This is a genomic window from Antarcticimicrobium sp. (assembly GCF_029212575.1).
Lineage (GTDB): Bacteria > Pseudomonadota > Alphaproteobacteria > Rhodobacterales > Rhodobacteraceae > Antarcticimicrobium.
Genome location: NZ_JARGPK010000088.1, coordinates 1 through 53720, shown reverse-complemented (window position 1 = coordinate 53720; position 53720 = coordinate 1). Strand labels below are relative to the sequence as shown.

The 53720-nt window shown below is 66.2% G+C and carries 60 protein-coding genes (1 of these 60 running past the window's edge); 11 read left to right on the top strand and 49 right to left on the bottom strand.

The features are described from left to right. Positions 1-414 carry the 3' portion of an MFS transporter gene (locus tag P1U75_RS18460; RefSeq protein ID WP_300245910.1) on the top strand. 825 nt of this gene lie to the left of the window's left edge, so the window shows 414 of its 1239 coding nt (coding positions 826-1239); its start codon lies off the left edge, out of view; the stop codon is at positions 412-414. A gap of 64 nt (positions 415-478) precedes the next feature. Here the strand turns inward: P1U75_RS18460 and P1U75_RS18455 are convergent, their stop codons facing one another. From P1U75_RS18455 to mbfA, 6 genes are all read right to left on the bottom strand, one after another. Then, positions 479-1405 (bottom strand): NAD(P)-binding domain-containing protein, encoded by a 927-nt coding sequence (locus P1U75_RS18455; protein ID WP_300245907.1) that lies wholly within the window; start codon positions 1403-1405, stop codon positions 479-481. Next, positions 1402-2025, bottom strand: coding sequence for an HAD family phosphatase (locus P1U75_RS18450; RefSeq protein WP_300245905.1), 624 nt, complete (start codon positions 2023-2025; stop codon positions 1402-1404). Before P1U75_RS18450 ends, P1U75_RS18455 begins: the two co-directional genes overlap by 4 nt. Before the next feature lie 79 nt (positions 2026-2104). Beyond that, positions 2105-2563: a YaiI/YqxD family protein gene (locus P1U75_RS18445; protein WP_300245903.1), complete on the bottom strand. Its 459-nt coding sequence runs from the start codon at positions 2561-2563 to the stop codon at positions 2105-2107. A gap of 4 nt (positions 2564-2567) precedes the next feature. After that, the gene (gene fghA, locus P1U75_RS18440; protein ID WP_300245961.1) at positions 2568-3398 is read right to left on the bottom strand and encodes an S-formylglutathione hydrolase; all 831 of its coding nucleotides are present in this window, start codon (positions 3396-3398) and stop codon (positions 2568-2570) included. Positions 3399-3504: 106 nt separating this feature from the next. Beyond that, positions 3505-4434, bottom strand: a complete 930-nt coding sequence (locus tag P1U75_RS18435) for an AEC family transporter (protein WP_300245901.1) — start codon at positions 4432-4434, stop codon at positions 3505-3507. Between the two features lie 40 nt (positions 4435-4474). Beyond that, positions 4475-5446: an iron exporter MbfA gene (mbfA, locus tag P1U75_RS18430; protein ID WP_300245899.1), complete on the bottom strand. Its 972-nt coding sequence runs from the start codon at positions 5444-5446 to the stop codon at positions 4475-4477. Between the two features lie 132 nt (positions 5447-5578). On the opposite strand from mbfA, the gene P1U75_RS18425 reads away from it, so the two are divergent. After that, on the top strand, positions 5579-6196 hold the full coding sequence (locus P1U75_RS18425; protein ID WP_300245897.1) for a TetR/AcrR family transcriptional regulator: 618 nt from the start codon (positions 5579-5581) through the stop codon (positions 6194-6196). A 39-nt stretch (positions 6197-6235) separates the two neighbouring features. Here P1U75_RS18425 and P1U75_RS18420 read toward each other — a convergent pair whose 3' ends face one another. From P1U75_RS18420 to P1U75_RS18410, 3 genes are read right to left on the bottom strand one after another with little or no spacing between them, the layout of a single operon-like run. Next, positions 6236-6973, bottom strand: coding sequence for an NYN domain-containing protein (locus P1U75_RS18420; protein ID WP_300245895.1), 738 nt, complete (start codon positions 6971-6973; stop codon positions 6236-6238). A 59-nt stretch (positions 6974-7032) separates the two neighbouring features. Then, positions 7033-7524: a GNAT family N-acetyltransferase gene (locus P1U75_RS18415; RefSeq protein ID WP_300245893.1), complete on the bottom strand. Its 492-nt coding sequence runs from the start codon at positions 7522-7524 to the stop codon at positions 7033-7035. A 37-nt stretch (positions 7525-7561) separates the two neighbouring features. Continuing rightward, a complete protein-coding gene (locus tag P1U75_RS18410; RefSeq protein WP_300245891.1) occupies positions 7562-8692 on the bottom strand; it encodes an S-(hydroxymethyl)glutathione dehydrogenase/class III alcohol dehydrogenase in 1131 nt (376 codons plus the stop codon). A 204-nt stretch (positions 8693-8896) separates the two neighbouring features. Here P1U75_RS18410 and P1U75_RS18405 point away from each other — a divergent pair, with 204 nt between their 5' ends. Both P1U75_RS18405 and P1U75_RS18400 read left to right on the top strand, forming a co-directional pair. Further along, positions 8897-10552: a DNA polymerase Y family protein gene (locus P1U75_RS18405; protein WP_300245889.1), complete on the top strand. Its 1656-nt coding sequence runs from the start codon at positions 8897-8899 to the stop codon at positions 10550-10552. A 61-nt stretch (positions 10553-10613) separates the two neighbouring features. After that, positions 10614-10958 carry a DUF2794 domain-containing protein gene (locus tag P1U75_RS18400; protein WP_300245887.1) on the top strand — a complete coding sequence of 115 codons (345 nt, stop codon included), beginning with the start codon at positions 10614-10616 and terminating at the stop codon, positions 10956-10958. A 19-nt stretch (positions 10959-10977) separates the two neighbouring features. Here P1U75_RS18400 and P1U75_RS18395 read toward each other — a convergent pair whose 3' ends face one another. The 3 genes from P1U75_RS18395 to P1U75_RS18385 all read right to left on the bottom strand — a co-directional run bounded on the left by P1U75_RS18395 (position 10978) and on the right by P1U75_RS18385 (position 13661). Beyond that, positions 10978-11835, bottom strand: coding sequence for an NlpC/P60 family protein (locus P1U75_RS18395; RefSeq protein ID WP_300245885.1), 858 nt, complete (start codon positions 11833-11835; stop codon positions 10978-10980). Then, positions 11832-13214 carry a M17 family metallopeptidase gene (locus P1U75_RS18390; RefSeq protein WP_300245883.1) on the bottom strand — a complete coding sequence of 461 codons (1383 nt, stop codon included), beginning with the start codon at positions 13212-13214 and terminating at the stop codon, positions 11832-11834. The genes P1U75_RS18395 and P1U75_RS18390 overlap by 4 nt, the downstream gene beginning before the upstream one ends. A gap of 66 nt (positions 13215-13280) precedes the next feature. After that, positions 13281-13661 (bottom strand): hypothetical protein, encoded by a 381-nt coding sequence (locus tag P1U75_RS18385; RefSeq protein ID WP_300245881.1) that lies wholly within the window; start codon positions 13659-13661, stop codon positions 13281-13283. Between the two features lie 153 nt (positions 13662-13814). Here P1U75_RS18385 and P1U75_RS18380 point away from each other — a divergent pair, with 153 nt between their 5' ends. Beyond that, positions 13815-14465, top strand: a complete 651-nt coding sequence (locus tag P1U75_RS18380) for a carbonic anhydrase (RefSeq protein WP_300245880.1) — start codon at positions 13815-13817, stop codon at positions 14463-14465. A gap of 16 nt (positions 14466-14481) precedes the next feature. Here the strand turns inward: P1U75_RS18380 and P1U75_RS18375 are convergent, their stop codons facing one another. The 3 genes from P1U75_RS18375 to P1U75_RS18365 all read right to left on the bottom strand — a co-directional run bounded on the left by P1U75_RS18375 (position 14482) and on the right by P1U75_RS18365 (position 18480). Beyond that, the gene (locus P1U75_RS18375; RefSeq protein ID WP_300245878.1) at positions 14482-16107 is read right to left on the bottom strand and encodes a DUF4139 domain-containing protein; all 1626 of its coding nucleotides are present in this window, start codon (positions 16105-16107) and stop codon (positions 14482-14484) included. A gap of 102 nt (positions 16108-16209) precedes the next feature. Next, complete coding sequence (locus P1U75_RS18370; protein WP_300245876.1) at positions 16210-17232, bottom strand: aspartate-semialdehyde dehydrogenase; 1023 nt, start codon at positions 17230-17232, stop codon at positions 16210-16212. A gap of 78 nt (positions 17233-17310) precedes the next feature. Beyond that, the gene (locus tag P1U75_RS18365) at positions 17311-18480 is read right to left on the bottom strand and encodes an MFS transporter (RefSeq protein WP_300245874.1); all 1170 of its coding nucleotides are present in this window, start codon (positions 18478-18480) and stop codon (positions 17311-17313) included. 163 nt (positions 18481-18643) lie between these two features. Between P1U75_RS18365 and P1U75_RS18360 the strand changes: the two genes are divergently transcribed. Beyond that, a complete protein-coding gene (locus P1U75_RS18360) occupies positions 18644-19786 on the top strand; it encodes a DUF3095 domain-containing protein (RefSeq protein WP_300245872.1) in 1143 nt (380 codons plus the stop codon). Between the two features lie 6 nt (positions 19787-19792). Here P1U75_RS18360 and P1U75_RS18355 read toward each other — a convergent pair whose 3' ends face one another. The 13 genes from P1U75_RS18355 to P1U75_RS18295 all read right to left on the bottom strand — a co-directional run bounded on the left by P1U75_RS18355 (position 19793) and on the right by P1U75_RS18295 (position 32741). Further along, positions 19793-20863 (bottom strand): branched-chain amino acid ABC transporter permease, encoded by a 1071-nt coding sequence (locus P1U75_RS18355; RefSeq protein WP_300245870.1) that lies wholly within the window; start codon positions 20861-20863, stop codon positions 19793-19795. A 2-nt stretch (positions 20864-20865) separates the two neighbouring features. Then, entirely contained in the window at positions 20866-21897 is a 1032-nt protein-coding gene (locus P1U75_RS18350) for a branched-chain amino acid ABC transporter permease (protein WP_300245868.1), read from the bottom strand. Between the two features lie 149 nt (positions 21898-22046). After that, entirely contained in the window at positions 22047-22769 is a 723-nt protein-coding gene (locus P1U75_RS18345; protein WP_300245865.1) for an ABC transporter ATP-binding protein, read from the bottom strand. Continuing rightward, a complete protein-coding gene (locus tag P1U75_RS18340) occupies positions 22762-23526 on the bottom strand; it encodes an ABC transporter ATP-binding protein (protein WP_300245862.1) in 765 nt (254 codons plus the stop codon). Before P1U75_RS18340 ends, P1U75_RS18345 begins: the two co-directional genes overlap by 8 nt. A 108-nt stretch (positions 23527-23634) precedes the next feature. Beyond that, a complete protein-coding gene (locus P1U75_RS18335) occupies positions 23635-24810 on the bottom strand; it encodes a substrate-binding domain-containing protein (RefSeq protein ID WP_300245860.1) in 1176 nt (391 codons plus the stop codon). Between the two features lie 112 nt (positions 24811-24922). Next, positions 24923-25693 carry an HpcH/HpaI aldolase/citrate lyase family protein gene (locus P1U75_RS18330; RefSeq protein WP_300245858.1) on the bottom strand — a complete coding sequence of 257 codons (771 nt, stop codon included), beginning with the start codon at positions 25691-25693 and terminating at the stop codon, positions 24923-24925. Between the two features lie 10 nt (positions 25694-25703). Then, complete coding sequence (gene hpaH, locus P1U75_RS18325; protein ID WP_300245856.1) at positions 25704-26504, bottom strand: 2-oxo-hept-4-ene-1,7-dioate hydratase; 801 nt, start codon at positions 26502-26504, stop codon at positions 25704-25706. Then, positions 26501-27358 carry a fumarylacetoacetate hydrolase family protein gene (locus tag P1U75_RS18320; protein WP_300245853.1) on the bottom strand — a complete coding sequence of 286 codons (858 nt, stop codon included), beginning with the start codon at positions 27356-27358 and terminating at the stop codon, positions 26501-26503. Before P1U75_RS18320 ends, hpaH begins: the two co-directional genes overlap by 4 nt. After that, positions 27355-28770 (bottom strand): pyridoxal-dependent decarboxylase, encoded by a 1416-nt coding sequence (locus tag P1U75_RS18315; protein WP_300245850.1) that lies wholly within the window; start codon positions 28768-28770, stop codon positions 27355-27357. Before P1U75_RS18315 ends, P1U75_RS18320 begins: the two co-directional genes overlap by 4 nt. 63 nt (positions 28771-28833) lie before the next feature. Next, entirely contained in the window at positions 28834-29814 is a 981-nt protein-coding gene (hpaD, locus tag P1U75_RS18310; protein WP_300245847.1) for a 3,4-dihydroxyphenylacetate 2,3-dioxygenase, read from the bottom strand. 132 nt (positions 29815-29946) lie between these two features. Beyond that, positions 29947-30801, bottom strand: coding sequence for a 3,4-dihydroxyphenylacetate 2,3-dioxygenase (gene hpaD / locus P1U75_RS18305; protein WP_300245844.1), 855 nt, complete (start codon positions 30799-30801; stop codon positions 29947-29949). Positions 30802-30837: 36 nt separating this feature from the next. Further along, positions 30838-32349, bottom strand: coding sequence for a 5-carboxymethyl-2-hydroxymuconate semialdehyde dehydrogenase (hpaE, locus tag P1U75_RS18300; RefSeq protein ID WP_300245841.1), 1512 nt, complete (start codon positions 32347-32349; stop codon positions 30838-30840). Further along, positions 32346-32741, bottom strand: coding sequence for a 5-carboxymethyl-2-hydroxymuconate isomerase (locus tag P1U75_RS18295; protein WP_300245838.1), 396 nt, complete (start codon positions 32739-32741; stop codon positions 32346-32348). The genes hpaE and P1U75_RS18295 overlap by 4 nt, the downstream gene beginning before the upstream one ends. Before the next feature lie 112 nt (positions 32742-32853). Between P1U75_RS18295 and hpaR the strand changes: the two genes are divergently transcribed. Next, on the top strand, positions 32854-33300 hold the full coding sequence (gene hpaR, locus P1U75_RS18290; RefSeq protein WP_300245836.1) for a homoprotocatechuate degradation operon regulator HpaR: 447 nt from the start codon (positions 32854-32856) through the stop codon (positions 33298-33300). A 16-nt stretch (positions 33301-33316) separates the two neighbouring features. Here the strand turns inward: hpaR and maiA are convergent, their stop codons facing one another. The 5 genes from maiA to P1U75_RS18265 form a co-directional block, all read right to left on the bottom strand. Continuing rightward, positions 33317-33955, bottom strand: a complete 639-nt coding sequence (gene maiA, locus P1U75_RS18285; RefSeq protein WP_300245833.1) for a maleylacetoacetate isomerase — start codon at positions 33953-33955, stop codon at positions 33317-33319. Between the two features lie 151 nt (positions 33956-34106). Beyond that, the gene (locus P1U75_RS18280; RefSeq protein WP_300245831.1) at positions 34107-34649 is read right to left on the bottom strand and encodes a VOC family protein; all 543 of its coding nucleotides are present in this window, start codon (positions 34647-34649) and stop codon (positions 34107-34109) included. Positions 34650-34652: 3 nt separating this feature from the next. After that, a complete protein-coding gene (locus P1U75_RS18275) occupies positions 34653-34853 on the bottom strand; it encodes a DUF2783 domain-containing protein (RefSeq protein ID WP_300245829.1) in 201 nt (66 codons plus the stop codon). Positions 34854-34858: 5 nt separating this feature from the next. Next, positions 34859-36469: an FAD-dependent oxidoreductase gene (locus tag P1U75_RS18270; protein WP_300245827.1), complete on the bottom strand. Its 1611-nt coding sequence runs from the start codon at positions 36467-36469 to the stop codon at positions 34859-34861. Between the two features lie 131 nt (positions 36470-36600). After that, positions 36601-37551, bottom strand: coding sequence for an MBL fold metallo-hydrolase (locus P1U75_RS18265; protein WP_300245825.1), 951 nt, complete (start codon positions 37549-37551; stop codon positions 36601-36603). Between the two features lie 20 nt (positions 37552-37571). On the opposite strand from P1U75_RS18265, the gene P1U75_RS18260 reads away from it, so the two are divergent. Next, positions 37572-38174 (top strand): DUF2585 family protein, encoded by a 603-nt coding sequence (locus P1U75_RS18260; RefSeq protein ID WP_366915068.1) that lies wholly within the window; start codon positions 37572-37574, stop codon positions 38172-38174. 29 nt (positions 38175-38203) lie between these two features. Here P1U75_RS18260 and fahA read toward each other — a convergent pair whose 3' ends face one another. Together fahA and hmgA are read right to left on the bottom strand one after the other, a co-directional pair. Further along, the gene (gene fahA / locus P1U75_RS18255) at positions 38204-39463 is read right to left on the bottom strand and encodes a fumarylacetoacetase (protein WP_300245819.1); all 1260 of its coding nucleotides are present in this window, start codon (positions 39461-39463) and stop codon (positions 38204-38206) included. Positions 39464-39549: 86 nt separating this feature from the next. After that, on the bottom strand, positions 39550-40905 hold the full coding sequence (gene hmgA / locus P1U75_RS18250) for a homogentisate 1,2-dioxygenase (RefSeq protein WP_300245817.1): 1356 nt from the start codon (positions 40903-40905) through the stop codon (positions 39550-39552). A 62-nt stretch (positions 40906-40967) separates the two neighbouring features. On the opposite strand from hmgA, the gene P1U75_RS18245 reads away from it, so the two are divergent. Continuing rightward, positions 40968-41429 carry a MarR family winged helix-turn-helix transcriptional regulator gene (locus tag P1U75_RS18245; RefSeq protein ID WP_300245815.1) on the top strand — a complete coding sequence of 154 codons (462 nt, stop codon included), beginning with the start codon at positions 40968-40970 and terminating at the stop codon, positions 41427-41429. A 76-nt stretch (positions 41430-41505) separates the two neighbouring features. Further along, the gene (locus P1U75_RS18240; protein ID WP_300245813.1) at positions 41506-42735 is read left to right on the top strand and encodes an adenylate/guanylate cyclase domain-containing protein; all 1230 of its coding nucleotides are present in this window, start codon (positions 41506-41508) and stop codon (positions 42733-42735) included. A 6-nt stretch (positions 42736-42741) separates the two neighbouring features. Here P1U75_RS18240 and P1U75_RS18235 read toward each other — a convergent pair whose 3' ends face one another. The 14 genes from P1U75_RS18235 to P1U75_RS18170 form a co-directional block, all read right to left on the bottom strand. Then, a complete protein-coding gene (locus P1U75_RS18235) occupies positions 42742-43551 on the bottom strand; it encodes a division plane positioning ATPase MipZ (protein WP_300245811.1) in 810 nt (269 codons plus the stop codon). Positions 43552-43756: 205 nt separating this feature from the next. Next, a complete protein-coding gene (gene rpmE / locus P1U75_RS18230; RefSeq protein WP_300245809.1) occupies positions 43757-43978 on the bottom strand; it encodes a 50S ribosomal protein L31 in 222 nt (73 codons plus the stop codon). An 11-nt stretch (positions 43979-43989) separates the two neighbouring features. Continuing rightward, positions 43990-44376, bottom strand: a complete 387-nt coding sequence (gene rplS, locus P1U75_RS18225; RefSeq protein ID WP_300245806.1) for a 50S ribosomal protein L19 — start codon at positions 44374-44376, stop codon at positions 43990-43992. Positions 44377-44637: 261 nt separating this feature from the next. Then, entirely contained in the window at positions 44638-45456 is an 819-nt protein-coding gene (trmD, locus tag P1U75_RS18220; RefSeq protein ID WP_300245803.1) for a tRNA (guanosine(37)-N1)-methyltransferase TrmD, read from the bottom strand. Continuing rightward, positions 45449-46246, bottom strand: coding sequence for a hypothetical protein (locus P1U75_RS18215; protein WP_300245802.1), 798 nt, complete (start codon positions 46244-46246; stop codon positions 45449-45451). The genes trmD and P1U75_RS18215 overlap by 8 nt, the downstream gene beginning before the upstream one ends. Then, the gene (locus tag P1U75_RS18210; protein ID WP_300245799.1) at positions 46246-47025 is read right to left on the bottom strand and encodes a hypothetical protein; all 780 of its coding nucleotides are present in this window, start codon (positions 47023-47025) and stop codon (positions 46246-46248) included. Before P1U75_RS18210 ends, P1U75_RS18215 begins: the two co-directional genes overlap by 1 nt. A gap of 43 nt (positions 47026-47068) precedes the next feature. Next, complete coding sequence (gene rimM / locus P1U75_RS18205) at positions 47069-47572, bottom strand: ribosome maturation factor RimM (RefSeq protein WP_300245797.1); 504 nt, start codon at positions 47570-47572, stop codon at positions 47069-47071. Positions 47573-47728: 156 nt separating this feature from the next. Then, positions 47729-48115 carry a 30S ribosomal protein S16 gene (gene rpsP, locus P1U75_RS18200; RefSeq protein ID WP_300245795.1) on the bottom strand — a complete coding sequence of 129 codons (387 nt, stop codon included), beginning with the start codon at positions 48113-48115 and terminating at the stop codon, positions 47729-47731. A gap of 71 nt (positions 48116-48186) precedes the next feature. Next, complete coding sequence (locus P1U75_RS18195; protein WP_300245792.1) at positions 48187-48483, bottom strand: chorismate mutase; 297 nt, start codon at positions 48481-48483, stop codon at positions 48187-48189. Positions 48484-48514: 31 nt separating this feature from the next. Further along, positions 48515-49117: a GNAT family N-acetyltransferase gene (locus tag P1U75_RS18190; RefSeq protein WP_300245789.1), complete on the bottom strand. Its 603-nt coding sequence runs from the start codon at positions 49115-49117 to the stop codon at positions 48515-48517. Continuing rightward, positions 49117-49644: a GNAT family N-acetyltransferase gene (locus P1U75_RS18185; protein WP_300245787.1), complete on the bottom strand. Its 528-nt coding sequence runs from the start codon at positions 49642-49644 to the stop codon at positions 49117-49119. The genes P1U75_RS18190 and P1U75_RS18185 overlap by 1 nt, the downstream gene beginning before the upstream one ends. Further along, complete coding sequence (locus P1U75_RS18180; protein WP_300245784.1) at positions 49641-50189, bottom strand: GNAT family N-acetyltransferase; 549 nt, start codon at positions 50187-50189, stop codon at positions 49641-49643. Before P1U75_RS18180 ends, P1U75_RS18185 begins: the two co-directional genes overlap by 4 nt. After that, positions 50189-51700, bottom strand: a complete 1512-nt coding sequence (ffh, locus tag P1U75_RS18175) for a signal recognition particle protein (protein WP_300245782.1) — start codon at positions 51698-51700, stop codon at positions 50189-50191. The genes P1U75_RS18180 and ffh overlap by 1 nt, the downstream gene beginning before the upstream one ends. 316 nt (positions 51701-52016) lie before the next feature. Next, complete coding sequence (locus P1U75_RS18170; RefSeq protein ID WP_300245779.1) at positions 52017-52598, bottom strand: NAD(P)H-dependent oxidoreductase; 582 nt, start codon at positions 52596-52598, stop codon at positions 52017-52019. A gap of 125 nt (positions 52599-52723) precedes the next feature. Between P1U75_RS18170 and P1U75_RS18165 the strand changes: the two genes are divergently transcribed. Beyond that, a complete protein-coding gene (locus tag P1U75_RS18165) occupies positions 52724-53599 on the top strand; it encodes a LysR family transcriptional regulator (protein WP_300245776.1) in 876 nt (291 codons plus the stop codon). Positions 53600-53720 lie beyond the last annotated feature (121 nt).

Here is a 53720-nt window from a genome sequence, read left to right as displayed (position 1 = left end):
GGCGGCACGCTGATGGCCGGATGGGCGGGCAAGTATTATTCCCGGAAATATCTGCTGGCGGGCATCTATGCCGGCCGCACGGTGGTTGCCGCCGCCTTCATCCTGGCGCCGATCACCCCGGCTTCGGTGCTGATCTTTTCGGTGACGATGGGGGCGTTGTGGCTGGCGACCGTGCCGCTGACCAGCGGGCTGGTCGCGCATATCTACGGGCTGCGCTACATGGGCACGCTTTACGGCATCGTCTTTCTCAGCCACCAGATCGGCGGGTTCCTGGGGGTCTGGCTGGGCGGGCGGATGTACGACGCCTTTGGCGATTACACCGTCGTGTGGTGGATCGGCGTCGGCGTGGGGGCGTTCAGCGCCATTGTCCACCTGCCGGTGCGCGAACGCCCGCTGGGCGCCCGGCTGGCGTAGGGCGGGCTTCAGCCCGCCATTGTTAAGGTTTGGTTGGCGGGCTTCAGCCCGCCCTACGGCTTACTTACGTCTGCGCCGCTTCCCAGCGATCGAGGATATAGCGGCTGGTCATCAGGTCCAGATGCGCGCCGCCGCCGTTCTTGAACAGGGTGATATCGTCAGCACCGCCCTGCTCAAAGGCGTCGAGTTGGTAGAAATCGGCAAGGATGTCCGCCTCGGTGATCACACCCCGGTCCAGCGGGATCTGGATCTCGCCGATATGGCCGATGGTGGTGTCGCGGCTGTCGACATAGATCTTCGCCCGTTGCAGCGCCACGTCATCGGCCTCGCGCATGTCGGGGCGATAGGCGCCGATCAGGTTGATGTGCTGGCCCGGGTGCAGCCAGTCGCCCTTGATCAGCGGCTCCGAGGACATGGTGGCGCTGACCACGATATCGGCCTGCCGTACCGCCGCCTCCAGGTCGGGGGCGACATCGACGCTGCCGATCTCACGCGCCAGCGCCTCGGCCTTGGCCACGGTCCGGTTCCAGAGCGAAATCCGCGCCTCGGGAAAGGCCTCGGCGAAGGCCTCGCAGAGCGATCGGCCAACGGTGCCGGCGCCGGCGATCACGATCCGCGCGCTGTCGGGGCGGGCCAGGCGGCGGGCCGCCAGCAGGCTGTCGCCGGCGGTCTTCCACTTGGTCACTAGGTGGAAATCCACCAGCGCCTCCAGCGTGCCGTCTAGGTCGGAATAAAGGCTCACCCCGCCGTTGACCATCGGCACCCCGTGCTCGGGGTTGCGCGGAAACACCGTGGCGGTCTTGACCAGGCTGCCCAGCCCGTCGATCCATGCGGCGCGGTTCAGCAGCGTATCGGGATCGCGGTAGAGAAAGCTGTCGGCGATCTCGGCGCGGGGCAGGTCATGACCGTCGGCCAGCGCCTCGGTCAGGTCCAGCCAGTCGAGCAGCTTTTCGCCCGCGTCGAAGGGGATGATGGGTATGGTCGTGCTCATGTCGCGTCCTCCTTGGTCAGCAGGCCGGCGGCGACCAGCCGGTCGGCCCAACCCTGCGGGCCGGTGAACAGATGGGTTTGCCAGCCCCGGCTGGCGGCCATGTCGATATTGTCGGGCCGGTCGTCGGTAAAGATCAACGCGCCGGGCGCGATGCCGCAATCCGCCTCGACCATCTCGTAGATGCGCGGCTCGGGCTTGATCGTCTTCATGTGGCCGGACACATAGGCGCGGTCGAATTCCGACAGGAACGGGTAATGCGGCGCCGCAATGTCGTCAAAGGTCTGCACGCCGAAATTGGTCAGCGCGAAGACCGGCACGCCCCGGGCCCGCAGCGCCCGCAGCAGGCGGACCGAATGCGGGATCTCGGGCGCGGCCATCTCCAGCCAGCGGTCATGCCACATGCGGATCTCTTCGCGCCATTCGGGATAGCGCTCGGCGGTGGCTAAGACGACTTGGGTAAAATTGCCGCCGCGGTCAACCTCGTCGTTCATCCCGTGCAGATCGACCTTGGAGAACATGGCGCGGCGGCGCGCCTCGCCGATCTCGGCGTCGTAAAACCGTTCCGGCTGCCATTCGATCAGGACGTTGCCGATGTCGAAAATCACCGCCTGTGGTTGCATGGTGCTGCCTTTCGTTGCCTCGAATTGACGCCTGTTCTGACAGGTCGTCGTAACCGGAACGCGGCCCCGGTCCGCCGCCTTACCCGGCCCGCGCCGCCGCCCGGATCTCGCGTTCCAGCGCCTCCAGAAAACGGGAGCGGTCGGCCTTTGTAAAGCCGCGTCCGCCGCCACCCGCGCCCAGCGGATTTGCCGCGCGCAGATCCGCCATCAGATCGCGCATCGCCAGTTGCTGGCCGATGTTGGCCTCGGTAAAGGCCTCGCCGTTGTGGCGCAGCACCCGCGCCCCGGCCTCGACGCATTTCGCGGCCAGCGGGATGTCCCCGGTCACCACCACGTCGCCCGGCCCGCAACGTTCCGCGATCCATTTGTCGGCCTCATCCGCGCCCTCGGCGACGATGACGTTCTCGACCAGCGGGTTGGCCGAGGGGCGCAGCCCGCCGTTGGAGACCACGTACATGGTGATCCGGTGTCGCGTTGCCACGCGTTCGGCCTCCGCCTTCACCGGGCAGGCATCCGCATCGATGTAGAGCGCGCCCATCGTCTCAGCGCCAGAGCGCGTCGGCGTGGAAGGCGACGTGATCCTCCATGAAGGAGGAGACGAAGAAATAGCTGTGATCGTAGCCTTTCTGCATGCGGAAGGTCGCCTCTTGTCGGTGCCCGGCAATGGCCTGCGCCAGCGCCTCGGGTTTCAGCAGGTCGAGGAACTGGTCATTCGCGCCCTGGTCGATCAGGATCGGCCCGTCGAAGCCGCCCGCGCGCATCATCAGGGTGGCATCGTGACGCGCCCAGGCCGCCTCGTCCTCGCCCAGATAGGCGGTCAGCTGCTTGCGGCCCCAGTCGCTGGCGGTGGGGTTGGCGATCGGCGCAAAGGCCGAGACCGAGCGAAACCGCCCCGGCAGGTTCATCGCCAGCGTCAGCGCGCCGTGCCCGCCCATCGAATGCCCGGTGACCGCCTGCCGCTCCGGGTCGATGGCAAAATCGGCGTCGATCACCCGCGGCAGTTCTTCGGCGATGTAATCCCACATGCGGAAATGCGGCGCCCAGGGGCCTTCGGTCGCGTTCACGTAGAACCCCGCGCCCTGGCCCAGGTCATAGGCCTCGTCATCGGCCACGCCCGGCCCCCGCGGGGAGGTGTCGGGAAACACCAGCGCGATCCCGTGCTCGGCCGCCCAGACCTGCGCGCCGGCCTTGGTCATGGCGTTCTCATGGGTGCAGGTCAGCCCCGAGAGATACCACAGCACCGGCACCGGCCCGTCGTTCGCCTCTTCCGGCAGGAACAGGCCAAAGGTCATGTCGCATTGGCAGGTGTCGGAGGCGTGCCTGTACACGCCTTGCACGCCGCCGAAGGCGGCATTCTCGGACAGGGTTTCCATCATCGCGCACTCCTGTTTCGGTTTGTTTCTGGCTACCGGGTCGGCGCGGCGTGGTAAAGGGCGGGTGCCTCCGGCGGGAGTATTTGACAACGAGAAGAAGGGCTGGTCAGGGCTCCGTGACCCAGGCGATCACCACCGGCACCGTCAGGATGCTGGCCACGGTCGAGAACAGGATCGCCGCCGAGGCCCGGTGCGGCGCCACCCCGTAGTGCTGTGCCAGCATATAGACATTGCCGGCCACCGGCAGCGACGCGGCGGCGATCACGACGCTGGCCGAAAACCGGTCGAGCGGGAACAGAACCAGCACCGCCAGCGCCACGAAGGCCGGGTGCAGCACAAGTTTCGAGACCGACAGCCAGGCGGCGACCTGCACCCGCTCGGCCGATTTCCCGGCCAGCGAGGCGCCGATGGCAAAGAGCGCGCCGGGCGTGGCCGCCCCGCCGAGAATGGTCAGAAACTCGTTCATCGGCCCGGGCACCGGCAGCGACAACGCCGACCAGGTCATGCCCAGCACGATCGACATGATCATCGGGTTGCGCAGCAGCCCGAGCCCCATCAACCGCAGCGTCGAGAGTTTCAGCCGCCCGTCGCGCCCGCCGTTGATCAGCATCACGATCAGCGAGGAAAACACCACAAGATCGGTCGTCAGCACCAGCATCACCGGCCCGATCGCGGCCTCGCCGAACAGCAGCACCAGCATCGGCAGGCCGAGGAACCCCACGTTGCCGATCACCGCGCATTGCGCCTCGATCGCGGCGGTGGGCACATCGACCCCGCGCAGGAAGGCAACCGCGGTGGCGATGCCGTAGACAAAGGCGGTGCCCCAGAGATATCCCACCACGAGCTTTCCGTTGAACACCTCCGACAGGGGCAGGTTCGCGGCAAAGCGGAAGATCATCGCAGACAGGGCGAAATAGAAGATGAACTTCGTCAGATAGGCGGTAGCCTCCTGACTGAAGAACCGGCTGCGCCCGGCCCAGTAGCCAAGACCGATGATGGCGAAAAACGGCAGGGTCCTGAGGAAGATCTCGATCATGCTGTATCGGTATCCGCAGGCGCGGCCCCCCGCAAGCGGCCTAGCCGCTGCCGATCAGGATCCCGGCCGCCAGCACCAGCGCGCCGCCCAGAACAACCTGGAAGGCCGCCCGGAAAAACGGCGTTTCCATATAGCGGTTCTGGATCCAGGCGATCGCCCAAAGCTCGAAGAAGACGACGATCATCGCCACAACAGTGGCGGTCCAGAAATCCGGGATCAGGTAGGGCAGGGCATGACCCAGCCCGCCCAGCGTGGTCATCACCCCCGAGGCGATCCCGCGCTTCATCGGCGAGCCGCGTCCGGAAATCTCGCCATCGTCCGAGGCGGCCTCGGTAAAGCCCATGGAGATGCCGGCCCCGACCGAGGCGGCGACACCGACAAGGAAGGTGGTCCAGGAGTCCTGGGTGGCAAAGGCGGTGGCAAAGATCGGCGCCAGGGTGGAAACCGACCCGTCCATCAGCCCGGCCAGCCCCGGCTGCACCCAGGTCAGCACGAACTGGCGATGCGCGGTCGCCTCTTCGGTGTCGCGGCTGTCGCTGTCCAGATGCGTTTCGCTCAACTGATGCGCGGTGTACTGATGCCCGGCCTCGGCAGCGGCCAGATCGCCCAACAGCTTGCGCGTGGCGGCGTCGCTGCTGCGCTTGGCTGCGGCGAGGTAAAAGCGCTCGGCGTCGCGCTCCATCATCCCGGCCTCCTCACGGATCCGTTCGATCCCGAGGTTTTCCACCAGCCAGACGGGGCGGCGCGCGTAATAGCCCGCCACATGTTCACGCCGGATCAGCGGAATGGTTTCGCCGAACCGCCGTTTGTGCGCCTCGATCAGCCGGGCGCGATGCTCGTCCTCTTCCTCGGCCATGCCGTCGAACATCTTGGCAGTGGCCGGGTAATCGGCGCGCAAACGCTCGGAATAGCCGCGATAGATCTGTGCGTCGTCCTCTTCCGAGGAGATCGCCAGGGCGAGGATTTCCTGTTCGCTCAGATCGCGGAACCGCTTGCGCGCGAAGAATTGCATGGTGCTGCCTCATTTTAGATTCGTTCTAGGTATTCGGGTCATCCGATATATTCAAGGGTCCGCAGGCGTCTTGCTGTTGCAACTGAACCAACCGGTTTATATCACGGAACCAAGCGCCAGCCGGAGGGATCTATGGGCGAAGCTTCGGATATTGTCAGGACCGGACGCAAGTTCGATCAGGTGCTGGCCGGCGCGCGCCGGGTATTTCTGGCTGATGGATTCGAGGGGGCCAGCGTGGATGACATCGCACGGGCCGCCGGCGTGTCCAAGGCCACGCTCTACAGCTATTTTCCGGACAAGCGGATGCTGTTCATGGAGGTGGCCAACAGCGAATGCGGCCTGATGGCCGAGCGGGCCTCGGCGCATATCGACGGATCCTTTCCCGTGCGCGAGGTGCTGACCGTCACCGGACGGCATATCCTGACCTTTCTTCTGTCCGAGTTTTCGCAGCGGATCTTTCGCATCTGCGTGGCCGAACGCGAACGTTTCCCCGAACTGGGCCGCGCCTATTACGCCAGCGGCCCGGCGATGGGCCGGGACCGGATCAGCGAATACCTGACCTGCGCGGTGGCGCGCGGCGAGCTGGTGATCGAGGACATTCCGATGGCGGCCGAGCAATATCTGGAAATGTGCAAGGCCAAGCTGTGGACCCGCGCGGCCTTTGGCATCCAGACCGAATTCTCCGAGGAAGAGAAAGAGGATGTGGTGCGCCACGCGGTCGACATGTTCCTGGCCCGCTACGGTGCCTGAACCGTTGCGGGCGCGATCGGCGTCAGTCGATATCCGCGCTCAGTCGACCCGCCGTACCAGCAACTGGTTGCCGTCGCCGACCTTGGTCTCGAAGCGCTTGAGCTCCTTGACCAGATCGCTCAGCTTCTTCTTGCCATAGCTGCGGGTGTCGAAATCAGGGTTGGAGGCGGTGATGAACTGGCCGATCTGGCCCAGCGAATACCATTCGTCCTCCTGGTCGATGGCGTCCATGGCACGGATCACCAGCTTGTTCGGATCTTCCAGTTCCGCCGGCGCCTCGCTGTTTTCCACGGGCTTGGCCGGGGTCCTGGTTTTGGGTTTCTGCGGCTCCTGCATCAGGTTCTCGACATAGATGAACCGCTTGCAGGCCTTGACGAAGGCCGCCGGTGTCTTGCGCATGCCCATGCCGTAGACATCCAGCCCCTGTTCGCGGATGCGGCTGGCCAGCCGGGTGAAATCGCTGTCCGACGAGATCAGCACGAAACCGTCGAACCGGCCCGAGTGCAGGATGTCCATCGCGTCGATCACCAGCGCGATGTCGCTGGCGTTCTTGCCAGTGGTATTGGCGAACTGCTGGTGCGGGATGATCGCCAGCGCCGCGATCTTGTCCTTGGACCAGCCCTGCGGCGCGCCGCCGGAGAAATCGCCGTAGATGCGCCGGATGCTGGCCTCTCCGAACGAGGCGATCTCCTCGAAGATGGCCTCGGCGTATTTGGCCGAGATGTTGTCGGCGTCGATCAGCACCGCGAGCAGCGGTGTATTCGGTTTTTCAGCCATAGGCGAAACTCCCCAATTCGGGATTGAAATTGTACGATCCGGCGCGCCGGTGCAATGGCTCAGAGTGGACGGAACATCACCAGCGCGTCGACATAGCCCTGCGCCGGGTGACGATAGGCGCCGGGCAGGCGACCGACGATGTCGAACCCGGCACGTTGCCAGATGTCGATGGCCCGGGTGTTGGTCGCGATCACGAAATTGTACTGCATGGCGCGGAACCCGACCTCGCGCGCCCGGTCGAGCGACTCGGCCAGCATGGCGCGCGCGATGCCCTTGCCCTGTGCCGTGCGCGCGGTGACATAGCCGCAGTTGCAGACATGATCGCCCCCGCCCATGGCATTGGGCTTCAGGTAATAGGTGCCCAGAGGTGCGCCCTCGGCCTCGGCCAGCAGGACGGTGTTGGCGGGCGCGAACCAATAGGTAAGCGCCGCCGCGCGCGTCATGTCGCGCGGCAGCGCATAGGTGTCGCCGCCCCGGATCACCGGTTCCAGCATCGCCCAGATCGCATCGTCATCGGCCCGTGTGGCGGGCCGGATGGTCACGTTGTTCATTGCTCGCCTTCCTGCAACCGGTCGATGCGATCCCGCCTCAGTATTCCACGACGGCGCGGATCGACTTGCCCTCGTGCATGAGGTCAAAGCCGGTGTTGATCTCGTCGAGGCTCAGCTTGTGGGTGATCATCGGGTCGATCTCGATCTTGCCGTCCATGTACCAGTCGACGAACCTCGGCACATCCGTCCGCCCCTTGGCGCCGCCGAAGGCGGTGCCCTTCCAGACCCGGCCGGTGACCAGCTGGAACGGGCGGGTGGAGATCTCGGCCCCCGAGGGCGCCACCCCGATCACCACCGACACGCCCCAGCCCCGGTGCGAGCATTCCAGCGCGCCGCGCATCACCTGCACGTTGCCGGTGGCGTCGAAGGAGTAATCGACGCCGCCGATCCGGTCTTTCTCGGTCTTGGTCAGCTCGACGATTTCCTGCACCACCGGGCGCTGCGCCTTCATCGGATTGATGAAATGGGTCATGCCGAATTTCTTCGCCATCACCGCCTTGTCGTCGTTCAGATCGACCCCGATGATCATGTCGCAACCGGCCATGCGCAGGCCCTGGATCACGTTGAGGCCGATGCCGCCAAGGCCAAAGACCGCCGCCGTCGCGCCGATCTCGACCCCGGCTGTATTGATCACCGCACCGATGCCGGTGGTGACGCCGCAGCCGATGTAGCAGATCTTGTCGAAGGGGGCGTCCTCGCGCACCTTGGCCAGCGCAATCTCGGGCATCACCGTGTGATTGGCGAAGGTCGAGCAGCCCATGTAGTGATGGATCGGCGTGCCATCCAGCATTGAGAACCGGGTGGTGCCGTCGGGCATCAATCCCTGGCCTTGCGTGTTGCGGATCGCGGTGCACAGGTTGGTCTTGCCCGACAGGCAGGACGCGCATTCGCGGCATTCCGGTGTGTAGAGCGGGATCACGTGATCGCCGGGCTTGAGCGTGGTCACACCCTCGCCCACCTCGAGCACGACGCCGGCGCCCTCGTGGCCGAGGATGGCGGGAAAGATCCCCTCCGGGTCGGCGCCGGAGCGGGTGAACTCGTCGGTATGACAGATGCCGGTCGCCTTGATCTCCACCAGAACCTCGCCCGCCTTCGGGCCGTCCAGGTTCACCTCCATGATTTCAAGCGGTTTTCCGGCCTCAAGGGCCACGGCGGCACGGGTGCGCATGGTCAGATACCTCCAAAGAATTTGCCGGGACCCTGCGGCAAAGCGGGCCGGGTTTCAATGTCCATTCAGCCGGACCGGCCGGAACTTGCCTCGTCGAAACCGACGGTTTGGGTCGGAACCGCGCCATGCGGGGCGACTCGACTCCCGCCGGGTGGAGAGTATATGAGAGAACAAAATAGGAACAAATCTGGATCTCCGCCGATCATGCCGAAACGTCGGATCCTCTCGCTGTGGTTTCCCCGCCTTGCCGCCGAGCGGGCGCTGCGCCTGGCGCGCGGGGCGCTGGAGGGGCCGCTGGCCGTGGTCGAGGAGCGCGCAAACATGCAGGTCGTCGCATCGCTGGATGCGGCGGGCGAGGCGGCCGGGCTGCGCCTGGGTCAGCCGTTGCGCGATGCCCATGCGGTCTGCGCCGGGCTGGCGACCCGGTCCCGCGATCCGGCGGGCGAGGCGGCTTTCCTGACCGCGCTGCGGCGCTGGGCCGGCAAGTTCAGCCCCTGGGTGGGCGAGCAGGCCCCGGACGGGCTGATGCTGGACCTGACCGGCTGCGCGCATCTCTTTGGCGGCGAGGCGGCACTGCTGGAACAGGCCGAGGCGGATTGCGCCGCCATGGGGCTGAGCCTGCGGGCGGGGCTGGCCGATACCCCGGGCGCAGCCTGGGCGTTGGCGCGTTTCGCCGGGCAGGCGGCCGGATCGGAACGCTCGGGCGATGCCATCGACCAGGAGGCCCGCGCCACCCGCTCCCGCGCCGGCAAGCGGCGGCACTGGACCCGCGGCGGCGCGGCGCCGGGCCTGGCCGCGACCGGCGCGGGCGCGCCCCGGATCGCCCCCCCGGGCAAGGCCTATGGCGCGCTGTCGCCGCTGCCGGTGGCGGCGCTGCGGCTCGACCCCGACACGGTGGCGCAGTTGAACCGGCTGGGGCTGCGCCGCATCGGCGATCTTCTGGGCCAGCCGCGCGCCGGGCTGGCGCGGCGCTTCGGCAAGGGGCTGGTGCACCGCCTGGACCAGGCCATGGGTAGCGCGCCCGAGCCGGTCTCGCCGGCGCGCCCGGAGCGGCGGTTCGCGGTGCGGCTCACCCTGCCCGAGCCGATCGGGCTCAGGGCCGATCTGCTGGCCGGGATCGACCGGATGCTGCCCCGGCTCTGCGCCGGGCTGGAGGCGGCGGGGCAGGGCGCGCGGCAGGTCCGGCTGGAGGCGCATCGCACCGACCGCGCCGCCGAGGCGATCACCGTGGGGCTGGCCCGCCCGGGCAACGACCCGGCGCGCATCCGCCCGCTGCTGGAGCTGAAGCTCGACGGTATCGACGCCGGTTTCGGCATCGACATGCTGCGGCTGGAGGTCACCCGGGCCGAGCCGGTGCATGCCCGCACCGCCGTGGGCCATATGCAGGCCGGCCAGACGGCGCGGACCCGGCTGGAGGACGGCGCGGCGCTGGACGATCTGCTGGGGCGGCTGGGCGCGCGGGTGGGCATGGAGGCGATCACCCGCCGCCACCCGGCCGCCAGCCATATCCCCGAGAAAACCGCGCAGGTGCTGGCCGCCGCCTGGTCCGAACCGGCGGGCGCCTGGCCCGCGCCCGCCGCGCCGCGCCCGCTGCTGCTCTGGCCGCCCGAGCCGGTGATCGCCCCCGACGCGCCGGATCTGCCCGCCGGGTTTCGCTGGCGCGGGCGCGACCGGGCGGCGGTGGCCGCCGCCGGGCCGGAGCGGATCGCGCCGGAATGGTGGCTGGACGATCCCGCCTGGCGCAGCGGGGTGCGCGATTACTGGGCGGTCACCACGCGGGACGGCGACCGGTTGTGGCTGTTCTATGCCCATGGCGCGACGATGTCCCCGGGATGGTTCTGTCACGGGCGGTTCGCCTGAGCTTTCGCCGCAGCGGTGCCGACAGGCTTGATTTGGCGCAAAGACCGCGTAACGTGTCTCCATGAACATGCAGACGCCCAGCGGGTATCCCCACGGCTCCGCCCCGGCCCAGGTCGCCTTCGACCGCCGGGAACTCTCCGTCATTCTGTCTGTCTATGGCCGCATGGTCGCCGCCGGTGAATGGCGCGACTATGGCATTTCCTGCCTGCGCGACATGGCGGTGTTCTCGGTCTTTCGCCGCACCGCCGAACACCCGCTCTACCGGATCGAGAAGCGCCCAAGGCTGCGCGGCAAGCAGGGGCAATACGCGGTTGTCGGCATGGACGGCCAGATCCTCAAGCGTGGTCATGACCTGAAAACCGTGCTGCGGGTGCTGGAGCGCAAGCTGATCCGCGTGGTGGAATAGGCCGCGGAACAGGCCGGCGTCACAGCCGCTTGTGCGCCGTCACCGGCCCGTCGCCCTGCGCCGCGATCCGCGCGATGGCCGCCGTGATGACTTCATAAACCACCGCCATGTGATGCGCATTGGCATGGATCAGCGTCTCGTCATCCACCACCAGCGCCACATGCCCGGCCCAGAACAGCAGATCGCCCCGCTGCGGCGGCGTGCCCTCGGGCAGGGCCTGGCCCAGCTCGGCCTCCTGCTGGTCGCTGTCACCGGGGCAGGCCATGCCGCTGGCGAGACAGGCCGCCTGTATCAGCCCGGAACAATCGATCCCGAACGAGGAATTGCCGCCCCAGAGGTAGGGCGTGCCGAGAAAGAGCGCGGCAACCTCTACCGGGCCGGCCTCGGTGCTTTCGACCGGCGCCAGATGCGCCAAGGGGAGCCAGAGCGGCCGGGGACCGTCTTCGCCCAGGGTAGCGATGCTGGCCCAGGTGCCACGCGTTGCGGTCACGGTGACCCGCGCGCCATGGGACAGCCAGAGCACCTCGTCGCGCGTCTTCAACTCCGGTTCGGCCTTGGCATAGCTGTGGCGGGCGCGCACCCGGTGGGTCGGGACCGGCGCGTCGGGCCAGAGCGCCGCGGCCTCGACCCAGCCGACATGACCGTCGCGCGCGGCAAAGCCGAAGGCCATCGGCCCGCGCCAGTCGAGAACGGTAAACCCCTCGCCCAGCACCAGTTCGCGGTCGCGCGCGCCGCCCTCGGCGCTGGCAAAGAGCGTGGCGCGCGGGGCGGCGGTGATGCAGGGATCGCCGGGAGAGAATCGCGCGGCCTTCACCTGCCCGCGCAGGCTGTCATGGGCAACGCGCCCGTTGAAGCGCAGGCGGCGGCGGTCGCTCAAAGCTTCAGCAACGCCGGCAGCGCATCGAGCAACGCCCGCGCGCCCTGTCCGAAGCCACCCTTGGTCCGGCCCGGTGCCGCCGCAGCGCTCCAGGCGTAGATGTCGAAATGCACATAGCGCGACGCCTCCACAAACCGGCGCAGGAACAGCGCGGCGGTAATCGCCCCGGCCATGCCGCCGCCCGGCGCATTGTCCAGATCGGCGATCCCGGGTTCGATATCCAGCTCATACGGGGGATGGAAGGGCAGCCGCCAGACCGGGTCGGCCACCTTGGCCCCCGCTGTGGCCAGCGCCTTGGCCACACCCTCGTCATCGGTGAAATAGGGCGCGATATCGCCGCCCACAGCCACCCGCGCCGCGCCGGTCAGCGTTGCCATCGACACGATCAGATCGGGGTTGTCCTCGCCCGCCAGCGCCAGCGCGTCGGCCAGCACCAGCCGCCCCTCGGCGTCAGTGTTGTTGATCTCGACCGTCAACCCCTTGCGCGAGGTCAGGATATCGCCGGGCCGGAACGCATTGCCCGACACCGCGTTCTCCACCGCCGGGATCAGCACCCGGAGCTGAACCGGCAGATCCAGCGCCATGATCATCCGGGCCAGCCCCAGCACCGTGGCCGCGCCGCCCATGTCCTTTTTCATCAGCGCCATGCTGCGCGGCGGCTTGATGTCCAGCCCGCCGGTATCGAAACAGACCCCCTTGCCCACCAGCGTCAGCTTTGGCCCCGCCTTGCCCCAGCGCATGTCGATCAGGCGGGGCGCGCGGTCCGAGGCTCGGCCGACCGTGTGGATCATCGGGAAATTCCGGGCCAGCAGGTCGTCGCCCTCGATGGTGTCGATGCCGGCGCCAAAGCTTTCCGCCAGATCCCGAGCGGCGGCCTCCAGATCCGCCGGTCCCATGTCCGAGGCGGGGGTGTTGATCAGGTCGCGGATCAGCCATTCGGAGGCGGCCATCGCCTCGATCCGGGCCGCATCGACCCCCTCGGGGGCGACCAGCCCGCGCGCCGTGCCGCTCTGCGCCCGGTAGCGGTCGAAGCCATAGCCGTCGATCAGCCAGCCGAAGGCCTCGGTTTCCAGCGCCTGACCGGAAAGACCCGAGGCGATGCGATAGGTTCCCGAAGGAAGCGCCTGCGCCGCAGCCGCCAGCAGAAAGCGCCGCCGCGCCTGCTGGGTGGCGTCGCCGTAGCCCGCCAGCGCCATGACCGGCGCGCCATCGCTGCCCGGCACCACCAGCGCCTGCGCCCGCGCGCCGGTAAACCCGTTGGCCTCGACCCAGCGCCGAACGCTGTCGTCCTGCTGTTTCAACCAGTCGTCCATACCGGCCTGGTCGATCACGTGCAGGGGAACGGCAAGGCTATCGGGGGCGGCAAAGGTGGGGGGCATTGCGAGTCTCGCATTCTGGTCCGGGTCCGGGCAGACTATCCGCCCCGCAGGCGGCTGCAAGCCCTGTCAGACCATCACCCCGTGAACCCGGCGAACGGCGCGAAGCGAACTCTCGCCGACCCGGAGCAAGCGCGACAGCGTCGCCGCGAGCGCCACGGCGTCATGCCCTGCCGCCGTGGCGGACACGTGGGCGGCCACCCGGGCGAATTGGCTCATTCCGGCCTGCTCGGCGATCAGGATCATCGAGCGCGCGCATTTGCGCAGCCCGGCCCTGTCGCCCGCCTCCCACAACCGGCGGCACCGGGCCGTTCGCGCCGCAAGTTCCCGGCTTGCCCGTCCGATCGCCCTGTCGGCGCCCTCTTCGCCCAGCTTGTGGTAGAGAAGGCTCAGCCGCGCCTGATCAAGCTGAACTTTCTCGCCGCGTGTCAGGGAGAAAACCACTCCCATCCTGCCCTCCAATGCCTTCGCCATCCTGTCCCACGGGGCCGATCCTCGTGGCGACAGGTTTGCAAAAGGTTTCGAAGAACGCGCCGAATCTCTCGAATTTGTGCGGAATTCAGACTATCTGGTGATCCGATGTCATCAAGCGAGGTATTTTGAATGCAGTTCGCCAAACCATTGCCGAGTTATCTGATCCAACGCTATCAGGGATGGAAGGCGACCGCCTATGCGGAAAACCGGAGCTGGTACCGCCGGTTGGCGACCGAGGGGCAGCGGCCCCGCGCGATGGTGATCTCGTGCTGCGACAGCCGGGTGCACGTGACCTCGATCTTTGGCGCCGACCAGGGCGAGTTCTTCATTCACCGCAACATCGCGAACCTTGTTCCACCCTACGAACCGGACGGTGATCACCACGGCACCTCGGCGACCATCGAGTATGCGGTGACCGTGCTGAAGGTGTCGCACCTGATGGTGCTGGGCCATTCCGAGTGCGGCGGCGTTCAGGGCTGCATCGACATGTGCAAGGGCCACGCACCGGAGTTGGAGGAAAAGGAGAGCTTCGTCGGCCGCTGGATGGATATACTGCGGCCGAAATTCGACCTTGTGGCCGATATCGAAGATGAGGGCGAACAGGCCCGCGCGCTGGAACGGCAGTCGGTTCTGACCTCGCTCTCCAACCTGATGACCTTCCCGTTCGTCTCTGAGGCGGTCGAGGACGGATCGCTCAGCCTACATGGGCTCTGGACCGATATCGGCGAGGGCGGGCTGGAGTATTATGACCCCAAATCGGGGGAATTCGTGCAGATCTGAAACCGGTGTGCGCGGCTCAGCGCAGGATGTATCCTTCCGGCCAGTTCAGCCGGGTTTCCAGCCGCAGGGTCTGCTCCGCTCCGGCGGGCAGCGGGAAACGCCACTCCAGCACGCCGCGCATGCCGTCCGCATCGGTGATCCCGGGCTTCGGCGTCGCGCTCCAGTCGATGCTCAGATCCTCCTGCTCGGAATAGGGCACCCGGTCGCGCAGCCTGACCTGCCAGTCGGTGCCGGTCAGGTTCATGATCTCGAACTCCCGCGTCTCGGTCCGTTCGCTGGATTTGCTCAGCACGCCGCGGTCGCCCTCGTTGCGGTCGCGCAGGATGGATTTAAGCCGCAGCCCCTCGATCGGGCCGAAGGACAGCTCGGTTTCCTCTCCGGCGGCGATCAGGGGCATCCGCCCGAGGCCGGTGAACTGCCCGTCGAGATAAAGGTGCATCCGCTCCGACGGCAGCAGGATCTCGCCCATGTCGTTGACGAAACGGGCGGTGACAAAGGCGGTTTCGTCGAAACGCGGCGCGGCACGGGCAAAGATCTGCGGCTCCAGCGCGATCTCACCCAGCGGGATGCGCACCGCGTCGGTGCCCGGCGCCAGGGTGACCGGCGGGGCATAGTCATAGGTCACGCTGATCCCGTCCAGCGCCGCGCCGATCGACGCGGCCTCCTCGAAAACGACCGGGGCCTCGACCCTTGGCGCCTGTGCGGCACCGGCGAAATCGGCGCGCTGCAACGCCTTGGGCTCGGGGCGCTCGACGATCCGAAGCCTTTGCGAAACCACCTCCGAGGGGGTGGAGCGTGCGGCGGGGTCTACCGTGGACAGTTGCAGCGCCACGTCGCGCCAGGTTTCGCCGCTGTCCTGCGCCACCCAGGCCACGCGGGCCAGCGTCAGGCGCGGGGTATCGCCGCGACTCAGCCTAGCCTCGTAACCCGGTTGCCACATCGCATCGGGGGTCAGGTAGCTGACCGTGACCATCCCCTCGCTCGCCGCCCCGGCGGTGACGGTCAGGGTCAGTTCGACCGGGTCCGCCACATCCGGCACCAACGCGGCGAGCGCCTGTTGCGCGCGGGCAAGTTCCTCGGTCAGGTCCTTCAGCGGATCGTTCAGCGCCCGGGCGGCCTGTTGCGCCTGCAGGGCGGCGGCCTTTGCGGCCAAGGTTTCCTCGGCGACCATGGTGGAGATCTCGCGCAGGCTGATCACGTCCTGGCCGGCGATGCCGTCACGCTCGCCCAGCCCGGCGAGGAAACCCAGCTTCGCCTCTGCCGCAGCGACGCCCAGCAAATGTTCGGCGCGCTTGTCCTGCAGGTCCCGGATCGCGCGGTCGATACGGGTGACCTCGTCGCGGGCGGCCGCGACCGCCGGACTTTCCCCGGTGTCGCGCGGCGGCAGGTTCTCGCTACGTGCCGACAGGGTCTCAAGCACCGCCCCCTCGACCGAGAACCGCAACTCATCCAGCGGCACGCCCGGATCGGCGCCGCGCAGGATCAGCCGGTGCCGGCCCTGCGGGATGGCAAAGGGAACCCGGCGCTCCACCGTCGCGCCGGTGGGATGCATCGTGACATGGGTGACCGGGGCCTCCATAACGAACTGGTCGGCCAGGCCGACCGTGGGCAGCATTGCTGCGAGAAAAATGAATCTACGCATGAAAACACCTTTGAGAATCCTTTTCCAAGGGTGCGCGCGACGGCCGAAAAGAACAAGGGCGCCCGAAAAGGCGCCCTTGTCCGACATTCATTCCGGTCAGGTTCAGCCCTTTTTCAGAACCTCGCGCCCCAGCAGCTCGGCGATCTGCACCGCGTTCAGCGCCGCGCCCTTGCGCAGGTTGTCGGAAACGCACCACAGGTTCAGACCGTTGTCGATGGTGCTGTCCTGGCGGATGCGGCTGATGAAGGTGGCGAAATCGCCGACGCATTCGATCGGCGTGACATAGCCGCCGTCCTCGCGCTTGTCGATCACCATGATGCCGGGAGCTTCGCGCAGGATGTCGCGCGCCTCGTCCTCGTCGAGGTGATCCTCGAACTCGATATTGATCGCCTCGGCATGGCCGACAAAGACCGGCACGCGCACGCAAGTCGCGGTGACCTTGATCTTGGGGTCGATGATCTTCTTGGTCTCGGCGACCATCTTCCATTCTTCCTTGGTCGAGCCGTCCTCCATGAAGACGTCGATATGCGGAATCACGTTGAAGGCGATCTGCTTGGTGAATTTCTTCTGCGTGATATCCGATGTCGGGTTGTAGACAGCCTTGGTCTGGTCCCAAAGCTCGTCCATCCCCTCCTTGCCGGCGCCGGAGACCGATTGATAGGTGGACACCACGACGCGCTTGATCCTGGCGCGGTCATGCAGCGGTTTCAGCGCCACAACCATCTGCGCGGTCGAGCAGTTGGGGTTGGCGATGATGTTTTTCTTGCCATAGCCGTGCACCGCCTGCGGGTTCACCTCGGGCACGATCAACGGAACTTCCGGGTCGTAGCGGTAGAGCGAGCTGTTGTCGATCACCACGCAGCCCGCCCTGGCGGCCATCGGCGCGTATTTCTTGGTGGCATCCGAGCCGATGGCAAAAAGCGCCATGTCCCATCCGGTGAAATCGAAGGTGTCCAGATCCTGGGTCTTGAGGGTGGTGTCGCCAAAACTCACCTCGGTGCCCAGCGACCGGCGGCTTGCCAGCGCGGCGATCTCATCAACCGGGAACTGGCGCTCGGCCAGGATGTTCAGCATTTCGCGGCCCACGTTACCCGTGGCACCCGCGACGACGACGCGATAACCCATGATGTCCTCTCTTGCGATACGGCCGGTCACGTGACCGGCTGCGGTGTCATATAGGCTTTGGCACAAGGAAAAAAGGGGTCAGTCGATGCTGTCCCGGCTGAACAGGTAAAGAACCGTTCCGATCAGCAGCGCCAGCGCGAGGAATGCGAAAATCGCGGCATAGGGCGCCGAGGCGGCGCCACCGGCAAGGCCGGTGTGAAGCCGCCCGGTAACGAATTGCATCAACCCCACCCCGCCGATGCCGAAGAGGTTCATCAAGGTCACGCCGCGCCCGACCAGATGGGCGGGAAAAAACGCCCGCCCGTGGGCGATGATTACCGGGAAGTAGCCACCGAGAAAGCCCACCGCGGCCAGCAATGCCACCGAGAGCAGCGGGCTGACCTCGATCGCCGCGATCAGCCAGACCAGCGCGGCGACCGATCCCAGCGCACCGCCAGCCACGACCCATTTGCGGGTGCCCAGCAGCCGGTCCATCGGGCCATAGCACAGCGTTCCGGCGATCATCGCCGCCCCCATCGCCAGCGTCGCCTGCCCGATCTGCGGCGTGGTGAGGTGAAACACATCCGCCAGGTAGGGGCCGATCCACAGCCCCCGAACAGTGGCCGCCGGGGCGTAATTGACCAGCATCATCGGCAGGATCAGCCACATCACCGGCAGTTTCAGAAGATCTAGGACCGAGCCCTTCGCCGTGCTTTCCACCCGCGCCGGGTCGCGCACCGAGACAAAGATCCCCGCCGCCACCAGCGCCGAAAGCGCCGCCAGCCCGGCCAGCGTGCCACGCCAGCCGATCAGCTCGGCCGCCAGCGCGGTCGGGTAGGAGGCCACGATATTGCCGGCCGAGCCGACCCCCAGCATCAGCGCGGCCAGCGTTGCAAAGCGCGCCGGCGGGTATTCCCGCGCGAAGATGTAGTAGGAGGCCATGAGAACCGGCGAACAGCCGATCCCGATCAGGAACATGGCGATGGAGATATGCGCCGGGCTGCTGGCCAGCGCGAAAACCGCCGCCCCGCCACCACCGCCCAGCAGCAGCAAGGCCGCCGCGCTGCGCCGCGGCCCCAGGTGGTCGAGCGACCAGCCCACCGGAATCTGCATCGCTGCGAAGGACAGGAACCACAGCCCCGAGGCGGTGGCCAGCGCCTCGGGCGCGGCGCCCAGATCGCGTTCGAGAACCTCGCTCAGCACGGCCAGGAACGCCCGGAAAAATTGGCTCAGAACATAGGCCAGACAAAGCCAGATCAATCCCGCCACGCGACGTCCCCTCACTACAGTGCACCCGTCGGTTGCGTCGCATGTTCGGGAACCGCGCACAAGTGCGTGTCGCACTGAAATGTGGAATGGATTGCCACCCTGGCGCGGCCTACTTCTAATGGGCTCGGGTTTCACACCGGGCATCGATGACTGGGGGGATGGCGTGGGGAACGATGACGGGTTTTACGATCGGCTGCCGCCGCAGTCGGATTTCGCCGCGCTGGTGGATCAGGACGGTTTCGCGCCGGTGCCGGGCGACTGGCTGGTCGGAACCGCCGACATCGTCGGCTCGACCGCCGAAATCGCCAAGGGGCGCTACAAGGCGGTGAACATGGCTGGAGCGGCGGTGATTTCGGCGATGCTGAACGCTCTGGAGGGGCGCCGGCTCCCCTTCGTGTTCGGCGGCGACGGCGCCTCCTTTGCCATAGCGCCGCAGGATGCGCCGCTTGCGCGCGACGCACTGGCGGCGGTGCGGCGCTGGACCGAGGCCGATCTTGGTATGTCGATGCGCGCCGCCCTCGTGCCCGTCTCCGATATCCGTGCCGCCGGGCACGATCTGCGCGTGGCGCGCTTCGCCGCCTCGCAGGGAGTGGATTACGCGATGTTCTCCGGCGGCGGCATGGCCTGGGCCGAGGCGCGGATGAAGGCCGGCGGTTATGCTGTGCCGCCCGCGCCCGAAGGCACGCAGCCCGACCTTGCCGGCCTGTCCTGCCGCTGGTCGAACCTGCGCGCGCGCAATGGTCTGATCCTGTCGCTGGTGGTGCAGCCGGAACCGAGGGCCGATCCCTTGGCTTTCGCGCGGGTGGCGCGTCAGGTGGTCGAGATCGCGGGCCATCTCAGCCGCGCTGGGCATCCGATCCCCGTGGCCGGGCCGGGCGTCGGCTGGCCGCCGCCGGGCCTGTCGCTGGAGGCGCAGGCGTCGCACGGCAGATCCTCGCACCTGCGGCGCAAGCTGGCGCTTCTGGTCCAGACCCTGCTGGCCTGGGCGCTTTTCAGGACCGGGCTGCGGCTGGGCGGGTTCGAGCCGTCCGCCTATGCCGCGCAGGTCAGCGCCAATGCCGATTTCCGCAAGTTCGACGACGGGCTGAAGATGACGCTGGATTGCGACAGGAGCACCCGCGACCGGATCGTCGCAGTTCTGGAGGCCGCCGAACGGGCGGGGGCGATCCGCTACGGGCTGCACGAACAGGACGAGGCGCTGGTCACCTGCTATGTCCCTTCGGTCCAGCAGGACGACCACGTGCATTTCGTCGACGGCGCCGCCGGCGGCTACACCCGCGCGGCGGCACGGCTCAAGTCGCGCTGAGCCTGCTTATTTCCCGCCACGCAATCGCCCGACGACGCCGGTGGGAAAGAAATAGACGCTGAGGATGAACAGCACCCCCAGCCACAAGAGCCAGCGGTCGGCGCTCAGCAGCTGGGGCAGCACCGGCACCCCCTCGACCAGCCCCGAGGCGGCGCCCATCAGGGTTTGCAGATAATTCTGCGCCAGCACGAACAGCGTGGCGCCGATCACCGCGCCGTACATGGTGCCCATGCCGCCGATCACCACCATCAGCAGGATGTCGATCATCAGTTCCATCGACAGGGTGGTCTCGGGGCCGACGTAACGCAGCCAGACCGCATAGAGCGATCCTGCCAGCGCCGCGACCGCCGCCGAAAGGCAGGTGGCGGCGACGCGGTAGTAGACCACGCGATAGCCGATCGCCTCGGCGCGGAAATCGTTTTCTCGGATCGCCAGCAGCACCCGGCCAAAGGGTGAGTTCACCACCCGCAGCAGCATCAGGAACAGCACCAGCGCGCCCGCGAAGACAAAGTAATAGGCCAGCAGCTTGCCGTTCAATGTCACCCCGAAGAGCTCGCCGCCCAAGGCCTCCTTGCCGAACTTGAAGGCCGGGCCAAGCGCGCGCGGCAGTTTGAAGGTCAGCCCGTCCTCGCCCCCGGTCAGTCCCGACATCTGGCTGACCAGCACAGCCACCGCCGAGGCCACCGCCAGTGTGATCATGGCAAAGAAGATCGCCCGCACCCGCAGCGAAAACAGCCCGATCAGCAGCGCCAGCGCCGCCGCCATCACCGCCCCGGCGCCGGCGCCGACGAAAATCGGGCCAAATCCGCGCCCCATATGGGTCAGCGCCAGCGCCACGCCATAGGCGCCGATACCGAAGAACATGGTATGGGCGAAACTGACGATACCGCCATAGCCCAGCAGCAGATCGTAGCTCGCCACTAGCAGGATGAAGACACAGATGCGCGCCGCCGTGTCCACCGTGCGCACGCCGGGAAACAGGAACGGCGCCAGCGCCAGGCAGACCAGGATCGCAACAAGGATTACCGCCAGGATGCGGCTGCGCGGCATGTCGCCGGAGAGGAGGGACTGCAACATGCTCATTTCGCCTTTACCACCGGGATCATGCCCATCGGGCGCCACATCAGGATCGCCACCATCAGGGCGATGTTGGAAATCAACGCCGCCTTTGGCTCGAGAAAGGCGACGTAGTTCTGCAGCAGCCCGACCAGCAGCGCGCCGATGAAACAGCCCTCGACGCTGCCCAGCCCGCCGATGATCACAACGATGAAGATCAGGATCATCGCCTGGTTGCCCATATGGGCGGTGATCACCTCCTGATAGAGGCCCCACATCACGCCGCCCAGCCCGGCCAGCGCCGATCCGGCGATGAAGACACCGACAAAGACCCGCCGCAGCCGGTATCCCAGCGCCTGCACCATCTCGCCGTTCTGCACCCCGGCGCGCACGATCAATCCGATCCGCGTGCGCCGCAGCACGAACCGCATGGCGGCAAAGACCACCAGCCCGACCACCACCGCGACCAGCCGGTATTTCTCCAGCGCGGCCCCGGCAAAGGTGATCGCGCCCTTCAGGCTTTCGGGGCGGGCGATATAGATCTCCTCCGGCCCCCAGAGCACGATGATCAGTTGCTCCACCACGATCAGCCCGCCCATGGTGACCAGGATCTGCTTCAGGTGATGGCCATAGACCGGCATCACGATCACCTTTTCAAAGGCCCAGCCCATCGCGCCGGTGGCCGCCATCGCGCCGAGCACCGCCAGCATCAGCGCCACCAGGTTCAGCCCCAGGCTGGGCGCGCCGGTCATCTGGCCCAGCATCAGCAACACGGTGACCCCGACAAAGGCCCCGACCGAGACAAAGGCGCCGTGGCCGAAATTGATCACGTCCATCAGCCCGAACACCAGCGTCAGCCCCGAGGCCATGATGAAGATCATCATCCCCATCGCCAGCCCCGAGACGGTCAGCGTCAGCCAGCTCGAGGTTTCCGGGATCGCCAGCGCCCCCAGCACCACCAGCGCCGGCACCAGCAGCACCGGCATCCACGGGCCCAGCCGCTGGGCCAGGCTCAGCTCCGCCATCTTCGGCGCGTGTTTAGGTGCGGCCGTCATCGCCGCGCCCCCCGTATCGTCTTGCCGCACATGCTCAAGTGTCTCATGTCCTGCGCCTCACCCCCTGCAGCAGACCGGGATGGCGAACCGCCTTCCCCTGCTTCTTCTCGTTCCAAATACTCAAATCCGGACGTCCGCCGGGCCCCCCCTCAGTGCGCCTCCAGGCTCAGCCCCATCAGCCGCTCCTGCAATTCCGCATCCCCAGCCAGCTTTGCCATCGCGCCCGACCAGATGACCCGCCCGTCGTCCATCACGTTGGCTGTGTCCCCCAAGGCGCGGGCAACCGCGAAATTCTGCTCCACCAGCAGGATCGAGGCGCCCTGCGCCTTCAACTCCTTCAGCGCCCGCGCCATCGTCGACACGATGGCCGGTGCCAAGCCCTTGGTCGGTTCGTCGATCAGATAGAGCTTGCGCTCCTCGATCATCGCGCGGGCAATCGAGAGCATCTGTTTCTGCCCGCCCGACAGGTTGCCCGCCTCCGAGCTCCAGAAGGTCTTGAGCGGCGGAAAGGCGGAAAACACCCAGTCCAGCCGGGCGCTGTCGATCGGACCCGAGGCGGCGGCCAGGACCATGTTCTCCTCGACCGTCAGGTCGGAAAAGATGCCCATGTCCTCGGGCACGAAGCCGACGCCGGATCGCGCGATGGCGGGGGTCGGCTTGGCGGTGATGTCCTCGCCGTCGAACATCACCCGGCCCTTGTGGGCGCGCCAGTGGCCGATCACGGTGCGCAACGTGGTGGTCTTGCCCACCCCGTTGCGGCCCAGCAGCATGGTCACCTGTCCGCGCGGCACCTCCAGCTCTACCCCCTGCAGGATGTGGTACTGGGCGATGTTGGTGCAGACGCCCTCCAGCCGCAGGATCGGGTCAGACATCTTCCAGCTCCTTGCCCATGTAGGCCTCCTGCACCACGTCCGAGGCCATCACCTCGGCCGGCGGGCCGTCTGCGGCGAGTTCACCGTTGTGCAGCACGATGATGCGGTCGGCGAGGGTGCGGATCACGTCCATCTTGTGCTCGACCAGCAGGATGGTGCGGTCGTTCTGCGCCTTCAGCTCGGCGATCAGGTCCAGCACAACCGGCGCCTCGTCCACGCTCATCCCCGCGGTGGGCTCGTCGAACATGTAGACCGCCGGATCGAGCGCGATCAGCAGCGCCACCTCCAGCTTGCGCTGGTTGCCGTGCGACAGTTCCGAGACCACCTGCCCGGCCAGGTCGGCCAGCCGCACCCGTTCCAGCACCGCCTCGGCGGCCTCGGTCAACTCGCTGTGCCTGCTGGCCATCGACCACAGGTTGAAGCCCTGCCCGGAGTGCGATTGCACCACCAGGCGGACATTCTCCAGCACCGTCAGGTCGGGAAACAGGTTGGTCAGCTGGAACGCCCGGCCGATCCCGGCCTTGGTGCGCTGCGAGGCCGACATCCCGGCAAGGTCGCGCCCGCGCAGGAACACCTTGCCGCCCGTGGCGGGGATCTGGCCCGAGATCAGGTTGAAATAGGTGGTCTTTCCGGCGCCGTTGGGGCCGACGATTGCGGTCAGTTCTCCGGCCTGAAAGGCGCAGCTCACGGCATCCACCGCCACATGGCCGCCAAAGCGTACGGTCAGGTCCTGGGTTCTGAGAATGGGGTCGGTCATCTGTCCTGTCCTTCCCGGTCCCGCGGCGGACGCGGGCGGGGACGGTATCCGGAGGGATCGGACCGGGGCGGATCGGTCAACCGACCCGCCACGGCCTTGGGGAAAAGATTACTGGTTACGAACCGGGATCGGCAGGTCGTCGATGCCCAGCTCGCGCACCAGCTCGGGGATCGCCCATTCCACCTCCGGATCGACCCTGATCTTGAAGTGATACATGGACTGCATTGCCTGGTGATCCTCGGGGCGGAAGCGCATGGTGCCCTTGGGCGTTTCCCATTCCATGCCTTCCATCGCCGCGATCAGGTCCTCGGTGTCGGTGCCGCCGGCCTTCTTGATCGCCTCGACCACGGCGATGCCCGCCGCCATGCCGCCTGCGGTGAAGAAGTCGGGCGGGGTGCCGAAGCGGTCCATATGCTCCTTCACCAGCCAGTCGTTCACCGGGTTCTTGGGGATGTCGTAGTAGTAATAGGTCGCCCCCTCCATGCCATCGAACTCTTTCCAGCCCTTCAGCGCCGCAAGGATGTTGCCGCCGCTGGCGATCTCGATGCCGAACCGGCCCGGGTCCATCGCGTTGACCTTGCCCATCGGATTGCCGCCACCGGCCCAGATGACGAACAGCTTCTTCTTGCCGTCCAGATCCTTCATCGCGTTGAAGATGCGCTCCGCCGCGGCGGTAAAGTCGGTGGTGTCGGTGGGCACGTATTCCTCGTGCGCGACATCGGTGCCGGTGCCCTCCAGCGCGTCCTTGAAGGCGGCGATGCCGTCACGACCAAAGGCATAGTCCTGCGCCAGCGTCGCGATATGCACGTTCTCGCCGGCCAGCGCGATGGCGTTCGACACCGCGTCCTGGGACGAGTTGCGCCCGGTGCGGAAGATATAGCGGTTCCAGTTCTCGCCGGTGATCGAATCGGCCACCGCCGGCTCCACCAGCAGGATCTTCTCGTATTCCTCGGCCACCGGCAGCATCGCCAGCGCCACGCCGGAACTGACCGGACCGACAGCCAGGTCGACCTCGTCATCGCCATAGGCCTCTTCCAGCAGCGCGCGGCCATTCTCCGGCTTGAGCTGGGTGTCCTTTTCAAGCACGACGATCTTTTCGCCGTCGATCTCCATGGTGCCGCCGGTGGCGTATTCCAGCCCCATCATCAGCCCGTCATGGGACTGTTTCGCATAGGCCTCATAGGGGCCGGTCTTGCCGTAGACATGGGCGATCTTGATGTCAGCGGTCGCACTGGTGGCCAGCGCAAGCGCCGACACCATGCCCGCAACGAAAATGCGTGTCACGATTCTCTCTCCCTGGTGAGCGCCCTTGGTGGCGCCTGAAACTCCCGTGAAGATACGCTAGCGCCGCGATCGCGCTCCGGTCAATTGCGTGTAAATACGCACCTTCCCGTTTTCAGGCGCTTTTCCAGCGCGCGGCCAGGGCCCGCGCATTGCGTGCCAGCACCAGTACGTCGATCCCGACGGCGAGGAATTGCGCCCCCATGTCGTGATAGGCCTGCGTCGCCTCCTCGGTCACGCCGAGGATTCCGGGCGCCTTGCCCGCTGCCGCGATCCGCGCGATGGCATCGGCGATTGCCGCGCGCACCTCCGGCGCGGCGCTGTCGCCTTTGAACCCCATGTCGGTCGACAGGTCCGCCGGCCCGATGAAGACACCGTCCACCCCCTCGACGGCGAGGATGTCGTCCAGCCCGGCCAGCCCCGCGCGGCTTTCCACCTGCACCAGCAGGCAGATCTCGGCGTCGGCGGTCGGGATGTAATCGGGGATCGAGGCGAACATGGTGGCCCGCCCGCCAGCGGCGCCGACACCACGGGTGCCCTCGGGCGGATAAGTGCAGGCGCGCACCAGCTCGCGCGCCTGATCGCCGCCTTCCACCATCGGCACCAGCACGGTCTGCGCGCCCGCGTCCAGCACCTGCTTGATCATCCATGTCTCGCCGAGCGGGACCCGGACAACCGGGTGGCTGGGGCTGGCCGCCAGCGCGATCAGCTGGTCGCGGATCGAGCGGATGTCGTTCGGCGCGTGTTCGCCGTCGATCACCAGCCAGTCGAACCCGGCGGTGCCCATGATCTCGGCGGCCTGGCCATCGGCAAAGCTCATCCAGCAGCCGATCTGTTTTTCGCCGGCGGCGAGCGCCTGTTTGAAGGGGTTTGTGGGGACGGGCATGGGAAACCTCTCAGTCGAAAGTGACGTGAACCGAGCCGAACGGCCCGAAATCGGCGGCAAAACGCGATCCGGCCGGTGCCTCGACCGGGCGGATGAAGGAACCGGACAGGACGATATCCCCCGCCTCGATCTGCTGACCATAATCCGCCATGCGCCGCGCAAGCCAGAGAACGGATGTCACCGGGTCGTTCAGCACCCCGGCCCCCAGCCCGGTTTCCTCGACCACGCCGTCGCGGCTGACGATGGCGCCGGTCCAGCGCAGGTCGACCGCGTCGGGCGCATGACGCTCGGCCCCCAGCACGACACCGGCATTGGCGGCGTTGTCGCTGATGGTGTCGACGATCACGCGCGCCTTGCCGGTCTCCGGGTCGGCGCGCAGGACACGGGTATCGAGGATCTCCAGCGACGGCGCCACGTAATCGGTCGCCGCCAGCACATCCTCGCGGGTGCAGTCGGCGCCCGCCAGCGGGGCCTTCATCGCGAAGGCGATCTCGGCCTCTACCCTTGGCTGGATGAAGCGACCGGCGGGCACGGTGGCGCCGTTCCCGAACGCCATGTCGTCCAGCAGCACCCCGCTGTCGGGCGTGTCGATCTTCAGCGCGTCCTGCATCGCCCGGCTGGTCAGACCGATCTTCCAGCCGATCTTGCGCCGCCCCGCCGCCAGCTTGCGCGCGATCAGCCGCGCCTGCACCGCATAGGCGTCGTCCAGCGTCATGCCGGGATAGAGCCGCGAGAGAAGCCCGCATTGCTGTCCGGTCTGCTCGGCGTTGAACAGGCTATCGGCGGCCTCGTCGTATTGCGCGGGCGTCATTCGTCCGCCACCGTGTTGACCAGCTTGCCGATTCCCTCGGCCTCGACCTCGATCACGTCGCCGGGGCGCAGGAACCGGGGTGGATCGAACCGCGCGCCGGCGCCGGTGGGGGTGCCGGTCACGATGATGTCGCCCGGCACCAGCGTGGTGAAGGTCGAGATATATTCGATCTGCCGCCGGATCGGGAACAGCATGCGCGAGGTGCGGTCGTCCTGCCGCAGCTCGCCGTTCACGCGTGTTGTCAGCCGCACATCGTCAAGCTGCGCGGGCGAGGTGAAGGGCACCAGCCACGGCCCCATCGCGCCGGAATGGTCCCAGTTCTTGCCCTGGGTGACGTTGAACTTGGCATGCCGCACCCAGTCGCGCAGCGTGCCCTCGTTGCACAGGGTGATCGCGGCGATGTGGTCATAGGCGTCGGCCTGCGAAATCCGCCGCCCGCCCTTGCCGATCACCACCGCGATCTCGCCCTCGTAATCCAGCTGCGGCGTTTCCGGCGGGCGGATCAGCGGGTTCTCGTGCCCGGTAAAGCTGCGCGCGAAGCGGATGAACAGCGACATGTTCGGCGGTGCGTCCTGCCCATCCTTGTACTCGGCGTTGCGGTCGGGAAAGTTGACGCCGACGCAGATGATCTTTTCCGGGGCGGGGATCGGGATCTGATACTCGAATGTCCCGTTCGGATGCGTCACCGGCTTGTCCTGTGCGGCCACCGCCAGATCATAAAGCGCCCCGGCCTCGATCACAGTGCGCAGGTCGGGCCATTCGCGATAGACCGGCGAAAGGGCGATCATCCCCCCCTCGGTCACCGCGCCGTAAAGGGTCTCCTTGCCTACGGAATAGGTTGCGAATTTGGTCATGGCTGGAGCTTTCCTGCAATTTCGGTGATCACGTCATAGGCCATCATCACGTCCTCCTCGGTGGTTTCAAATTGCCCGGCCTGGAACCGGATGACCAGCGCCCCATCCACCCGGGTCTGGGTCAGGTAGATGCGCCCGTCGTCATTGATGGCGTTGACCAGCGCAAGGTTCAGCGCGTCGAGGTCCCCGGCCCCCTCCGGCGCATAGCGGAAAGTGAACAGTGACCACATCGGCGGCGTCACGATCTTGAACGCCGGGTCTGCCACCAGCTTGTCGTGCAGCTGCACCGACCATTTCACATGGTTTCTGATCCGCTCCCGCAGCCCCTCCAGCCCGTAGGCGCGGATCAGGAACCACAGCTTCAGCGCGCGGAACCGGCGGCCCAGCGGCACCGACCATTCGGAGTAGTTGACGATCCCCTCGGCGCCGTGGGTTTTCAGGTACTCCGGGCTGATCGCCAAAGTCCGTACAAGATCCTCGGGATTCCGTACGAAATGCGCCGAGCAGTCGAACTGTGCCCCCAGCCATTTGTGCGGGTTGAAGACGATGCTGTCGGCGCCCTCGATCCCGGTCCAGTAGTGGCGGAACTCCGGGCAGATCATCGCGCTGCCGGCCCAGGCGGCATCGACATGGGTGTAGAGGTTGTATTTCCGCGCGATGGCCAAGCACTCGGCAATCGGGTCGGTGGCCCCTGTGCCGGTGCCGCCGACACAGAGGATCACGCCGGCCGGTTTCAATCCGGCCGCCAGATCGGCCTCGATCGCGGCCTCCAGCGCCGCCGGGTCCATGCCGCGCCAGCCGCCCTTGATCGGGATACGCACGAGGTTGTCCTGGCCGATGCCGGAAATCCAGATCGCCCGGTCGATCGAGGTATGCACCTCCGACGACGCATAGACCCGCAGCGGCGCCTGCCCGGCCAGCCCCTGTTGGTTGCCGGTCCAGTCCAGCGCCTTTTCCCGCATCGTCAGCACCGCCGCCAGCGTCGCCGATGACGCGCTGTCCTGGATCACCCCGGCGAATCCCTCGGGCAGGTCGAGGGACTGGCGCAGCCAGTCCATCATCCGGGTTTCCAACTCGGTTGCCGCCGGCGAGGTCTGCCACAGCATGCATTGCGGCGCGATCGCCGAGACCAGGAATTCGGCCAGAACCGAGGGGGCGGCGGCGTTGGAGGCGAAGTAGGCGAAGAACCGCGGGTGCTGCCAATGGGTGATGCCCGGCATCACGATCTGTTCAAAATCGCGGAACACCTGCTCCATGTCCTCCGGGGTTTCCGGCGGGGTCGCGGGCAGGGCGTTCAGCACCTCGCCCGGCCTCGTCTGCGCCCGCACCGGCCGGTCGCCGACGGTGAGGTGATACTCTTGCGCCCAGTCGGCCACGCGGCGGCCCCATCCGGCGAATTCAGTCCATTTCATTGATAGCTCCAGTTGCCGTGCTGGCCGCCGTGCGGGCGCGGTTTCGTGTTATGAATGTCTGCCTCAGGGTGCAATGATCGGCTGCGCCTTGAGCTGCGCGGGTACCGGCGCGGTTCCCTCGAACAGGCTACCTTCCTCGAACCAGGAGCGCGGCGCAGGCGCGCCCCAGAGCGTCTGGCGCTGCGGGTCCTTCAGATCCCATTTGATCGGCTCCAGATCCGGGTCGACGGTCTGGTAGTCCGAGCAATAGATCTCGATCCGGTGACCGTCGGGATCGCGGATGTAGAGGAAGAAGGCGTTTGAAATCCCGTGCCGCCCCGGCCCGCGTTCGATGTTGTCGACCCAGCCGGTGGTCGCCATCAGGTCGAGCAGGTCGATGATGTTCAGAGGCGTCGGCACCCAGAACGCGGTGTGATGCAGCCGCGGCCCGGTGCCGTTGGTAAAGGCCATGTCATGCACGCCGCCCTTGCGGTGGGTCCAGGCAGCCCAGAGATGGCCGCTGTCCTCGTCCTCGGTGTATTCGGTGACGCGAAAGCCCAATTCGTTATAAAAGGCGACGCTTTCGTCCACGCTGGGCGAGAAGACGTTGAAATGGTCGATGCGCAGGGGCTTCACGCCGCGATAGAGCGCGTATTTCTGGTGGATCGGCGGCAGCCTGTCCATCTTGACGTAGAATTCCAGCGGGATGCCATGCGGATCACGGGTGCGGAAGGTGCGCGACTGATACGGGCGATCGACCCACTCCACGGGCAGATCCCTGCCCTTGAAGAAGGCTTCGGCCTTGTCGAGGCTGTCGTCGTCGAACAGCTTGAAGCCCAGATCGCGGGCGCGCGGGTCCTCCCCCTTGCGCAGCACCAGACAGTGATGCCCCCGTTCCTCCATCGCGCGCAGATAGATCGTCTCGCTGTCCTCGTCGGTGACCTGCAGGCCCAGTGTGTCGACGTAGAAGGCGCGCGATTTCGCCAGATCGGTGACGATCAGTTCCACATGGCTGAGCCGGACGATGTTGAACGGCGGGTAGAGGTTCGGGGCGGGGATGGGCATGGCGGGTTCCTTTCGGGGAGGTCAGCGCGGCGGTCGGGCCGGGGCGAACTTTTCCGAAAAGTTCGGTTTGGAGTTTTCTGAAAATTCCATGCCCAGGGTCCGTTCGTATCGCGTCGTTTCGGTCATCTCGGCCTATTGAACCGGAAAGATCACGTTGGTCTGGCCGGTGCCGGAGGAGGGGAAATAGGGTGTCACCACCTCGCATCTTGCATCGTACCTGTCCCAGCCCAGCGCGCCGTAAAGCATGGCGGTATCGTGCATCGACCCCTCGCCGCTGCAATGGCGGGCGTATTCCGGCAGCATCTTGAGGAAGGTGGCGTGATCGCCGGATTTCCACATCTCCAGCACATGCAGGTCCATCTGCCGGTTGAACTCCGAGCTGATGGTAAAGGTGCCGTTGTTGGCGGCATAGTCCTTGTTCGCCCAGATCTTGTGGGAGAGCGAGCCGGAGGCCACGAGCAACACCTTGCTGTCGCTCTCCTCGACCGCCTTGCGGATCGCCGCGCCGACGATGCGGCTTTCCTGATGGTCGTGCACCGTGCACCAGGCGGCGACGGAAACGACCTTCATCTCATGTTCGCGGGCCATGAAGCGCATCGGCACCAGCGTGCCGTATTCCAGGTGCAGGCTGTCCAGATGGTGCGACAGCGTGTGCGCGCCCAGGTCGCAGGCCGCCTTGGCAATCGCGTCGCCCAACTCCGGGTTGCCCTGGTAGTCGTAGGGCAGATCCTGGATGAACTGGGGAAACTCGTTCGAGGTAAAGAGCCCCTTGAACCGCGCGTTGGCGTTGATGTGAAAGCCCGCGTTGATCACCCAGTGGGTGTCGCAGATCACCACCGTATCCGCCCCCAGCGCCTTGGCGCGGCGGGCAATCTCGGCATGGCCGTCGATGGCCGGCTGCCGCTTGCCCTCTACCGGGCCGGGCCGTTCCGACATCAGCATGGTCGGCACATGGGTGCATTTGGCGGCGAGAACGATCTCTCCCATAGTCTTCTCCTTGAAACTTCGCGCCTCTCCTCGGGGCTAGACGCCCAGACGGGGAATCCTGTGTTGGCCCAGGGCAAAGCCCACGTGTTTCTGCTCCATGTAGAACTCGAACGACCAGTCGCCGCCGTCCCGCCCGATGCCGCTGGCCTTGACGCCGCCGAAGGGGGTGGGCAGGTGCCGCACGTTTTCCGAGTTCACCCAGATCATGCCTGCCTCCAGCCGGTCGGTAAAGCGCAGTGCGCGGGTCAGGTCGTTGGTCCAGACATAGGCGGTCAGGCCGTATTGGGTGTCATTGGCGATCTTCAGCGCCTCCTCTTCGGTCGCGAAGCGGATTGAGGTGAGGACGGGGCCAAAGATCTCCTCTTGCGCGATCCTCATGTCGTTGGTGGCCCCGGTGAACAGCGTGGGACGCACGAACCAGCCCTGATCGCCCACCCGGAGGCCGCCGGCGGCCACGGTGGCGCCATCGGTTTTCGCGATGTCGAAATAGGAGGCCACCTTGTCGAAATGCACCTTGTGGATCAGCGGGCCGACCTCGGTTTCCGGGTCCAGCGGATGGCCGACGCGGATGGTGTTGACCCGCTCGGTCAGTTTCGCCTCGAATTCGTCCGCGACGGTGTCCTGCACCAGCAGGCGCGAGGAGGAGGTGCAGCGTTCGCCGTTGAGCGAATAGATCATGAAGATCGCCGCATCCAGCGCGCGGTCCAGATCGGCATCGTCGAACACCACGACAGGGTTCTTGCCGCCCAGTTCGAAATGCACCCGTTTCAGCGTATCGGCGCCCTGTTTCATGATCATGCTGCCGGTTTTCGATTCGCCGACAAAGGCAATGGCCTTGATGGCGGGATGCTCGGTCAGCGCGCGGCCGGCATCCTCGCCAAATCCGTTCACCAGGTTCCACACCCCGTCGGGCAACCCGGCCTCATGGGCGATTTCTGCCAGGATGCGGGCGGTGAGCGGGCTGAACTCGGCCGGTTTGTGGACCACGGTGCAGCCAGCGGCGAGCGCCGGCGCAATCTTCCACGTCGACAGCATGAAGGGCGTGTTCCACGGCGTGATCACCCCCACCGGGCCCAGTGGTACGCGGGTGGTGACGTTCATCAACGTGGGCGAGCGCAGGTTCTGGCCGTCGCGGGCGCTGCTCACCTTGTCGGCGAAAAAGCGGAAGTTGGCCGCCCCGCGCAGCGCCGCCTTGGACATGAAGCGCAGCGCCTGGCCGGTATCCCAGCATTCGCAAAGGGCGATTTCCTCGGCGCGGGCCTCGATCCCCTCGGCGATGCGGATCAGGATTGTCTTGCGCTCCGCCGCCGGCATCGCGGCCCATGCGGGAAAGGCCTGCGCCGCGGCCCGGGCGGCGGCGTCGATATCCTCAGCTCCACCGCGCGCGACCGGGCAGATCACGCTTTCATCGACGGGCGAGGTGGTGTCGAATACCGCGCCCGAGGCCGCCGGGCGGCTTTTGCCCGCAATCAGGTTCTGGATGCCGCCCTCGCGAAAGCGGGCGAGGTAGCCGTTTAGTTTCTCGATGTTCTCGGTCAGTGCGGTCATGTCAGGTCGCCCCTTTTCAGATGGTCGCGGATGGTGCCGGTCTTGGGGGCAAGCTCGGGGTCGATGTCGCGCATCTCCAGCGACAGGGCGAGCGAGCGGACCGCCATGACCGGCGCGAGGAAGGTTTCGGCGGCGGCGAAGATATGCGCGGTGGCGGCCTTGCGGGTGTCCAGATCGCGGCCACCGCGCAGGCGGACCGAGATATCGACATAGCCGTGACCGGGATCGCCGTCGGCGATGGAGACATGATCGGTCCGCATCGCCCGCACCCGGATCCCCGGCATCGGCAGCGCGCCGGTCTCGATCGCGGCGCGGCGCAGCGCGTCGCAGAACCCGGCCATGTCGACCCAGTCCTCCACGTTTGCCGAGTAATCGACCATCAAATGCGCCATGCGCCCCACCTCCGCTTTATTGCTTAACATGTTTACTAAATCAAGGAGTTTGTCAACTCCGGTGACACGATGACCGATTGCACCGAGCACCATAGGTCGGCAAAGATGGCCCATGACCAGAGGATTGCCATCTACCTCCCGCTCATTGCCGATTGCGCTCTTGCGGGCGCGCGAACAGGTCATGGGCCCGATTCGCATGATGCTGACCGACGTGGGCATCACCGAGCAGCAATGGCGCGTGTTGCGCGTGCTCGACGAGGCCGGCGCGATGGAGCCGACCCGGATCGCCGAGGAGGCCTGTCTGTTGCTGCCCAGCCTGACACGAATCCTGCAGAAGCTGGAGGAGAAAGGGATGATCATGCGCCGCCGCGACGAGAACGACAAGCGCAAGCAGGTGGTCCGGATCAGCGCCGAAGGGTCGAAAGTGATCGCGGCCAACCTGGATGCCAGCACCGCTCTGAAGGACAGCCTGCGGGCGCGGTTGGGCGAGACGCGCTATGAGTTGTTGCTGGATCTGCTGAACGAGGTGCACGAAACCGGCGCCGCCGATCAAGGCTGAGACGCCGGACGCGGGATCAGGCCGGCCTGCACCGGTCCGGGTGGGCGGCGGCAAACGCCGGGTGATCGGCGCAGGCGGCCTCGATGGCGAGAATGCGCGGCAGGTCGGACACCTCCACGCCCCAGCGGCGGGCGTTGTACATCTGCGGCATCAGGCAGATGTCGGCGAGGCCCGGCGTGTCGCCGCAACAAAAGGGGGACTGCTCGAAACCTCCCAGCATGGTTTCGACCGCCTGCAGGCCGGGCCGGATAAAGCGTTTCATCCAGTCCTCGCGGACACCCTCGCGGTTTCCGGTAATTTCCGCGGCATAGGCGACCACCTGAAGGTTGCAGACCGGGTGGATGTCCACCGCGATCGCATGGGCCAGGGCCGTCTGCGCCGCGCGCCGGGCGGGGTCTTCGGGCAGCAGCCCCATGGTGCGGGTCCGGTCGAGGTAATCGAGCATCGACAGCGACTGGGTCAGGCGCAGGCCGTCGATCTCGAGCACCGGCACCAGCCCCTGCGGGTGGCGTGCGATGTGCTCGGGCGTCTTGTGCTCCTTTGCCACCAGATCGACCGGGACCGAGGTAAAGGCAATCCCGGCCAGGTTCAGCGCGACCCGCATCCGGTAGCTGGCCGAAGAGCGCCAGTAGTCATAGAGCACAGCTTCAGTCATGCCCGTTCTCCCGTGTTGGTTCCGTGTTCAGCAGAAGGTTAACTGCTCGCCCGGGGATGGGCCATATGCCATCGGCGGTCGCAACAGGCATCGGCCGCGAGGGCGATGATCGCCCCCGGGGCCTGAACCCGGTTTGCCCTGGGATTGCGCCTCAGACGTCGCTCAGCTCTTTCGCGTGCATCCATTCGGCGTGCTTGGGGGCCTTCCTGGTCTTCGACCATTCCTCCAGCATGTCCCATTTCACCGCGTCGAGTTTCTTCAGCATCGCGTCTTCCTCCGGATCCGGGCAGGCCAGTTCGACGCGGTGGCCCGAGGGATCGAAGAAATAGATCGAGTGGAAGATCGAGTGATCCGTCACCCCCAGCACCTCGACGCCGCTGGCCTCCAGATGCTCCTTGAACGCGATCAGCTCGTCGCGGTCCTTCACCTTGAAGGCGATATGCTGCACCCATTCAGGGGTGTTGGGATCGCGGCCCATCTCGGGCTTGGTCGGCAGTTCGAAGAAGGCCAGCACGTTGCCGTCGCCTGCGTCGAGAAAGATGTGCATGTAGGGGTCGGGGTCATGCGTGGAGGGCACGTGATCCTCGGCGATCGCCAGCACGAAATCCATGTTCAGCATCTTGCCGTACCACTCGACGGTTTCCTTGGCGTCCTTGCAGCGGTAGGCGACATGGTGAATTTTCTCGATTTTCATCGGTTATTCCTCCTCTTTGAGCTTGGCGGCGCGCAGGGCCTGGCTCAGCACGGCACGGTCGCCGATATGATTGGCCAGGATCAGCACCAGGCGCGCGTTCAGCGCGTTGCTGTCGGCGGTTTCCAGCCCCTCGTGGGTGGCCAGAAGTTCGGCGTAGAAATCGTCGGCACTGTCGATGTTCGGGGTCAGGATCAGGTCGGACATGGGTCTCACTCCTTGCCGGTGGCGCGGCGGATGGCAGCGCGGAACAGGGGTTCGTCAAAGCTGGATCGGCGGGCCGCCACGTGCTGATCGGGGCGGATCAGATAGACCGCCGATGTCGCATCTCCCAGATACCGCTCCTTCAGCGCCAGCGTCGGATCGTCCTTGATCGAGAGCGCCAGCCGCGTGACCTCGATGCCGTCCTCCTCGATCAGGTCGGGGGCCTCGGCGTCGATGGTCAGCAGGGTGAACCTGTCGCCGAGTTTCCGTAGCAGGAAGCTGTCGCCCAAAGGGACGTCGGGGCAGGGCGATCCGGGGCGGGTGCGCTCCGGCCCGTCCAGCGCGTCGGCCGAATTGAGCGGCGAGCCGTCATAGGTGCAGGGCACCGAGAGACGGCCGGAATTCACCAGCGGGCGGGCGAATTCGTAATGCTCGCTCAAGTCCAGCACTGCATCCCGCAGCATCCGCGACATCTCCGATTTTGGCGTGATGAAATCGGTCGAGCGGGTGGAATTAAGGATGTTCTCGTCGGCCCCGTGGACCCGTTCGTGATCGTAGCTGTCCAGAAGGCTTTCGGGCGCCTTGCCCTCCATTACCAGCCTGAGCTTCCAGATCAGGTTGTCGGTATCCTGCACGCCGGAGTTGGCACCGCGCGCGCCGAACGGGCTGACCTGATGCGCGGCGTCGCCGGCAAAGATCACCCGGTCGTGGCGGAACTGCTCCATCCGGCGGCACTGGAAGGTATAGATGCTGACCCATTCCAGTTCGAACTCCACCTCCTCGCCCAGCATCGCCTTGAGCCGCGGGATCACGTTCTCGGGGCGCTTCTCGCGCTCCTTGTCGATGTCCCAGCCCAGTTGCAGGTCGATGCGCCAGACGCCGTCGGGCTGCTTGTGCAGCAGCGCCGACTGGCCCCGGTTGAACGGCGGATCGAACCAGAACCAGCGTTCGGTCGGGAAATCGGCCTCCATGATCACGTCGGCGATCAGGAAGTTGTCCTCGAACACGCGGCCGACGAAATCCTTGCCCAGCATCGCGCGCATCGGCGATCCGGCCCCGTCGCAGGCGATCACCCAGTCGGCCTCGATGTTGTAGCTGCCCTCGGGGGTGTCGATCTCCAGCGTGACATGCTCCGGATGGGTGCCCACCGCCGAGACCTTGTTGCGGCCGCGAATCTCGATCGGCGCACCCTCGGCCTGCAATTCGCGGACCCGGTTCACCAGGAAGTCCTCGAAATAGTACTGTTGCAGGTTGATGAAGGCCGGGCGCTGGTGGCCCGCCTCGGGCAGCAGATCGAACTCAAAGACCTTGCGGTCGTCGAAGAACACCTTGCCCAGGTTCCAGACGACGCCCTTGTCGACCATCGGCTGACCGGCGCCAAGACGGTCGAGGATTTCCAGCGGCCGCTTGGCGAAACAGATCGCGCGGCTGCCGAAGCTCACCTTGTCGTTCTCGTCCAGGATCACCACCTCGATCCCCTGCTGGGCGAGGTCGATGGCCGCAGCCAGGCCGACGGGGCCGGCACCGACCACGATGACCCGGTGCCGCACCGGGACAGAGGCATCCTCGTCCGTGTGGCGGGCATAGGGGTAAAGTGGCGTTTCGAAGATCTTGTTCATGGGCTTTCTCCCAGTTTGCGCGCCGGGCGCACCTCCTCCGTGCCCCGGCGCGGCGGCGCCGGGAATCTGTGTCATCCTCTCATCGTCCAATCCGGGGCGACACGATCTGGATCAAACTCGCCCCCGGGCGGTCAGCCTTGAAGCTGTTCCCACATCTCCAGGTCGCGCTGGGCCGTCCAGATCCGCGGGGTCTCGATGCCGCGGGCCTCGTCAAAGGCGCGGGCGACGTTGAAGGGCAGGCAATGCTCGTAGATCGCGTATTCGGCGAACTTCGGGTCGCATTCGGCGCGCACCGCGTCCCATGCCTCTTTCAGGGTGCCGCCGCGCGCCGCCACCCGGGCCGCCGGGCGATAGGTGCTTTCGACGAAATCGCGGGTGTTCTCGATCGCCTCGTTGACCACCTCGGGTCCGACCAGCGCATCGCCCCGGCCCGGTGCGATGGCGTCGACCTCGAACCACTTGATCGCGTCCAGAGTATCGCCCCAGTCGGCGAAGTGGCCGTCGCCGCAATAGCAGGCCGAGTGGTATTCGACGATATCGCCGGTGAACATCACGTTCTGATCCGGCACGTGGATCACCGCGTCGCCGGCGGTATGGGCGCGGCCCAGATGCATGATGTCGACCCGTCGCTTGCCCAGGTAGACGGTCATCGAATCGCTGAACGTCGTGGTCGGGTAGGTCAGGCCGGGGATGCTCTCATGTCCCTCGAACAGGCGCGGGAAGCGTTGGAATTCACTGTCCCAGTCCTCTTGCCCCCGTTCCACCACCATGCCGCGCGCGGCGTCCGACATGATGATCTGCTGCGCGCCGAAGGCACTGGCGCCCAGCACCCGCACGGCGTGGTAATGGGTCAGCGCCACATGAGTGATCGGCTTGTCGGTGACCGAGCGGACGCATTCGATCACCTTGTTGGCCAGCCGCGGGGTCGCCTGCGCCTCGACGATCATCACGCTGTCGTCGCCGATGATGACGCCGGAGTTCGGATCGCCCTCAGCCGTAAAGGCATAGAGCCCGTCTCCCACCTCGGTGAAGCTGATTTTCTTCTCGCTCATGTCGCCTTGGGACGCGAATGCCTTGGCCATGGTCTTTCCTTTTCTTTTCAATGGACGACGCCGGGGCGCCGTGCTTGTCTCGCGCCATGATCCGATCGCGGCGCGCGTTTCCTTCCGTTCTCGTCGTGGCCCTTTTGGTGGCCACGGTCCTGACCCTCTGGGCGATGGGCCGGTCGCTGATCTGCCCCTGCGGCGCGGTCGCCCTGTGGCACGGTCCCGGCGATCCCGGCCCGAGCAGCCAGTCGCTGCTGGACTGGTATACTCCGAGCCACCTGATGCACGGCCTCCTGTTTTTCGCTGTGCTCTGGTGGGGCGCCCGCGCCATGCCGCTGCGCTGGCGGTTGGTGATCGCCATGGCGGTCGAGTGCCTCTGGGAGATTGCCGAAAACACCCCTTGGGTGATCGAACGATACCGCAGTGCGACCGTCTCGGTCGATTACAACGGCGATGCGGTGATCAACTCCACCGTCGATATTCTGGCCATGCTGCTGGGCTTTGCCTTGGCCCGGCGTCTGCCGGTCTGGGCCAGCGTGGTCCTTGTCGTGGGGTTCGAGGCGCTGACCACCGTTCTGATCCGTGACGGGCTGGCGCTGAACATCCTGATGCTGCTCTGGCCGCTGCAATCCGTGCTGGACTGGCAGGCGGGCGGTTGAGCCGGGGATAGTCAGCGCAGCTGTCATCGTCAGCCCCGCGCGAAAGGATCGGCCAGCGCTGGCAGCACCGTGCCGACGCTATCCCCAAAGCCGATGGTGTAGCCGTCGCCTTTGGCCGCGCCCTTGAGGGTCAGCGTGTCGTTATCCTCGATAAAGGTGCGGGTCTCGCCGCTGTCCAAGGTGATCGGCTCCTTGCCGCCCCAGCTCAGCTCCAGCAGCGATCCGCGTTCGGATTTATTGGCGCCCGAGATGGTGCCTGACCCCAGCAGGTCGCCCGCGTTCATCGGGCAGCCGCTGGTGCTGTGATGCGCCAGTTGCTGGGCAGCGGAATAATACATTTCCTTGTAGTTGGTGCGCGCGAGCGTGGTGGCGGGTTTGCCTTCGGGGGCGAGCGTCACTTCAAGCTCGATGTCGTACAGCATCGGGCCGCAATCCTTGAGGTGGTCCAGCAGCTCGACCTCGCGCGCAGGCGTGTCGGTGCGGAACGGTTCAAGCGCCGCCTTGCTCACGATCCACGGGCTGATCGTGGTTGCCGCCGCCTTGGCCTGGAACGGGCCGAGCGGCTGGTATTCCCAAGCCTGGATGTCGCGCGCCGACCAGTCGTTCAGCAGCACGTAACCGAAGATGTGATCGTCGGCCTCCTGCACGGTGATCGGCCCGTCGCTGGGGGTGCCGACGATGGCGCCCATTTCAAGCTCGATATCGAAGCGGCGCGAGGGCAGGAAGGCGGGCTTGTCGTGGTCGGGCGATTTGAGCTGCCCCCAGGGGCGGCGCACCTCGGTGCCCGACACCACCACCGACGACGCCCGGCCATTGTAGCCGATCGGGATATGCAGCCAGTTCGGCGGCAGCGCATTTTCGGCGCCGCGGAACATGGTGCCGACGTTCACCGCGTGGTTCTTGCCAGCGTAGAAATCGGTGTATTCGCTGACCGCAAAGGGCATGTGCATCTCGGCCCCGGCCATTGGCACCAGCAGCGGCTCGACCTTGGTGCGCTCCTCGGCACCTTCGGACAGCAGCGCGATCAGCCGGTCGCGCAGGGCGGCCCAGACGGCGGGCCCCTCTTCCATCAGCTCGTTCCAGAACGGCACGTCGAACAGCGGCATGTCGGTCAGCGCGATCACCCCCTCGGCCTCGGCGGCGGTGACATCGAGGATCCTGTCGCCGATGGCCACGCCGCAATGCGGTTCGCCGTCACCGATGGAGAACACGCCGTAGGGCAGGTTGTTGAGGGGAAACGGGCAGTCGGGCGCGTTGGCGCTCTCCACCCAGCTTTTCATCAGGGGCATTTGATCTTCCTTGTCCGGTGTGGCGGGCTGAAGCCCGCCCTACGAGGTTGGGGCAGGGCGGGCATTTGCCCGCCATCACCGTCTGTCTATTTGGTTCCGGGCGTGCCGTCGAATTTCTTCTCGATATCGCTCCAGCAGTCGATGTAATCGTCCTGCAGCGGTGCCTCCTTGGCCGCGAAGGCCGTCAGGTGCTGCGGAAAGCGGGTCTCGAACATGAAGGACATGGTGTTCTCCAGTTTCTCCGGCCCGAGGTTGGAGTTCGAGGCCCCCTCAAACGCATTCTTGTCTGGCCCGTGCGGCAGCATCATGTTGTGCAGGCTCATCCCGCCGGGCACGAAGCCCTGCGGCTTGGCATCGTACTGGCCATAGATGTTGCCCATCAGCTCGGACATGATGTTCTTGTGATACCACGGCGGGCGGAAGGTGTTCTCGGCCACCATCCAGCGCTCGCGGAACAGCACGAAGTCGATATTGGCGGTGCCCGGCACGCCCGAGGGGGCGGTCAGCACGGTAAAGATCGACGGGTCGGGATGGTCGAACAGGATCGCGCCGACCGGGCAATAGGCGCGCAGGTCGTACTTGTAGGGCGCGTAATTGCCGTGCCAGGCCACCACGTCCAGCGGCGACTGGCCGATCTTCGTCTGGTGGAACTGGCCGCACCACTTGATGGTCAGGGTCGAGGGCGTCTCGCGGTCCTCAAACGCCGCCACCGGTGCCTTGAAGTCGCGCGGGTTGGCCATGGCATTGGCGCCGATCGGGCCGCGCGCCGGAAGCTCGAACTTCTGGCCGTAATTCTCGCAGACGAAACCGCGCGCCGGCCCCTCCAGCACCTCGACGCGATAAACCAGCCCGCGCGGCAGGATGGCGATTTCCTTCGGCTCCAGGTCGATGATGCCCAGTTCCGTGGCGAACCGCAGCCGGCCCTCTTGCGGGACCACCAGAAGCTCCGAATCGGCCGAGTAGAAATACTCGTCCTGCATCGACTCGGTGACCAGGTAGACATGGGTCGCCATGCCCACCTGCGTGTTCACGTCGCCGGCCGTGGTCATCGTGCGCATGCCGGTCAGCCAGGTCAGCTTTTCCTCCGAATAGGGCACCGGATCCCAGCGGTACTGGCCAAGGCTGATCACGTCGGGGTCCACGTTCGGCGCGGATTTCCAGTGCGGCAGGTCGATTTTTTCGTAGCGCGCGGAATGCTTGACGCTGGGGCGGATGCGATAGGTCCAGGTGCGCTCCGGCGGATGGGCGGTAAAGGCGGTGCCGCTCAGCTGCTCGCCGTAGAGGCCATAGTTGCATTTCTGCGGGCTGTTCATGCCTTGCGGCAGGGCGCCCGGCAGCGCCTCGGTCTCAAAATCGTTGCCAAAGCCGGGCATGTAGCCCTCGGTGGTGCCGGTGGGCGAGGCAGCCTGCACCAGTTTGTGGGGGTCAATCGGACGGTTCATCGCGCGTTCCTCCTAAATCCTGCTTGCTGCGTAATAGTTGATTTTGTAACTAACAATACATGATGACGGAAAAATCGCCAAATCCCGAAGCCGGGAAGGATACCTTCGACCTGGCCGATTTCCTGCCCTTCCTGCTCAACCAGGCGGCCGAGGAAAGCTCGCTGGCGTTCCAGAACGTGTACAAGGATCGCTATGGCATGCTGCGCACCGAATGGCGGGTGCTGTTTCACCTCGGCATGTACGGGCGGATGACGGCGAAGGAGATCGGCGCGCGCGCCATGATGCACAAGACCAAGGTCAGCCGCGCGGTCCAGCGGTTGGCCGAACGCCGGTTCCTGAACCGGACAAGGGATGCGCGCGACCGCCGCTCGGAGCATTTGGAATTGACGCCGGCAGGCGAGGCGGCGTATCGCGACCTTCGCGGTGTCGCGCGGGACTATGACGCCAAGCTGGCGCGCCATTTCACCTCCGGCGAGGTGGCCTTGCTGCGGTCCATGCTGCGGCAGTTGGCCGGCATCCGCTGAACCGGGGCGGATATCCCGCAGCGCGCCTTTATGGTACTGAAAATGCGTCTTCTCTCTGAACAGTGTGCCCCTGCCCATGTCCCACCCGCATCCCGCCGCCGCCGACCTGTCCGAGTGGCTTCTGGCGCGCGGGCTGGACGGCACTCCGCGCGAAGATCTGCTGACCGGCTATTGTACCCGCCTGGTGGGTGTCGGGCTGCCGCTGTACCGGCTGCATCTGGCGCAGCGGGCGCTGCATCCCCGGTTCGGTGGGATCGGTTTCGACTGGCTGCGCACCGGTGGCAAAGTATCGCTGCAACAATACGCCCACACCGACTCGCCTGTGCAGGGCTGGCTGCAAAGCCCGCTCTACGTCATTCTGGAAACCGGTGAGCTGGAACTGCGCGAGCGGCTGGACACGCCCGGCCACCAGAGCCGCTTTCCCCTGCTGAACGACCTGCGCGAGCAGGGCGCGACGGATTATTTCGCCTCTGGGCTGCTCTTCGAGACACCCCCCGAGAATGTCGCCATCGACCCCAACAACACGCCCGAGGGGATGCTGATCTCCTGGACCAGCGATGCACCGGGCGGGTTTTCCGAGACGGATCTCGCCCTGATTCGCGCCACCCTGCCGCAACTCGGGCTGGCAATGAAATCCGCCTCGAATCGCCGCATCGCGCATGACCTTCTGGGCACCTACCTGGGCCGCGACGCCGGCGCGCGGGTGCTGTCGGGTGAAATTCAGCGCGGCTCGCTCCAGCGCATCGACGCGGTGATCCTCTATTTCGATCTCACCGGGTTCACCAGCCTGGCCGAGCGTACGCCGGGGCCCGACCTGATCGCCATGCTCAACACCTATTTCGCCGTCGTGGTCGAGGCGATCCATGCCGGTGGCGGCCATGTTCTGAAATTCATGGGCGACGGTCTCTTGGCGATGTTCGACCAGCCGCAGGCTGCGGTCGCGGCCGGCGCGGCCCTCGACACGGTGGTGACTTTGAACGGCGAGATCACCGCGTTGAACCTCAGCCGCACGGCCCAGGGGCTGCCGGTGACCGATCATACCATCGCCCTGCATGCGGGCGAGATTTTCTATGGCAATATCGGTGCCGAAACCCGTCTGGATTTCACCGTGATCGGACCAGCGGTGAACCTGACGGCGCGGCTTTCGGGCATGCATCGTGCGCTGGATCAGAAGGTGATTCTGTCGGAACCGATTCGCAGTGCCGTTCGGGATGGCCCGCATGACCTGGTGTCGCTGGGCCGTTACATGCTGCGCGGGGTGTCCCAGCCGCAGGAACTGTTCACGCTCTATACCCGGGAGGAGTGATCCGGCTCAGAATTTGACCTCGACACCGGGCAGGTTCAGCGCCTTCATCATGTCGCGCAATTCCTGCCGCGCCGCGATGTTCGAGATGTTGAGCTGTCGCACGCCGACATCCTTGAGATCCAGCAGGGTCAGCCCGCGCGGAAACAGTTCGCGAAAGATCACCCGTTCGGAAAACCCGGGCGCGACGCGAAACCCGATGCGTTTCGACAGCAGATTTACCGCGCGCTCCATCTTTTCCTTGTTGACCATGCGCTGGGTGCCGATCCGGTTGCGAATGACCACCCAGTCGATCGGCTTCAGCCCGGCCTGCGCCCGCAACTGGCGGGCATTCCACACCATTTCCGAATAGACCGAGGGGCCGAGGATCTTTTCGCCGGTGGGATCGGTGCGTGCGAGAAGGTCGAAATCGATGAAACTGTCGTTCAGCGGCGTGATCAGCGTATCGGCCAGCGAATGCGCCACCTGGCTCAACCTCGTGTGCGATCCGGGGCAGTCGATCAGGATGAAATCATTGTCCCCCTCCAGCCCGGCGATCGCCGCCGACAGCCGGTGATCGTAGACGTTTTCACCGGGGTTCAGCGTCGCCGGGTCGATCTCGGGCAGCGGATGCAGCCGCAACTGCGGCAGATCGGCCCCGTGCTCCTTCATGAAGGCAGCGCGATTTTCAACGTAGCGCCCCAGCGACCGCTGGCGCAGATCCAGATCCAGGACCGCCACCTTGTGACCAAGCCGGGCCAGGGCGCTGGCGACATGCATCGAGACGGTGGATTTACCGGCACCGCCCTTTTCGTTTCCGACCACGATGATATGCGCCATGTCTTCGCCTCCGGCCCTTGTTAGGCTCTGTTTTCCGGTCCGGCATACTATATCTTGGGGCAGTTGCAAGAAAAACCCCTAGCGCGATTTGCAACAGGTTTCGCCCGCCGCTGTGTCCGTAACCCCTCACGATGCCGTTTGCATGGCCCGAAACGAAAAACGCCGCCCCGAGGGGCGGCGCTCTGACGCTCTCGAAGGGATCGGCTCAGAAGCCGAGGCCTTCGTATTTTTTCTTGAACTTCGACACGCGGCCGCCGGTGTCCATCAGGCGCGAGGATCCGCCGGTCCAGGCCGGGTGCACCGAGGGGTCGATGTCCAGCGCCAGCTGGTCGCCTTCGGCGCCCCAGGTGGATTTCATCTGCACCACGGTGCCGTCGGTCAGCTTGACGTTGATCAGGTGATATTCGGGGTGAATGCCGTTTTTCATCGCTCCGCTCCTTACGCCTCGGCGCCTGCCGATTTGGGTTTGTAGTTCGACACTTCCGCGATCCGGGCCGATTTGCCGCGGCGCGAGCGCAGATAGTACAGTTTGGCGCGGCGGACACGGCCGCGGCGGACAACGGTGATGCTGTCGATATTGGTCGAATAGAGCGGGAACATCCGTTCCACGCCTTCGCCAAAGGAAATCTTGCGCACCGTGAACGCGCCGGCGATGCCGGCGCCGTTCTTGCGGCTGATGCAGACACCTTCATAGTTCTGCACCCGGGTGCGCGACCCTTCGGTCACTTTAAAGCCGACACGGATCGTGTCACCGGCCTTGAAATCTGGGATGTCTTTCCCCAGGGCGGAAATCTGTTCCGCCTCCAGCTGTGCGATCAGGTCCATCGCATCTACTCCTGAACTGCTCGTGGTTGATCCACGAAGATTTGCGCGCCCTCAGAGCTCTTGGTCTTCACCGGGTCCGCTGTCCCGAAAATCGGGGCGCCCGCCAGAGATCAGGTCGTCCGTTCCTTGCGTCGCGGGGGATGCCCGGTGCGTTTGGCCGAAGAAAGCCCGCTGCACCCGGAATTCAGCAATACCCAACGAATCCCAGGCCACCATTGCGGGTCGGGATCTGCGCGCGTGTACGGGATAACAGGGGGCGGATCAACCCTGATCGTCGCCCTTGCCGGCCAGATAGCTGTCCCAGAGGTCCGGTCGCCGCTCCTGCGTCAGGCGCTCGGCCATCTGCCGGCGCCAGTCAGCGATGCGCCCGTGGTGGCCCGACATCAGGACCTCGGGGATCGGGCGGTCCTTCCATTCCGCGGGACGGGTGTATTGCGGATGTTCCAGCAGCCCGTTGGAAAAGCTTTCCTCCTCGGTCGAGGCCTGGTTGCCCAGCACCCCGGGCAGCAGCCGCACGGTGGCATCGATCAGCGCCTGCGCCGCGATCTCGCCCCCGGTCATCACGAAATCGCCGAGCGAGACCTCTTGAACGCGGTACTCCTCCAGCACCCGCTCATCGACGCCCTCGAACCGCCCGCAGATCAGCGTCACCCCATCGGCGCGCGCCAGGTCGCGCATCAGCGGCTGGTCCATCCGCCGCCCGCGCGGGCTGAGATAGATCAGCGGCCAGTTGGGCGTGGAGCCCTGCATCGCCTGTTCGATCGCCGGGCCGAGGACGTCGGCGCGCAGCACCATGCCGGCGCCGCCGCCCGCCGGGGTGTCATCGACGTTGCGGTGCTTGCCGATCCCGAACTGCCGCAGGTCCAGCGTTTCCAGTTGCCACAGCCCCTCCTGCAGCGCCTTGCCGGTCAGGCTCTCGCCCAGAACGCCGGGAAAGGCCGAGGGGAACAGCGTGATCACCTTGGCCTTCCACACCCCGTAAAGGTCGGGCGTGGGCGTGATCAGCTCGCGCGGTTTCAGCGAGGGGCGGATGCTCTTGCGGCCCAGCGAACGGGCGGGTTTGTCTGGGCTCTCAGTCATCGGGCGCCTCCCTTGCAGCGTCCAGGATCGCCCGTTTGGCAGCCTGGCGTGCGTCGCGGTCGCTGTATGCGCGGTTGGCGGACAGAAGCGCAAGCAGAACGGTGTCGTCGTGACGCCTGTTGGCGGGCGGCACCAGGTCCAACCCTTGTTGCAGGTCAGGTGGAATGCCGCAGATGTCCAGCAGCGGCCCGGCCGGGCCGAGCGGTTGACCGGTGCAGTCCTCCAGCCGCTGGCGGATCACGAGGCCGGGTACCGCCGCCGCCACCGCATCCGCCGCCGCGTCCAGGTCCGCACCGGGTCGGGTCGCCGGGGCGAAATCGGCCCAATCCCGGGTCATCGACGAGGCCTTCACATGTTCCCAATAGGCGCTGCGCAACCAGGGTTCGGGGTCGCGCAGGGTCAGGTAGAAGGTGATCGGCGTGCCGGGGTGCATGTCAGCAAGGATCCCCACCATTTCCCCGGCCAACACCGGCGCGGCGGAATAGTCGGGGATCCCCTCGCGCCCCGGAAGATGGCCCGAAAGCTCCTCGGCCGTGAGGCACAGAACCCGTTTGGGCATGTCGCCGACGCGCTCCAGCAGCGCCCGGAACCGGTGCGCGAACTTGTCCAGCGTGAACGGATCGCGCCAGGTGGAATAACCGCGCGCGGCGTGGGTCAGCTCCGGCATCTCGCCCTTAAGCACGATCCGCATGTGCGCCTTCAGCGCCGGGCGGTTGCGCCTCAGCAGATGTTGCAGGGTCGAGGTGCCGGTCTTGTGAAAGCCGGAGTGGATCACGATCGCCCGCGGCATCAGACGCACTCCGCGATCAGCGCGCGCTTGGCGGCCCGCAACGCGGCGTCGTCAAGATCGCTGCGGTTCAATACCAGTAACCCCTGCAGGCAATCGGGCGGCAGCGCAGGGTTGACCGGCGGCTGTGGTTCCAGGCTGTCGCGCAGCCCTTCGGGCAGAGCCAGCAGGTCGAGCAGCGGATCGAGCGGCCCCAGCGGGCGGGCGCGGCTTTGCTCCAGTGCGCAGCGATGCACCGGCAGGGGCGCCAGCGCCGCCGCGATACCATCCACCACAGTCGCAAGATCGGCGGCGGCCCGGTAACGCCCGGCAAAGGCTTCGGCGCTCAGCGTCATGCGCGAGGCGCGCAGATGCTGGGCATGGGCGCTGGCCAGCCAATCCTCGGTTTGGCGGGTGGAAAAGTAGAACGCTGGCGCGGCATTCGGGTGCAAGGTCGCCAACGTATCCACGACTGTCCGCATCAGCGGTGCCGCCGCCGCATAGCTCTCCACGCCGGCCCGCCCCGGCATCTGGCCGCACAGATCCTCGGCCGAGATCAGCATCGGGCGCGGATCGTCAGCGTCCCATTCCTCCATCACCTGCGCCAGTTCGTAACCGAACAGCGCCAGATCCACCGGATTGCCACCCGCCGACCAGGCCCGCGCCGCCTTGCCCGCCGGGGCCATGCGGGCGCGCGGCACCAGCCGCAGATGCGGGGCCAGGGCATCGCGGTTGTGAAAAAGCGCCTGCTGCACCGTTGACGTCCCGGTCTTGTGGAACCCGGCATGCAGGAGCACGCGCATTACCGGCGGCCGGTGCGAGGGCAAGGGGCGGGGCGGCCGGGCATCAGAACAGCCCATCGGGCGGGTCGGCGATGATGCGCCTGGCCGCAAGGTCGACGGTCGGCACCGCATCTTGCGTGAAGGGCAGCAGCACGGTGGTCTTGAGCCCCGGTCCGGCGATCTCCAGAAGGTCGCTGGCGCCGTGGTTCTGCACCGAGCGGACCCGGCCCAGCACGGTGCCGCCGGTATCGACCACCTCCAGCCCGATCAGGTCGGCGTGATAAAACTCGTCATCCGGCAGCGCGGGCAGGCGGTCGCGCGGGGCATAGAGGCGCACCCCCTTCAGGGCGTCGGCCTCCTCCTTGCTGCCCACACCGCCAAGGCGCGCGGTCAGCCCGTTCTTGATCCGCCCGGTGATCACCACGGAGTAGCTCTGCGCTCCGTCCTCGGTGCTGAGCGGGGCATAGGCCGCGATATCCTCGGGCTCGGCGCAAAAGCTTTTCAGCCGCACCTCGCCGCGCACGCCATAGGCGCCGGAGATGGCGCCGACGCAGACAGTGTCGCTCATCGGGTGTCCTCCGGGCGTGGCCGCAGGGGGTGTTTCGAAGGCTGGCGCAGCATGTGACCTCGATCCGTTCACGAAAAAAGAGGCGGGCCAGCGTCAATCTGGCCCGCCCCCGGCAGTCTTGTCCAGAGCCCGCGTGGGGGCGCGGCGCAGGGTCGCTTATTCCGCCGACTCTTCCGCCGGTTCTTCGGCGGGGGCCTCTGCGGCTTCGGCGGCCTTGGCGGCCTTCTCCTCGGCGCGCTCCTTGGCCTTGGTGCCCGGCTCGCCCTTCTTGGGGTTGCTGCGCTCTTTCTTTTCCAGGACACCGGCGGCCTCAAGCATGCGGGCGACACGGTCGGTCGGCTGGGCGCCCTTGTCGAGCCATGCCTTGACGGCGTCGACGTCCATCTTCACGCGCTCTTCGCTGTCTTTCGGCAGCAGCGGGTTGTAGGTGCCCAGCTTTTCGATGAAGCGGCCGTCGCGCGGCATGCGGCTGTCGGTGGCTACGATGCGGTAGAAGGGACGCTTTTTTGAGCCGCCGCGGGCCAGTCGGATCTTCATTGCCATGGTGATTTCTCCTTTGATGGCGTTGACCGGGAAAGCCCCGGTTATTTCTGGTGTCTAGTGATCCAGGAGGGTCATTCCTGGTGTTTCTTGTGGTGGCGGATCACTTCCTCGATGATGAAGTTGAGGAACGCCTTGGCGAACTCAGGGTCCAGGTCGGCCTGTTTCGCCAGGTCTTCGAGCCGTTCGATCTGCGCCGCCTCGCGGGCCGGATCGGACGGGGGAAGGTCGTGTTCGGCTTTCAGTTTCCCGACAGCCTGGGTGTGCTTGAACCGCTCGCCCAGGGTATAGACGAGGATCGCGTCGAGCCGGTCGATGCTGTGCCGGTGCTCTTTCAGAAGCGCGGCGGCGCGGGTGGCGTCATCGGTCATGGTCCGGGGTCCTTCTGCGGGGGGCTGGATGTCAGTCAATGGCCCAGCCCTTCGGTTTGAACATCGGGTCGGCGTAATGGCCGATCTCCATCTCGATCCCATGCGCCAGCTGGCTGTTGTCGAGCCGCGCCGGCGCAGGATGGCGATAGACCGCGTCGCTGCCGTCGATGCTGGCCGCGTCATGATCCTTGACCGCGCCCAGCCGCTCGGCAAGCCGGATGGAATCGAGGTTCTTGGGGTCGATGTAGCTCACGGCGGTGGTCCAGCCGCGTTCGCGGTAGAGAAAGCCGCGCACCGCATGCGTCGCCTCCAGCGCATAGCCCTTGCCGGCCTTCTCGGGCCAGATCACCCAGGCGATCTCGGCCTCGGGCCACATCGCCGGTTTCCAGCCGCCGGCCATGCCATAGGTCTCGTCGGTAAGCTTGTCGTGGATCATCCACATGCCATAGCCGCGGATCTGCCAATGGCCGATCTCGGCGGCGTAGAGCATCCAGGACTCGTAGGGGTTCAGCGGCCCGCCCATGAAACGCGCGCGGTAGCTGGTGAAGGTGGCCTTGAAGTTCGGATAATCCTCGGCCTCCGGGCCGCGCAGAACCAGCCGCCGGGTCTCGATCACGGGGATGGTGTGGGGCATCACATCCCCTCCCGTTTCGGGTGGCGATAGGCCATCTCGGTGTCATGGGTGACATTGGTGAAGTCACGCTCGTATCGGGCGCCGAGCTTTTCGGCCAGCGCGACCGACCGGGTGTTGCCGGGCAAGATGTTGCTGGTGAGCGTGGTAAAACCCATGTGCTCATAGGCATGCTGGCGGGCGGCCCGCGCCGCCTCATAGGCATATCCCTTGCCCTCCGAGCCGTCGAACATCACCCAGCCCAGTTCCGGCTCTGGCCAACCGTCGGGGTTCCAGATGCCGGTGATGCCGATGACCTGGCCGTCTTTCGTCTCGATGGTCCAGAATCCGTAGCCGCGCAGCGCCCAGTGGCCGATATTGCCGGCAAACCAGCGCCAGGCCTCGTTGCGGGTCTTAGGCCCGCCAAAGCCCCAGCTGCGCGCCTTGTCCGCAAAGAACGCCGCGAGCGGTTCGAAATCGCGCGCCTCCGGCCCGCGCAGGATCAGGCGGTCGGTCTCCACGATGGGAATATCGAGGGCAAGCGCGCTCACGCGTAGGCCTCCATCCCGCCATCGGCGATCTCTCCGGGCGCCGGGTGGCGCCAGACCTGCATGAAACCGTGCCGTTCATGGGTGAAATCGCCCTCGTGCCGCGCGCCCAACCGGGCGGCGACGCGGGCGGATCCGGTGTTGGCCGGTTTCACCAGGCTGATCGCGGTCTGCCATCCCAGCACGTCATAGGCGTAAGAGCGTGCGGCGCGCCCCGCCTCGGTGGCATATCCCTTGCCCTCGTGCCCGTTGAACAGGTCCCAGCCGATTTCCGCCTCGGGCCAGCCCTCGGGCTCGAACAGGCCGACCATGCCGATGGCGGTATCGTCGCCCTTCGCGGTCACGGTCCAGCGACCGAACCCCTTGAGCGTCCAGTGGCCGATCTCCATCGCCAGCATCCGCCAGCTGCCTTCGGCGTTCAGCGGACCACCGACGAAATCGGCGCGCGGGCTGGCGTAGAACGCGGCAAAGGGGCCGAAGTCCTGCGGACCCGGCGCGCGCAGGATCAGCCGCTCGGTCTCCAGCGTGGGGATGGCGAGGGCAGTCATCACTTCTTCTTTCCGAACCCGCTCAGCCCCGGTGGCAGCGCGCCGCCGCCCAGACCGGGCAGCCCGCCGGGCATCTTGCCACCCGCGCCCATCTGGCGCGCGGCGGCTTCCAGCGCCTTGGGGTCCATGCCGGCGGCCATCTCCTCGGGGCTGGGACCGCCCTTGCCGAACATGCCCTTCATGGCCTGTTTCAGCATGCCGCCTTTGCCCATCTTGCCCATCTTCTTCATCATGTCGCCCATCTGGCGGTGCATCTTCAGAAGCTTGTTGAGATCGCTCACATCCATCCCCGCGCCCTTGGCGATCCGCTTCTTGCGGCTGGCCTGCAGCAGCTTGGGGTTGGCGCGTTCCTTTTTCGTCATCGACTGGATCAGGGCGATCTGGCGGCGGATGATCTTGTCGTCGAAACCGGCCTCTTCGACCTGCTTGGCCATCTTGCCCATGCCGGGCATCATCGACATCATGCCCTCCATGCCGCCCATCTTGAGCATTTGCTCCAGCTGCATCTTCAGGTCGTTCATGTTGAACTGACCCTTGGCCATGCGGCGCATCATCTTTTCGGCCTGCTCGGCCTCGATGGTTTCCTGCGCCTTCTCGACCAGCGCCACGATGTCGCCCATGCCAAGGATGCGCCCGGCGACGCGGTCGGGCTCGAAGGTTTCCAGCGCCTCCATCTTTTCGCCCAGGCCGACAAAGCGGATCGGCTTGCCGGTGACCGCGCGCATCGACAGCGCCGCACCGCCGCGCCCGTCGCCGTCCATCCGGGTCAGCACCACGCCGGTGACGCCGATCTTGTCGTCGAACTCGGTCGCGACGTTGACCGCGTCCTGACCGGTCAGCCCGTCGACCACCAGCAGCGTCTCGCGCGGGTTGGCAACATCGCGCACCTGCGCCGCCTGCCGGATCAGTTCCTCGTCGATATGCAGCCGGCCGGCGGTGTCGAGCATGTAGACGTCATAGCCCCCCAGCGCGGCCTGGGTCTTGGCGCGCTTGGCGATGGCGACCGGATCCTCGCCCTTGACGATCGGCAGGGTATCGACACCGATCTGCTTGCCGAGAATGGCCAGCTGCTCCATCGCCGCCGGGCGGTTGGTGTCGAGCGAGGCCATCAGCACCCGCTTGCCCTCGCGCTCGGTCAGCCGCTTGGCCAGCTTGGCGGTGGTCGTCGTCTTGCCCGAACCCTGAAGGCCGACCATCAGGATCGGCGCCGGCGGGTTGTCGATCTTCAGCGCGCCGGGGGCGTCCTCGCCGCGCAGCACATCGACCAGCGCGTCGTGGACGATCTTGACCACCTGCTGGCCCGGCGTCACCGATTTGGTCACCGCCTGGCCGGTCGCCTTGTCCTGTACCGCCTTGACGAAATCCCGCGCGACGGGCAGCGACACGTCCGCCTCGAGCAGCGCGACGCGCACCTCGCGCAGGGCGGTCTTGACGTCCTCGTCGGAAAGCGCACCCTGCTTGGTCAGCCGGTCGAAGACGCCGGAGAGGCGTTCGGATAGATTTTCAAACATGGTCCTCTTGGCTCCTTCGCCGATTTCGCAATGTCGTCCCCAATCTGGGAACGGACGGTTCAATTCTCAAACGCCTCCGCGATGAAACGGAGACCGATCCAAACGGATTTGCCCCCACGGGCGAAACTCGCTGGTGGGGGGCGATCCCGGCACAGGCCGGGACCGGAAGGTTTTTCACTTCCGGATATGGGAGGGGCGTCTAGGCGGTTTGGCGCCTTGAGTCAAGTCGCAGGGTGGCCGCCTGGCGGCCGGTGCGAAACGGAAAACCGCGCCCCGGCGGCGGGGCGCGGAGAAAGGGCAGGGGCGCGGCGGGGGATCAGGCGGCGATCTTCGCCAGCGCGTTATTGGCGGCCTTCAGCGCCGCATCCGCATCCACGTTCATGCGGTCGGCGGCGACGATCTCGATCTCGGTGATGCCGATGAAGCCCAGCACATGGCGCAGGTAGCCGGTGGCAAAGTCGATCTCGGAACCCACCTGCGTTCCGCCAGAGGCCACGGCGAGCACCGCGCGCTTGCCCTTCAGCAACCCCTCGGGACCGGCCTCGCTATAGCGGAAGGTGACGCCGACGCGTGCGACCATGTCGATCCAGGCCTTGAGCGTGGCGGGCATCGAGAAATTGTAGATTGGCAGCCCGATCACCAGCGTGTCGGCGGCCTTCAGTTCCGCTACCAGTTCATCCGACAGCGCCATCTGAGCGCGCTGGGCATCGTCGCGTTGATCCTCGGGGGTGAAATTGGCGCCGATCCAGGTCTCGTCGATCAACGGCAGCGCATCGGCCAGGTCGCGGCGCAGCACGGTATCGGGGGCCAGCCGGTCGACGATCTGCGCCGACAGGTCGCGCGAGGTCGAGCCGCTGCGGCGGGCCGAGGTGTCGATATGAAGAAGGGTGCGGGTCATATCGTTTCCTTTTGTTCCGGGCATTGAATATGTCCTGTCCAAGAGAAAGGATCTTGCATCACCGAACGCAATTGTCGAAAAGGCAGGGCGTCTGTGATCTGACGCACATTAAGGGAGCGTGCGTCATGGACAATTGGGACGAGATCCGCACCGCCTATCAGGTCGCCCGCATGGGCACGGTCAGCGGCGCGGCCGAGGTGCTGGGCGTGCACCATGCCACCGTCATCCGCCATATCGACGCGATCGAGGGGCGGCTGGGCGTCAAGCTGTTCCAGCGCCACGCGCGCGGCTATACCCCGACCGAGGCCGGCACCGACCTGCTGCGCGTGGCGCAGGCGACCGAGGACCAGTTCAACCAGCTTTCCGGCCGGCTCAAGGGGCAGGGCGACGAGGTCAAGGGCGAGTTGGTGGTGACCTCGCTGGCTTCGCTGTCGCCTTTGCTGGTGCCGGTGCTGGCCGAATTCCAGTCCATGCATCCCGGTCTGATCGTGCGGTTCCTGACCGGCGACCGGCTGTTCCGGCTGGAATACGGCGAGGCCCATGTGGCAATCCGCGCGGGATCGGTCCCGGACCAGCCCGACAACGTGGTGCAACGGTTCACCGATCTTCCGGTCGCCATGTATGCCTCGCAAGATTATATCGCCAGGAACGGACAGCCGGAGGTCGAGGATTTCGCCCGCCATCGATTTGTCGGCGCTGACGATCCCGACAGCCGCGCGCCCTTCGCCAAATGGTTGCAGGCCCATGTCCCGCAAGAGGCGGTCACCTTCCGCTGCAACAGCGGCGAAGCCACGCATGACGCCATCCTCGCGGGCGCCGGCATCGGCTTCATGGCGGTGTGGGAGGCCGCGCGCCACCCCGGCCTGGTGCAGGTGATGCCGCTGCAGGACGACTGGTCGGGCGCGCTCTGGCTGGTCACCCATGTCGACCTGCACCGCACCAACAAGGTTCAGAGTTTCCTTCGATTTCTCAAGGAACGGGCGCAGGAATGGTGCGCGTGAATGGCGGCGCGGAACTGCCAAGGCGGGCGGGGATGAGCCGCCGGGTGCAGGGGCATCTGGCGATGCTGGCCTTCTCTGCGCTGGTGGCGGGGTCGTTTTCGCTCGGAACCCGGGTCGCCAA

Excerpts from the sequence above, each read along its gene's own strand:
- P1U75_RS18455 (WP_300245907.1), bottom strand. The coding sequence starts at position 1,405 with ATGAGCACGACCATACCCATCATCCCCTTCGACGCGGGCGAAAAGCTG.
- P1U75_RS18450 (WP_300245905.1), bottom strand. The coding sequence starts at position 2,025 with ATGCAACCACAGGCGGTGATTTTCGACATCGGCAACGTCCTGATCGAA.
- P1U75_RS18445 (WP_300245903.1), bottom strand. The coding sequence starts at position 2,563 with ATGGGCGCGCTCTACATCGATGCGGATGCCTGCCCGGTGAAGGCGGAG.
- fghA (WP_300245961.1), bottom strand. The coding sequence starts at position 3,398 with ATGGAAACCCTGTCCGAGAATGCCGCCTTCGGCGGCGTGCAAGGCGTG.
- P1U75_RS18435 (WP_300245901.1), bottom strand. The coding sequence starts at position 4,434 with ATGATCGAGATCTTCCTCAGGACCCTGCCGTTTTTCGCCATCATCGGT.
- mbfA (WP_300245899.1), bottom strand. The coding sequence starts at position 5,446 with ATGCAATTCTTCGCGCGCAAGCGGTTCCGCGATCTGAGCGAACAGGAA.
- P1U75_RS18425 (WP_300245897.1), top strand. The coding sequence starts at position 5,579 with ATGGGCGAAGCTTCGGATATTGTCAGGACCGGACGCAAGTTCGATCAG.
- P1U75_RS18420 (WP_300245895.1), bottom strand. The coding sequence starts at position 6,973 with ATGGCTGAAAAACCGAATACACCGCTGCTCGCGGTGCTGATCGACGCC.
- P1U75_RS18415 (WP_300245893.1), bottom strand. The coding sequence starts at position 7,524 with ATGAACAACGTGACCATCCGGCCCGCCACACGGGCCGATGACGATGCG.
- P1U75_RS18410 (WP_300245891.1), bottom strand. The coding sequence starts at position 8,692 with ATGCGCACCCGTGCCGCCGTGGCCCTTGAGGCCGGAAAACCGCTTGAA.
- P1U75_RS18405 (WP_300245889.1), top strand. The coding sequence starts at position 8,897 with ATGCCGAAACGTCGGATCCTCTCGCTGTGGTTTCCCCGCCTTGCCGCC.
- P1U75_RS18400 (WP_300245887.1), top strand. The coding sequence starts at position 10,614 with ATGAACATGCAGACGCCCAGCGGGTATCCCCACGGCTCCGCCCCGGCC.
- P1U75_RS18390 (WP_300245883.1), bottom strand. The coding sequence starts at position 13,214 with ATGCCCCCCACCTTTGCCGCCCCCGATAGCCTTGCCGTTCCCCTGCAC.
- P1U75_RS18385 (WP_300245881.1), bottom strand. The coding sequence starts at position 13,661 with ATGGGAGTGGTTTTCTCCCTGACACGCGGCGAGAAAGTTCAGCTTGAT.
- P1U75_RS18380 (WP_300245880.1), top strand. The coding sequence starts at position 13,815 with ATGCAGTTCGCCAAACCATTGCCGAGTTATCTGATCCAACGCTATCAG.
- P1U75_RS18375 (WP_300245878.1), bottom strand. The coding sequence starts at position 16,107 with ATGCGTAGATTCATTTTTCTCGCAGCAATGCTGCCCACGGTCGGCCTG.
- P1U75_RS18370 (WP_300245876.1), bottom strand. The coding sequence starts at position 17,232 with ATGGGTTATCGCGTCGTCGTCGCGGGTGCCACGGGTAACGTGGGCCGC.
- P1U75_RS18355 (WP_300245870.1), bottom strand. The coding sequence starts at position 20,863 with ATGTTGCAGTCCCTCCTCTCCGGCGACATGCCGCGCAGCCGCATCCTG.
- P1U75_RS18350 (WP_300245868.1), bottom strand. The coding sequence starts at position 21,897 with ATGACGGCCGCACCTAAACACGCGCCGAAGATGGCGGAGCTGAGCCTG.
- P1U75_RS18345 (WP_300245865.1), bottom strand. The coding sequence starts at position 22,769 with ATGTCTGACCCGATCCTGCGGCTGGAGGGCGTCTGCACCAACATCGCC.
- P1U75_RS18340 (WP_300245862.1), bottom strand. The coding sequence starts at position 23,526 with ATGACCGACCCCATTCTCAGAACCCAGGACCTGACCGTACGCTTTGGC.
- P1U75_RS18330 (WP_300245858.1), bottom strand. The coding sequence starts at position 25,693 with ATGCCCGTCCCCACAAACCCCTTCAAACAGGCGCTCGCCGCCGGCGAA.
- hpaH (WP_300245856.1), bottom strand. The coding sequence starts at position 26,504 with ATGACGCCCGCGCAATACGACGAGGCCGCCGATAGCCTGTTCAACGCC.
- P1U75_RS18320 (WP_300245853.1), bottom strand. The coding sequence starts at position 27,358 with ATGACCAAATTCGCAACCTATTCCGTAGGCAAGGAGACCCTTTACGGC.
- P1U75_RS18315 (WP_300245850.1), bottom strand. The coding sequence starts at position 28,770 with ATGAAATGGACTGAATTCGCCGGATGGGGCCGCCGCGTGGCCGACTGG.
- hpaD (WP_300245847.1), bottom strand. The coding sequence starts at position 29,814 with ATGCCCATCCCCGCCCCGAACCTCTACCCGCCGTTCAACATCGTCCGG.
- hpaD (WP_300245844.1), bottom strand. The coding sequence starts at position 30,801 with ATGGGAGAGATCGTTCTCGCCGCCAAATGCACCCATGTGCCGACCATG.
- hpaE (WP_300245841.1), bottom strand. The coding sequence starts at position 32,349 with ATGACCGCACTGACCGAGAACATCGAGAAACTAAACGGCTACCTCGCC.
- P1U75_RS18295 (WP_300245838.1), bottom strand. The coding sequence starts at position 32,741 with ATGGCGCATTTGATGGTCGATTACTCGGCAAACGTGGAGGACTGGGTC.
- hpaR (WP_300245836.1), top strand. The coding sequence starts at position 32,854 with ATGACCAGAGGATTGCCATCTACCTCCCGCTCATTGCCGATTGCGCTC.
- maiA (WP_300245833.1), bottom strand. The coding sequence starts at position 33,955 with ATGACTGAAGCTGTGCTCTATGACTACTGGCGCTCTTCGGCCAGCTAC.
- P1U75_RS18280 (WP_300245831.1), bottom strand. The coding sequence starts at position 34,649 with ATGAAAATCGAGAAAATTCACCATGTCGCCTACCGCTGCAAGGACGCC.
- P1U75_RS18275 (WP_300245829.1), bottom strand. The coding sequence starts at position 34,853 with ATGTCCGACCTGATCCTGACCCCGAACATCGACAGTGCCGACGATTTC.
- P1U75_RS18270 (WP_300245827.1), bottom strand. The coding sequence starts at position 36,469 with ATGAACAAGATCTTCGAAACGCCACTTTACCCCTATGCCCGCCACACG.
- P1U75_RS18265 (WP_300245825.1), bottom strand. The coding sequence starts at position 37,551 with ATGGCCAAGGCATTCGCGTCCCAAGGCGACATGAGCGAGAAGAAAATC.
- P1U75_RS18260 (WP_366915068.1), top strand. The coding sequence starts at position 37,572 with ATGGACGACGCCGGGGCGCCGTGCTTGTCTCGCGCCATGATCCGATCG.
- fahA (WP_300245819.1), bottom strand. The coding sequence starts at position 39,463 with ATGCCCCTGATGAAAAGCTGGGTGGAGAGCGCCAACGCGCCCGACTGC.
- hmgA (WP_300245817.1), bottom strand. The coding sequence starts at position 40,905 with ATGAACCGTCCGATTGACCCCCACAAACTGGTGCAGGCTGCCTCGCCC.
- P1U75_RS18245 (WP_300245815.1), top strand. The coding sequence starts at position 40,968 with ATGACGGAAAAATCGCCAAATCCCGAAGCCGGGAAGGATACCTTCGAC.
- P1U75_RS18240 (WP_300245813.1), top strand. The coding sequence starts at position 41,506 with ATGTCCCACCCGCATCCCGCCGCCGCCGACCTGTCCGAGTGGCTTCTG.
- P1U75_RS18235 (WP_300245811.1), bottom strand. The coding sequence starts at position 43,551 with ATGGCGCATATCATCGTGGTCGGAAACGAAAAGGGCGGTGCCGGTAAA.
- rpmE (WP_300245809.1), bottom strand. The coding sequence starts at position 43,978 with ATGAAAAACGGCATTCACCCCGAATATCACCTGATCAACGTCAAGCTG.
- rplS (WP_300245806.1), bottom strand. The coding sequence starts at position 44,376 with ATGGACCTGATCGCACAGCTGGAGGCGGAACAGATTTCCGCCCTGGGG.
- trmD (WP_300245803.1), bottom strand. The coding sequence starts at position 45,456 with ATGACTGAGAGCCCAGACAAACCCGCCCGTTCGCTGGGCCGCAAGAGC.
- P1U75_RS18215 (WP_300245802.1), bottom strand. The coding sequence starts at position 46,246 with ATGCCGCGGGCGATCGTGATCCACTCCGGCTTTCACAAGACCGGCACC.
- P1U75_RS18210 (WP_300245799.1), bottom strand. The coding sequence starts at position 47,025 with ATGCGCGTGCTCCTGCATGCCGGGTTCCACAAGACCGGGACGTCAACG.
- rimM (WP_300245797.1), bottom strand. The coding sequence starts at position 47,572 with ATGAGCGACACTGTCTGCGTCGGCGCCATCTCCGGCGCCTATGGCGTG.
- rpsP (WP_300245795.1), bottom strand. The coding sequence starts at position 48,115 with ATGGCAATGAAGATCCGACTGGCCCGCGGCGGCTCAAAAAAGCGTCCC.
- P1U75_RS18195 (WP_300245792.1), bottom strand. The coding sequence starts at position 48,483 with ATGACCGATGACGCCACCCGCGCCGCCGCGCTTCTGAAAGAGCACCGG.
- P1U75_RS18190 (WP_300245789.1), bottom strand. The coding sequence starts at position 49,117 with ATGCCCCACACCATCCCCGTGATCGAGACCCGGCGGCTGGTTCTGCGC.
- P1U75_RS18180 (WP_300245784.1), bottom strand. The coding sequence starts at position 50,189 with ATGACTGCCCTCGCCATCCCCACGCTGGAGACCGAGCGGCTGATCCTG.
- ffh (WP_300245782.1), bottom strand. The coding sequence starts at position 51,700 with ATGTTTGAAAATCTATCCGAACGCCTCTCCGGCGTCTTCGACCGGCTG.
- P1U75_RS18170 (WP_300245779.1), bottom strand. The coding sequence starts at position 52,598 with ATGACCCGCACCCTTCTTCATATCGACACCTCGGCCCGCCGCAGCGGC.
- P1U75_RS18165 (WP_300245776.1), top strand. The coding sequence starts at position 52,724 with ATGGACAATTGGGACGAGATCCGCACCGCCTATCAGGTCGCCCGCATG.